Origin of the sequence: Paraburkholderia solitsugae, assembly GCF_013177695.1 — a bacterium.
In the GTDB taxonomy this organism is placed as follows: Bacteria; Pseudomonadota; Gammaproteobacteria; order Burkholderiales; family Burkholderiaceae; genus Paraburkholderia; species Paraburkholderia solitsugae.
Window position 1 is genome coordinate 1 of the sequence record NZ_WOEY01000087.1, and the last position, 54,632, is coordinate 54,632.

Consider the following 54,632-nt stretch of genomic DNA (forward strand, 5'->3'; position numbering starts at 1 on the left):
TCATAAGCAGTCCTTCAACACCGCATGAGTTGAAACCCGTGAAAGACAGACTCCACACCAACCCCTGAGATCAGACATTTCTAATTAGCCCAGACCCCGACATTTCAGAAAAGCCTCGACAAGTGGTGGTATGTTTGGGACTGTTGCGTTTTTCGGGCATCCGACGACGGCAGCTCAAGGCTTCCAGACGGATTCTGCGCAACGGAAACAGCCACGCATGCGACGCAACGGTTCCTGTTGGTTTTTCCCTGCAAAACATCACTCAGGCGTCGATAAACGCTGACCTTGGCCATTCCCTCTGTCGCGCAACGCCGCGCCGTAGGTGCCAAGAATCAACATTTCACATGTAGGCCCAAAGTAGTAATGTCGTATCTGAGCTAAATAGAAATGTCCGGTTCCCGGCTCTGGGCCGGCAGCTGTGGCGCATGCTGCGGCATGAGCACAGCCCGGGAGCCGGACATGAACGGACGTGGATTCATCACGATCAGCATGCACGAGCTCGAGCGTGTGAAGATCATCGACGCGGTCGTCCAGCGGCGGCTGACGGTCGTGCTGGCGGCTGAGCGGCTGCAGCTGTGTGAGCGTCAGGTCAGCCGGCTGGTGCGGCGCTACGAGGCTGCAGGACCGGCTGGACTGGTGTCGGCGCGGCGTGGGCAACCGAGTAACCGCGAACTGCCGGTGGATGTCCGGGCACGGGCCATTGCGCTGGTGCGTGAGCGCTACGCGGATTTCGGGCCGACGCTCGCGTGCGAGAAGCTGCGTGAATGTCACGGACTAGCGCTGTCGAAGGAAACGGTGCGGCACCTGATGACGGATGCCGGCCTGTGGATTCCGCGCCGGCAGCGGCCGCCAAAGCTCTACCAGCCGCGGGCCCGACGGTCATGAGGGTTGCACTGGCGTCCCGGCGCCGCGGACCGTCCGTCGATCTATGAAGCGATTCGCGTACTCGATCCGCGGCCGCACCGCCCCACGATCGAGCGCATGCTCGCCGACCTCAAGCGCGAAGTCCCCGCGTTCGAGACCGTCCAAGTCTCGCAAAGCTGGGCTGGCCTCATCGACACCATGCCTGACGCGATTCCTGTGATCTCGCAAGTCGACTCGCTGTGTGGTGTCGTCATTGCAACGGGCTTTTCGGGTCACGGCTTCGGCATCGCACCGGCAGCAGGCGTACTCGCTGCCGATCTCGTCTGCGGCGATAGGCCGATCGTCGATCCGTTGCCGTTGCCGTTGCCGTTGCCGTTGCCGTTGCCGTTGCCGTTGCCGCCACCCTACCCGATCGGCGCGCCTTCATACATCCAGGTCAACCGGAAGCAGCCACAGCCACGGATATTCGCAGCACTTCCAATTATTCACCGCCACGCTCGTACAGGTCCGGCAAGTTCTCGCTCGACCCGTCGCCGTTACTTTTAGGTCCTCTCGGCAGAACCGCTCCGTTCGCTATTCTTTTCCCGCCGCTCGCAGCGCCGCTCTTCCGCACGCTTCACGACTTCTTCCAGAGATTGCACATGTTCTGGCGTATTACGACCAAAGCGCTTGCTATAACAGTGTGCGATAAATTCGGCGAGGGGTCGCTTCCACGACTCCTGCTGTTCATTGCCCAGCGATCCGAATTTTCGGGGATTCAATCCCAGTTCGCGCGCCATCTGGATGTGAGCATGGCTCAACCTGAAACGCTGCCTCGCTTCAAACCAGGGCTGAAGTTTCGGTGGTGTCCGCATCAGGGCTCACCCCTGCGCCAACTCACTGCAGTCAAGCGCTCCACCGCCGCGTAGTAACGCGCTTGCGAAACTGCAGCATCGTCGTTCTGATTCGCCTTCAACATGCCAAACAGATGCTCTGCGACAGCTGAGCCGATCGCGTGGATAGCATCGTGTCGCGTGAGTCCCTCTTTCCTGAGGCGATCCATCGCCCGGACCACGGGCTCAAGGTCTATGGCAATCTGGTTTTCGACGATCGCGTGTAGTGCGGCATGCGCCGTGACGTTGGGGAGCTTGATCCGGGCGACGCGATGCCAAGTTTCAATGAGAAGAATGCGCTCCTGTTCGTCAAGGTCGAGCCACGATTCAGACTCGGGCACACGCTCGGGGTTGTACGTTTCCATGCTGTAAATCCTGTACTGACTTCGGTTCATCGTAAAAATGCTGCCTGCCGTCGCATTGCGCGTCACCGTCATCTTCAGGCACGCCGTGTCAGCGCGTCTTCATGTAAGCGGCGTACAGGCCGATATGCAGATCGCGCAACGCCTTGCGACGCGCCACCAGCTCGTGCTGGTTACCCTGCCGCTCGAGGCTGAGGATCTGCAGCAACAACCGCATCGCCCGCTCCGGCGCCGTCTGGCGCGACGGCTGCGCTTCACGGAGCAGGGACGCCAGTCCCGGCTTTTCGATCAGCACCCACGCAGGGAACCACGCGAGGTCGGCTGTCTGGCCTGCACCTTCGAAATTCGCGTCGAACTTTCTGCTCAACGTGTCGATTGACGCGTCGGCGAGCCGGTGCAGCAGATCGGCGAGGCGGCCTGGTGACAGCCAGGCCAGTTCGGTGAGCAAAGGCAGCGCGGACTCCAGTCCATCCGCGCGATGCCGCACCTCTGCCATCCACGTCAGCGGCGCCGGGATCCGGCGCCATGACTCGATCCGCTCGATGGCCCGTCTTGCCTCGCCCCAGTCGCCCGCGCGCAGCCAGAGCGGCGCCGCGTGAAGGTCGCTGACGTCAGCGCGAAACGGCAGGGCCGCGGCCTGCTGCGCGGCCGTCCGCCAGCATGACGCCACCCAACCCCGTCCGAGCGCTTCGCCCAGTAACCGCCGCGCCGCCGGTTCAACCTCATCATTGAGGCGACAACAGGCTGCAGCCAGTGCCGGATGATCGGCGAACGGCGTGGCGACATCGCTGCCGAGCACATCGATCAATGTCGCCAGCCCGGCTAGCGTATCGTCATCGGGGAATTCGCCTGCCAGTCTCTGCCAGTCCTGGCGGGCGGAGACTGCATCGCGCCGGTGGAGGGCATCCAGCACATCGTTGCGGAGCATGACGTCGCGGCTGTCGGCGAAGATGTCGAGCTGCATGGTGGTCAGCGTCAGAAGCGTTGATCGTTCAGACCGGCTAGATTAGCCCATTTCACCACGCTGCGGAACGACCGGCCATTGACGTCGATCGATTCGATCACCGCGCGCTGTCCGCTGGCTTCGGCGACCACGCGCACGATGCGGTCGCGATACCGCGTCAGCGCGCCGATCGGCCGGCAGACGGCCTACCTCCTTTTCCGGGATGTTGTGTTCACGCGATCACGCCGGCTTACCCGTTGCCTGAAAAGCTCCGATGACCAAAATCCTCGTCACGGGAGCGACTGGCAGGCTGGGCGGCCAAGTGGTCGAATTCCTGCTTCGTCGTGTTTGGGCCTCACGTCGATCACCTCGCCCTCAAGTTGATCCGTGCGCCAAAGCGGATGTGGTGAGTTCTTTGCGAGGAGAAGGACGTCCATCTTACATATGGCTGTCGATGAAGCGCAGGGTGCGGCCCCAAGCGATTTGAGCTGCTTCGGGGGCAAAGCTATCGCGTTCGTCGCACTGGAAGCCGTGACCAGCGTTATAGGTGTAGACGTCGACCGACGGCTGCTTCGACTTGATCGTCTCGACGTCGCTCATCGGGATGTGCGCGTCCAACTCACCGAAATGCAGCATGGTCGGGATTTTCGGGGACTGATCTGCCATCCTAACGATCTGGCCGCCGTAATAGCCGACTGCCACCGAGAAGCCCGGCAGATTGACCGCCGCGCCATAGGTTAGCGTTCCCCCAAGGCAGAAGCCGGTGACCGCGATCTTGCCGACGTCGGCGATCGCCTTGCGTGCGGCAGCGATGTCCAACATCCAGGCCTGGATTGGTGGATTGGCCACAAAGCGCATTGCGCCCTGCACTTCTTCCGGCGAATAGCCGCACTCGAACCCCGCTTCAATGCGATCGAACAGGGCCGGCGCAATCGCGACGTAACCGAGCGCAGCAAAACGGTCGGCAACTGAGCGAATGTGGCGATTGACGCCGAAGATTTCCTGAATGACAACGATGCCGCCCTTGGGCGCCCCCGCTGGATCGACGCGATAGGCACCGAACTCGTGGCCGTCGCCGGCAGTCAATTTGATGTGCGTTCCCATGGATGGAATCCTTTGCTTTGTGGAAAATAAGAAGTCGAAGGCCCCCAACCCGGCCCAATTTAGCCCCGCTTGCGTAAGCCTCTAACGCGCTGCGTCGCCGCGGCGGTACTCAGCAGAGAGGTCGTCGAGCTTCGTCTTCAGTTCCGGTGGGAGGTTATAGTCCGCGGCAGCGAGCGTGTCGGTCAATTGCTCGGTTCGGCTCGCACCGAGAATGACGGACGTAATTGCCGGGTTCGCCAGGATCCAGGCGACTGCCAGTTTCGGCAGCGCTTCGCCTTCTTCGCCAGCGATCTCACGCAGCTTGCCGACCGTCACGAACTCGCGCTGATGCCAGTAGCGGGCCTTATAACTGGCGCCGAACTGTCCGACTTCCGCCGAAAAACGTCCCTTTTCCGGCTTCTCGTCCAGCTGATATTTCCCGCTAAGGAGGCCACCGGCCAGTGGGTTGAACGGTATCACCGCCAGGTTTTCCTCTTGAGCCAGCGGCAACAGTTCCCGCTCGATCTCCCGGAACAGCAGGTTGTAACGAGGCTGGACCGAGACGAAGCGCACTAGCCTCAGCGTATCCTGGCGGCCGATAGCGCGTGCCAATCGATAGGCCAGAAAATTTGAAACGCCTATATAGCGTGCCTTGCCCGAACGGACGATGGCGTCGAGCGCTTCGGCGGTCTCATCCAGCGACGTCACCGGGTCATCCATGTGGAGTTGATAGAGATCAACATAGTCGGTGTCCAAACGCCGCAGGGATGTGTCGATCGCGTCAAGGAGATGCTTTCGAGACGAGCCCCGATCCCAAGGGGATGACCCCATCGGTCCTCCGGCCTTGGTCCCCAGAATGAATCTGTTGCGCTTGCCTTTCAGCCAGCGGCCGGTGATCTCCTCTGCTCGGCCGACTTCAGGCAGATCTGCGCCGCCCGGGTAGACGTCCGCGGTGTCGATGAAATTCACACCGGCGTCCGCCGCCTTGTCGAAGACCCGAATCGACTCGGCTTCATCGGTCTGTTTGCCGAATGTTCCCGTACCTAAGCAGAGACGGGAGACCGACAGACCCGTTCGGCTGAACGTCGTGAACTGCATGATGATCCCTCGTGATGTGATTTTTGGACAAATCGGGCCATGCCTCGGACGTTGCACGCCTAACAGAAAAGATGCCGAATTCTGCCGCCAAGCTCGCCAGGACGTGGCGCTGTCTAACCGCTAAGCTTCGATCCAGAACGCTTTCGACGATCAGAGCGTTTCTTCTCTCGAATGCGCTGCATCAGCTTCAACGCGCAATTGAGCCGAACTTGGAAGTGCCGGGCCGTAGCGCGCGTTCATCCGCGCTCGGTTTGCGGCGTGATCCTCACGGATCTGTAAAGCAGATACACCACGAAGAATTGGAGGACGGCGATAAACAGTGGCCCAGCGCATTTCCCAAGATCATGCTCAAACAGACCGATTCCGGCATCCAGCAATTGCATGGCGCCGGCGAGCGCACCCAGGATCAGCAACAAAGGCGCCGCCTGCTTGTAGATCGCCCCCAATGCGAACAAAGCCAAAGGAATTGTTCACGCCGCCCCGTACATTGCCAATATCAACGACGCCTCGGTTGGAACGGATTCGGCAGGGACCAGGTATTGCGGACGAATGATCGCCGCGATGGAAAAGCCGCTCGCGACCAGGACATTGATTGCCGTGACCAGCGAAGCCAGCCGCATCGCCCTTGTTGTTGTCATTGATTCCTCTCTCTGATCGCGGCACCCATTGCTGACCTCCACGTCATGTTGGCAATTTCGGGGCTGGGGAATTTGGTCTGCTGCAGCCCGCCGTAGCCCGAGAAACTCTTTGCCTCTATCGCATGCATCGGCGCACCCCGCAAAGTGACAGACCTGTATGTAACATTTATATTACAGACAGGTCGGTAACTTTGTCAACTGCAAAAACGAGAATGAGAGGAGGTTGAGGATATGAAGGGACGGGGTGTCGACACGGTCGCTGAGCAATCCGGCGTGTCAAAGACGAGCCTCTATCGTCTGTTTGACTCCCAAGACACCTTGATCGCCACCTTCGCCGCCGAGAAGGATCGCTTGTTCTGGGCATGGTGGGATCACATTGAAGAGCCGCGCGCTACTGACCCGCGCGCTTTGCTAGAGGCGCTGCTCTCTGAGATCGCGCGGCGGATCGGGTATTCGGGCTTATCGCGGCTGTCCATTCCTGAATCTGGCTACTGAGTCGGACCTGCAAAATCGAATTTTGCAGGTCCGACTTAGTACTCGAATGTGGTTGTCGACGTCGAGGTAGTGCCGTCATCGTGCCGGAGACTGCTCGTCTAGCGAGCAGACTATCCGCCGATGGCCGCTGTGCCTGAGATTGTGTTGAAAAAGTCTTGTTTTGGATCAGGGCGCTGGAGTTGGCACGACGCTATCGAGTTGTGACGATCACTGCGTAGTGCGTGCCCGGTGGGATTGCGATATTCATTGACTTCATTATGTATTAGACGCGCGCGACTCCGAACTGAGAGCAAATTGTGCAGAGGCTCGTGCCTGAGTCGGAAACGCGAACAACTCAACTTTTCCCGCACCTCGCCGATATACCGCTCGAACGCAATATTGGGTTGGACAGACGCGACACTTGTTGGAGCAGCGAGTGGACAAGAACAATTTCCTGCGAAACGCCGCTCGCTGAATGGGCGAGCGGCTCCGGGCACACTTCACGATCATGAAACGAATCTACGCCACGTTCCTCGCCGCACTGCTGATCGCTACGCTTGCGCCGGAGTGCCAGGGACAGTACACCACCGACTGGGTGGCGAATACATCTGGAACCAACGCTACCCGCGTGGGTAACGTCGCACGCTCGATGTGGATAGCACCCGAGGGCGTCATCTACACGGCTTCCATGTGGGACGAAAACGAAGGCGGCGTCGCGATATATCAGAACGACCAAAGCCTGGGGTCCATAGGAGGGCACGGCGAGTTTCAGGGCAGCGCCATTTCGGGTAATGCAACTTCGATCTTCGCCGCTCTGCAATTTAATACCACTTACGGCAGCGGCACGGTGGGGCGGTACAACCGAACCACTCAAACTCGCGACTTTCTCATCCCGGTCAGCGCGACAACGACTGAGCAGCGGGCTGATGTCATCACGGGACTCGCGACGTCGGGCTCGCTCCTTTATGCGAGCGACTCTCCTGGAAATCGCATCCGCGTCTACACCACCGACGGTGTCTGGCGACAGGATATCGCCGTCTCAAGCCCTGGCGCGCTCGCGGTGGACAGCGCAGGAAACATCTGGGTTGCGCAGAAGAGCGCGGGCGCGATCCTCGAATTCAATCCGGCCGGCGTGCTCGTGAACACCATCCAGATGTCCGTCGCCTCTCGACCGTCCTCGCTGTATTTCGATGCGTCGACCGGGTGTCTCATGATCGGCGACGAGGGCCCTGACATGAACATCAAGATCTATAGCATTTTGGGCATTCCATTTCTGGTCAGTACATTTGGCATTCAGGGGGGATATCTCGATACGACGACGGGAATCAAAGGCCAGGTTGGCGATAAGCGTTTTACCCGCGTCACCGGCATCGGCAAAGACGCCGCTGGCAATGTGTACGTGCTCAACAATCCGTGGGGCGGAAGCTGGGACCTCGGCCGCGACGGCGGCACCGACATTCACTCCTACGACAGTTCTGGTCACCTGCAATGGACGCTTCAGTCTCTCAACTTCGAGGCGGTCGCCGCTCCGGACCCGGGTACTGATGGCGCGTACTTCTATGGAGGCACCAACATCTACACCGGCACCGCTGGGGGCACCTTCGTAGCGAACACTGTCGATCCGATCGACTATCCATCCGACCCACGCATCAACATCAACGATCGCTCGCGGGATGAACACTTCGGTCAACTTGCCACCGTTGGCGCCAACCGGATCCTCGTGGCGTCCGGCCAGAATCCCGATACTTTCTATTTCTTCCACTTCAACGCTGTGAATGGCTACATCGCCATACCGGACGCCACGCTTCCCGGTACGGCGTTCAGTACGACCGCACCGGTCAGGGACGGATTCTGCCTCGACAGCAAAGGGGACGTCTGGGCCGGTTTGGACAAGACGAATGCCATCTGGCACTATCCGCTGGCCGGCTTCGATGCCAACGGTCAGCCGAGTTGGGGAGCAGGAATTGCAACACCCATTCCGGGCACGATCACGCCATTGACGCGGATCATCTACCTGCCGGAAAGCGACACGATGATCCTGGCACAGGGAGTTGTCGGCAGTACGGACTGGACGTCGATAGGCACGCGGATCGAGGTGTATCACGGCTGGCTCGCAGGCAACACGACCGTTCCCAATCCGGTGATCAACCTCACCAGCACCAATCCCAAGTCGATCACGGCGGCTGGCAACTATCTCTTCGTCGGATACGTACACACCGTGCCCAACATCGATGCCTTCAATCTGACCACAGGCAGCCTGGACACCACGTTGATCAACAGCAACCCCAACACCGTGTATGTCGGCAATGACGTGGATTCGATGTACGGCCTTAGATCGTACCGTCGGTCGACCGGGGAGTACGTGATCACGAAGGATAACTACAACGGGACCAGCGTCATCATTTATCGTTGGACACCCTGATCGACAGTGCTCGTCGCGGGGACGGGGATCCGGACATCCCGCTTCGAGCCCTCGGCGCTTTGCGCGATAGCGATGCTGCCCACTACCTCCTCCGCCACCCTGTTCAAGCAGCGTCCGCCAGCATCGAGTGACGGCAGTCCGCCGCGCCGCACCGGCATGCGTACTGCGCCCGAACGTCTTCATCCAGAGGATCGTCAGTGGCCAGCAGATAATCAATAAACAGCTCTGCACCGGCTTCGATAGGCCGGAGCGTGTGGATGAAGATGCGTCCAGCGTCTTCGATGGTCTCGCAGTTGGGCGCGCACGCGTGGTTCAGCCATCGTGCGCTGTTGCCACCGCGGCTGCCGTCGATGACGCGCCCATCCGACAGACCAAAAAGAAACGTGTGTCCCACGACGCCTTCACGCCGGTGCCGGCGAATGGCATCGCGCCACGCTGTTATCTCGCCCTTGTACTCAAGCACGCGCTCGCCCGCTGCGAGCGGTCGCATTTTCCGTGAACTGAAGACCGCCGGACAATCACACGCCGCATGCTGTTCCCTTGACTGATATCTGCATCAGTATAGAAGCGGCAAATTTCTGCATCCACTCATTCGTACGTGCGGGTCATAGCCAGGTTCGTTTCTTTTCCGTACCAGTATTTATATATGGATCCAGCCGGTTGCCAGACCGATGTACATCTACGGCAAAAATCGGACAACATCCGGCGTCCCGGCGAGGGCAGGATACGTATTCGCCAGGCACGAGGGCATTACGTCGGGCTTTTCCTCATGAGGATTGTGTAGTGAACGGTGCCGAGAGTTCTTCCGCTCTCGAAAGAAAGAGCTTCAGGACTGGAGAGGTGTTCGACCTGCTGTAGCCAATGACGAGATCAACCGTCGGTGCATCGCCTTCAAGGGGCCGGCTGACGACCGACCATGGCAGCAGATTGATCGCGTACTCCGGCATCAACGCCAGCCCACGCGTGGACGCCACGAGCGACATCGCCATCGCGAGATTGTCGACGCCGTGGTCGGGCGTGATATCGACCCCGCTCTGTTGCAGATACCGCTCGATCACGTCGTGCAGCACCCTCGCCTTGTTCGACGCCATGATGAACGTCTCGCCCACGAGATCCTCCGGGCGGATCGCTGTTCGTGCGGTCAGCCGGTGGTCGCTCGGCATCAGCACAATGAGCTTCTCCCTGCTGACGACGCGATAGTCGAGATCGAATCCCGGTTCGGCCCGCAGAAACGCGAGGTCGAGCCGGCCACGCGCTAGCGCATCGGCCAAGTCCGGCGAATAGCTGCTCGATACGGTGACATCGATATTCGGCAATTCATCGCGCAGAACCTGCATGGCGCGCGGCAGCCAGGTTATTTCCTCGCCGGTCTGAAAGCCGAGCACGAAGGTCTGTTTCGCCGGCTGCGCGGCGCGGCGCGCTGCCTCGGTCGCGGCGTCGACCTGCGCGAGCGCCAGCCGCGCATGGTCGAGGAAAGCCTTGCCCGATGCAGTCAGTTCGACGCCGCGCGCACTGCGGCTGAACAGTTCCGCGCGGACCTCGTCTTCCAGATCGCGAATCTGTCGGCTAAGAGAGGGCTGCGACGTGTGCAGACGCTGTTCGGCCGCCACCGTGAAGCTGCCCGTCTCCGCGACGGCAACGAAATACCGCAGATGTCGAAGTTCCATATGCTCCTCGCCCGCATCCTATGCCTCGTAGGCATGCCTACGAGCCTACAAAGTCTTTCTGCTTTTCGCAATCGACCACTAGATTAGCGAACAAGGGGCGTCGCGGGGCCTACCAGCAAACCATAACGAACTGGCACCCGCCCTCGCCCCGATACCTCTCATCTATATCGCAGGAGAGCCTGAAATGGAAAGCCCAGCCATTGTAATTACCGGTGCGCTTACAGGGATCGGCCGCGCCACGGCACTGGCCTTCGCGGACAGCGCGGCGCATCTCGTCGTTTCCGGCCGCCGCGAAGCCGAAGGCAAAGCGAAGGCTCTACTGTCGTTGACGCCAGGAAGCGCGCGAAGCTGGTTGTCGCCGATCTTCGTGATTGGTGGAGCCGGGAAGGTTCCGGTTCGAAAAATGGTCCGGGCAAAGACGACAGTCAATCATTAACTGGATTGGTGACGCGGTTAATCGCGCACAAAAACCTTAGGAAATAACATGTCTAAGTTAGCTCAAAAAGTGGCACTCGTTACCGGCGGTTCACGCGGCATCGGTGCGGCAATTTCGAAACGTCTGGCGGCGGATGGAGCGAACGTGGCCTTTACATACGCGAAGGACGCCAGCGCGGCTTCGGCCGTGGTCAAAGAGATTGAACTCAATGGCGGAAAGGCTATTGCAATCCAGGCGGACGCTACCGACGTCGAAGCTGTCGAGGCTGCGGTCGAGAAAACTTTTGCGACCTTCGGGCGGCTGGATGTGCTGGTGAACAATGCCGGCACGGCCATTCCGAAACCGTTCGAAGACACGACGCTGGAGGAGATGGATCGAGTGATCGACATCAACATCCGCGGCGTATTCGCTACGACCAAGGCTGCGCTGAAGCACCTGAACGATGGCGGCCGCATCATCATGATCGGTTCGGCGGTGGGCGAGCGTGCCATTGCGCCAGGGCTGGTGCCCTACGCAGCCACGAAAGCGGCCGTCAGGATGTTCACCCAGGCGCTGTCCAGAGAGTTGGGAGGCCGGGGCATCACGGTCAACAACGTCCAGCCGGGGCCGATCGATACTGACCTGAATCCCGCCTCAGGCGATTGGGCGGTGCCGCAGAAGGCCGCTACAGTACTCGGTCGCTACGGGCGCGCCGAGGAGATCGCCGCAATGGTAGCGTTCGTCGCCGGCCCGGAGGCCTCATACATTACCGGGGCGAATCTTACGGTGGATGGCGGGATGAATGCCTGAGCCTGGGCACATATTCGGCCTACGGATTTGAATGGTTATCCGGCGGATGATTGCGGTCTTCATTGCGCCGCGCGCCTCGCCGCCGTGCATGACCGGCCTCGGGTTCATAGCCGGACCGCCCGCCGCCGGCGGACCACCATGCGGCGGCGGATGATTCGCCCACCGGTTCGGAAGACTACTCGAACGTAGAAACAATCCTTTTACTTTGTCAGTGTTTGGTAAGTCCTCCCGGGCGAGTATGGGATTGCTGAACGCGGCCCGCCGGCCGCCTCTTTCGTGCCTCAGCGTGTTCTCTTAGTCAGTCTGACGACTTTAGGCCAATGCTGCTTCGACTTGATGCGGACTGAAGGTTGACCGGGTCCCGCGCCTGCCGAAATCGTCGCTATTTCCTCAAACATTCAACAGGAAATCTCTATGCATTTGAAGGTCACCCCAAACGTCGACCCCCGATACTGGGTGGCAATAATGATTGCGAGCGTCTGCGGAACGAACCTGGGTGACATCATTCCCGACGTCCTCAAGCTGGCACCGGCCGAAGGCCTGATCGTGTTACCGCTTATGTTTGCGATATTGGTGCTTGTTGAGCGTGCAACCGCCAAAGGCAGCGAAGCCTTTTACTGGATCGCCATACTCCTTGTACGAGCGGCAGCAACCAATATTGCGGATTATTCGATAGACCACGCGCATCTCACCTACTTCGACGTTGTTACCGTCCTGGCGATCATCTTCATCGGAATGGTGATGCTACGACGTCGATCAACACTCGAACAAACAAAGGGTGCACTGCAAACAGACGGCTTTTATTGGCTGACTATGTTGATCGCGGGAACCCTTGGAACAGCAACTGCGGACGCAATTGGCCACTCCTTGAATTCTGTCAGGATCGGCGTCCCGATATCTGCGTCAATCGCAACGCTAGCACTGCTTCTGATCTTGATTGCAAGAACACGCTTAATGAAGTTCGGTTCCACAGGCTACTGGATGACTGTCGCCGCCATCAGATGGTGGGGCACCAATGTCGGCGACATTTCGGCGTTTTTTCTTTCGCTGATCCCAAGTGCGGCAATAACCGGGTTTGCGCTCTCGACCCTGTTGTCAGCTTCGGCCATCATTTCTTCAGCCGCGACCAGGTCAGGTAGATGACGTGATGACGGTATTTCTCGTCTCCCGCCGCCAACTTTATATGTGGAACCTTCGCCATATCATTTGCACGTCCAACAATCTTGCCGCGCGCGGCAAACAGATTGCAGATCGTAGAGTCGACCAGCAGTGGGTGCCAGGATTGCACCCGCCAGAATTACACGCGGGCGCTTGCTTTAAAGATGGAAACAGTCTCGTCGAGGCGCATCACCTGTTCGTCGAGCGATTGTGCGGCGGCCACCACCTCTTCGACCAGCGCCGCATTTTGTTGTGTAACCTGATCGATCTGTCCGATGGCCACGTTAACTTCCTGGATACCGTGACCCTGTAAATCCGACGCCGCAGCGATCTCTTCGACAATGCCTCCGACCCGACGTATCGCCTGTTGCACCTCTGCAGTAACGCGCCCCGCCTCTTGCGCCTGTTGCGAGCCCGATCGAATCGTTGCTACTGATTGCTCGTCGTGTAGCTACTAAAAATTCTGCGCCTGCAAAGACAGCTTGTTCGTGACCGATGTGACGCCCGGCACGCTTCTAGCCACCTCCGCGGCTCTGTCGATCTGCGCGTTGTCCGGTACCGAACCTGTCAGCGTGACAGCGCCACCGCGCGCGCGCACGAAAATGTTCGTCACCTCGATGTCCTTCGTCTTGCTCAGTGCGCGCCGCACGTCAGAGCCGAGCTTGCGATCGGCTTTCCTGATGCTCATCTGGGTCGCTTTGGCCGACGCAGCAGAATCCGGCGTCACAGTGGGCGCACTGGATTGGGATTGCGCGTGAACGCTCGACACAAGCGCCAGACTCAGCACGACGCCAAGCGTCTGAAACGTTCTGATCACTTTCATAAGGTTTCCTTTCCGCGTTACAGCGGTTCAAGCGCGTGTTCATTCTTCAAGTTCCCATCCCCTTCGTGTCCGATAGCCCGTCTTCAGCTATTTGGCCTCACTCAGCGACTTCGATCGTGAGCAGTGGCACGTATTGCTGGCCACCGTAACAATCGCCGTCGCCTTTCGCGCTCTGGATAACCGGGCGCGGGATCGAAGCCTTGATGGCAAGCGCCGCGTCGTGATAGACGAGTGTCACGTCCGCTTCATTCACGCCGTAGAACTCGACCATGTGCTGCGCAGTCAGTGCACGCGTGCGTTTGGCCCGCTCATAGAGGGCTTTGCTGGAAAACATCAGATCGAAAGTCAGCACGAATGGTCCGGCGTTTTTCGAACGAATCAGACTGCACATATCGAAGAGCGTAGTCATGTCAAACCTCGAAGAATGTAGTACGGAACATATCCAGCGGCGTATCGGGCACGTTGATATGGTTCAGCGTGAACCGGTAGACTGCGCCACGCGGAATCTCCGGCGGTGAAAAGGGATAGGCAATCGTGCTGATAATGCCTTCATAGCCCGGCACAGGCAGGTGTGAACTGACGTGAGCCACAAAGGTCGCGATCTTGTCGGCTTGCTCCTGGGTGGGCGCCGTAACGGTAATCAGCACGCCGAGTTCATGCGGCGCCGCGCCGTTGCGCAGCGGCTCCAGTCCGCCCATCACACCATCGATGCCATACAGCCGGTATTCGATGTCGTAGTCGTCGGGCGTGAGCGTATCGCCGAACAGATCGGCAACCCGCCCGCGGAAATAGCCCTTCGCGTGCTGCACCAGAGCCGGCAATGCCTTGATGACATGCGGGTCGCGCACACCGCCCACGATGACTGTCTGATACCCAGCAATCGCCGCACCCTCAAGCTTGATCGTGTACTCTGCCGAAGGAAGAAACCGCGAGCCCCGCACACGCACGCGGCGCTCGTCGAGTGCTTCGTAGGTCGCGCCTTCCGTATCGATCACACCACCGGGTTCGGTCAACAGAAACGGGTTGGCATTCTCGTAGAGCGTGTGTGCGGCAATGCCGAGTGGCGTGCAACGCGCCTGGGGATCCAGCGGTTCGATATCGAAGTGATCGTCACGGATAGTGGCGAACATGCTGTCGGCGGCAGGCACCACCGCGCATGCCGCGCCGCATTCCAGGGTCTTGGCCGCATGCCACGCGAGGCCCGGGTCGGCGCCGAGCGCGACGGGCACGGCGGCGTACAACGCCGAGTCGCTCGCGCGCCCGGCCAGGATGACCTGCGCGCCCGCTTCGATCGCGGCCACGATCGGCTCCGTTCCCATCATGCCAACCACCGGCGAGTCGAAAGTACCTGCGCCGATCGGCGGCGCAGGTTCCAGCGGGCGGATACGCCCATTGGTAAGTTGGCGCTTCAGGTACTCGGGCTGCTGGTCCGATTTGATCACCGCGAGCCGGAAGCTGATGTTCTCTTCGGTCGCGATTTCGCGTGCCATCTCCGTGACCCAGTCGACGCCGACATCGCGACCACTCGTGCCGCACGAACCGACGATCAACGGCACCTGTAGACGATCCCGAGCGATCAGCAACAGCCTGAGATCGCGTTTGCAAGCTTCACGCGACAACTTTGGCCGGCCCTCGCCCAGGGCGGACGGGCCTGAATCCGTCGATCCCGCATCGCAGGCGATTACGTGTGGCTTCATCGCCACGCCGCGCTCCAGCGACTCGGGTTTGAACCCTGTCCCAAGACAGCCATTTCCCGCCAGCACTCTGATTTCCATGATCTTCTATTTTGCTTTGTATGACTAATTAATGACCGGTTACCCTGGGTGCTTCAACGCACTATGAATCAGCGTCCAGTTCTCTGCAGTGGGTTTATGTCCGGCGAATGAATTGGCCGGACACGGTGTTCAGCGCAGCGTCATGCGCATAGTTTCAACCAGTCGCTATCCGTTTCCGTAAGACGCTCGAATTCTTTGCGCAGACCGGCAATGTGCCGGCGGCCAGCGAGCTCGGCCATGTCCGCGTCGCGCTCCGCAATCGCTTCGACGATACGGTTGTGTTCGATCAGCGCACGGTGCCCGCGGCCCTCGAGATCCCTGAAACGATACAGTCGCGTCAAGCGGTTGATATCGCTCTGGATCAGCGTTTCCAGCAAGGCAACGCCGGAAAAGTTGGCGATCATGACGTGAAAGTCTTTCTTGCCGTATGCGGGATTCACCTCGTTCGCCAGTTCAACTGCGCGGGTTTTGTCGGCAAGTTCTGAATAAGCGCGCATGCCTGCTTCTTCAAACTCGGCGTGCTGGCGTAACGCTTCGATCTGGACGTCGGTTGCATTGAGAGCGGCTAGGCGGCATGCCATGCCTTCCAACGCCTCGCGCACCACGAACATTTCCACTACCTCCTTGCGCGAAAGCTGGGCGACGCGCACCCCCGCGTGCGGCGTGCGCAACACGAGGCGCCGCTCCTCCAGCCGGGCAATGGTTTCCCGCAGCGTCGCGCGGCTCACCTCGTAGCGCGCCGCCAGGTCGACTTCGACAATCTTGATTCCCGGCGGCAGCACGCCCGAGAAAATGTCCTGCGCCATGCGGTTGAGGAGTTGATCTCCTACCGTAACCGGCGCGTCTACTATTCGTTCGGTCCGCTCTGTCATTGCTCAATCCTATTCGTTGAATCGTTGCTAGCGATATGCTCCGGCAAGCGTCTTGCCGGCTTCACGGCCCTTGAGCGTGCGCGGCCCCATCACTGCGACCACCGCGGCGACGATGATCTGGCTCACAGCCAGAAAGACGAACGCCGCGGTAGTGCCGGCTCGCTGCAACAGAAATCCCATAATCAGGCTGGAGAATACAGCGGCGAGGCGCCCCCAGGAATACACGAAGCCGATCGCTTGCGCGCGCATCGCCGAGGGAAAAAGTTCCGACTGATACGCGTGAGTCGCGTAGGCGCTCAAGACGTTAAACATCGTCACGCCGACGCCGAACAGAATCAGCATCGCGGGTGCGTCCTGGTGAGCGAAGCACAAGCCACATGCGCCCGCTCCCAGCGCCGCAATAACGATCTGCCATTTGCGCTCAAGCCGGTCGGCAAACAGCAGAAACAACAGCGGACAGACTGGATAGCTCAGCCCGATATAAAGCGAGTACTCGAGGCTTTTCATTATCGGGTGTCCCTGTGCGGCAAGCAGCGCGGGGACCCAATTTCCAAAGCCGTAAAAACCGATCGCGTTGAATACATTCATGAGCGACAGCATCGTGACGATGCCCAGCCAGGGCGCTCTGAACATAACGCCCGCGGCCACGTTCGCCGGGGTACCTTCGGTCGCCTCCCCTGCCATCGCAGTCAGGTGCGGCAGCTTCGCAGCGGCCACTGCGCCGAAACATCGCTGTTCGAGCGTAGTGACGATGCGATCTGCCTCGGTCACCGACCCATGTTGCGCAAGCCACCGAGGCGACTCTGGCAAGCGCGTGCGTGTGAACCACACCAGCATCGCCCCCCCGCTCCCGATGATGCAGAGCCAACGCCACCCCTCCACGCCAAGCGGGCTTCGCGGGATCAACGTGAGACTGAGCACGCCCGCGACCGGCACGGCCAGCAATTGCACGAACGTCGAGAAAGCAAACGCGCGCCCGCGATAACGCGCCGGAACGATCTCCGCGATGTAGGCGTCGATCGTAACCAGTTCCACGCCCAGTCCGATGCCGCCGACAAAGCGCCAGACATCCACCTCCATGGCGCTATGCTGCAACGCCATCAGCACGGTCGCGCCGGTGTACAAAAGCAGTGCGACATTGAAGGTACGCTTGCGGCCGATGCGGTCTGCAAATCGGCCGAACAGCAATGCGCCGGCGAACAGCCCGAGGAAAGTCGCCGCGCCGAACGCCGCCTGATCGGGCAGACCGAGCAGACCGCCGCGCGTCGCGAAGACGCCCTCGCGCACAAGACCCGGAGCCGCAAGCGCCGTCAACGCCAGATCGTAGGTTTCAAAGAACGCTCCCGCCGCCAGCAGCGTCACCAGATACCAGAGGTGGCGTGTCATGGGCAGCCGGTCAAGCCGCGCTTCGATCATGCGCGTGGCCGCGGTGTTGCGAGACGCGTTCAACGTGAACCTCCATGCATTTGCCGACCGGTCGACGGCAAGCCCGCGTCTCGCTTCACTGCACGTTTTACATTGTATGACAATAAGTTCATATCGTTGCAATTTCCCTGCTTATTTCTTGATAATTAGAAAGTTTGTCTGACATTCGACATCCCTCAGAACTGGTGACGTATGCCGGCCATCAAGCCTAGCTGGGTGCTCTTCTGCGCAGTGCCCAGGCCATTGACGCCCTGGATTTGCGCCCCGATCAGGTCACCGCGATACAGTCCGTAGTTGCCTTCGATATAAACATCGGTCCGCTTCGACAGGTTGTAGTCCGCGAGGAGTTCGAACTGTGAGGCCGTGCCGTCGAGCCGCTCGGTCTTGCCGGTCTGCAGCGTGCGCCAGTAGTTGAAGGAAAGCCGCATCGCCGAGCTGAACGAATGCACCGCGCCGAGGCTGAACATGCGGCGCGAACTGAAGTCGGTGTACTTCAACGCGGCCAGTACCGGTGCGGTAAACGGCCCGTTGAGATACGACTGGAAGCCCGGGTCAAGCCGGTTTTCGAAGTAGCCGGCGTGGAACTGCATGCTCTGCCAGGTGTAGGACGCACCCGCCGTCCATGCCTTCGAATGCGAACCGTTAGTCGAATCGCGCGAATCCATATAGGCCGCGCCTGCCGCGAGCGGCGCGGCAGGCATATAAGCCACGCCGATACCCATTTGCGAACCGTAGGACGTGTGCCCTGCCGTGTTGCCGAACGCGTATGAAACCTGACCGACCACGTCGGCGAGCTTGATGGTGTATTTCGCCATGTTGCTGGACCACGGGCCGCCGAGCATGGTGAATTCCGGCTGGAAGCTGAAGTTGAACGGCACCCAGGGATTCGATGCATAGGTTCGTTCGACCACGCCCGCGAGCACGTTGGTCTGACGCCCCATGGTCAGCATGCCAAGGTTGGCGGACTTCAGACCTACGAATGCCGTGTTCCAGAACGGTAGACCCGGATCGGACTGACCATTGTTGAGATCGAAACGGTTTTCCAATCGGAAGATCGCCGCGTTGCCCCCGCCCAGGTCCTCGGTTCCACTCACGCCAAAGCGGCTTTCCGACAGACCTCCGACACCCATCTGCACAGTCGAGCCCCCGGCGCGATTGACGTGAGTCTGATACTGCACGCTGACATCGGTGAGTCCGTACAGGGTTACGCTCGACTGCGCCATCGCGCTTCCCGCTCCACATGACGCAAGCACTCCCACAACGTAAATAGCTTTCACATCGTCTCCGTTTTTATATTCGGCACCCGATCGATATCGGCTGATAGCCGGCCTCGGCCGATTGTCCGATCTGACTTGAACGCCTCTCATCAATTTCTGTCTGACAATGGAATGATATTTCGCCGAATACATCGCTATCAATTGGGGTAATCGCCTGGAATGTCTGACAATCACAAAATATTGGGGCGCGAGCGGCCTAGCTCAAATACAACCGGAGCTGGACATGGGAAGGCGACGGATTCGGCCATTCTTCGCAGGTTTTGCGTAGTGGTGCCCATCGGAACTTGCTATGGGCACCGCCTGAACCATGCGGTCGCAGGCGGCGGAGTTTCGGGGTGGCTCGATGCACTTCTGTCCGACTATCCAGTCAGTCAGCGCTGCTGTGCCGGACTACCGGGCGCAGAGGTTGTGGCAACCATGTTTTGCGTCGGGTACCTACAAATGACCGTTTGCGTTTTTTGTTCTTTTTCTCAGAACGACCGGGCATTCCCCCACGCACACTGCCCCCGGCATATTGACCCGCGCGGTTCCAGGATGTAACGCGTGCGGCTGCCGACGGCCACTACAGCCAGACAATGAATCCAGTTCCAGAAAACGAACTGCTGACAGTCAGCCGCCATTCATGAGCAGTCGCGATTTCCTTGCAGATCGCGAGGCCGAGCCCGGCGCCATCATGCCGGGCATCCGGCGCCCGCCAGAACCGCTCGAAGAGAAACGGCAGGTACTCTTGCCGGATGCCTGGCCCCTCGTCCCGAACCTGAATCGAACTGTTATCGAGAATCAGCCATACGACGCTGTTGGGCGGCGAAACATTGATTGCATTTTCGACCATGTTCTTGAGCAGAATGAACAACGCACCTCGGTCGGCCCAGATCGACTGCAGCGCAACCGGAGCCTCGAGTTGAAGCGTGACATGATTCCTGTCGGCCTTGCGCGCGAGATACGACACGACGTCCTGAGCGACATCGACACTGCTTACTGCGCCAAAATTGAAGTTCTGCGACTCGCTAACTTCGGCGAGATGCAACAGTTGCCGAACCTGACGCGCCATCAGATCGATTTCGCGAAACAGCAGGTCCTTGTCGTCGATCCCGGGCTGCAGTTCGATTTGACCGCGGATCAGGGTGAGCGGCGTCTGCAACTCGTGCGCGGCTGACGCGAGAAACTGCTGCTGCACGGCGAAGCCGTTTTCGAGTCTGTCGAGCGCCTCGTTGAAGGCATGGATCAACGGCCTGATTTCACTCGGAATACCCTCGATGGAGAGCCGCGTCGTGAGATTGCGCGGTGTGATACGTGCAGCCGCGCGCGATGCCTCCCTAAGCGGCCTCAGCAGCCGATGCACGGTAAAAGGGAAAGACAGGCCAAAAATGATCGTGGCAACGACAATGATCGTCTTGATGATCGCAGGCATCGGCTTGACCTTGGCGTCGATAAGTGCGTCGACGAATCGTTCGGACGTTGCGGTCTGGATGTAGAAAACCGCCGGACCCTGCGCCACCCGCAGCGTCAGGATGACGAATGGCTTCGCGTCTATCTCCGCCCGCTGGACATTGCCAACGAACCCGGATAGATCTCCTGCAATCCATGCTTGACCTCCCCCGGCGCCGTTCGAAGCCAGCAACACATTGCCGCGTTCGTCGAGTACCCGGTACTTCAGTTCCGTCGGCACCACCTCGAAGAGCCAGGCCCTCTGCGCGGGAAGCGCAACCGAAACCGGACGGCCAGCACTATCGAACTGGAGTCCACCCGCGATCGCCGTGACATTTTCCATCTCCTCGTGCCGCCCGAGCATCTGCTGGGGGAAATGATTGAACGCATAGGTGGCGACCGTCGCCAGCACGGTCAGGCTGATCGCGAGCGCAACAATGCTGGTCACCCAAAGCCGCGCGGACAAACTGCGAATCCAGTGATTGAGCATGGTGAGCAATGGGCCGTTGATTTAGTGCTGCCCGGTGAGCCCTGCAGCAACCTGGAGCGCGAAGCCCGCGCCGCGAATATTGGCGAGCCGCGTCGTTGCGCCCACCGCGGTCAACTTCTTACGCAAACGATGCAGCGTGACTTCGAGCGCGTTGGGCGTAACGGCTTCGCCGAGTCCCCACGCGGCATGTTCGAGCGCCGCATGCCGCACGGTGGCGCCTGCCGCCTTCACGAGGCACAGCACGATCTGCAACTCGGCCGGTGCCAGCAGAACAGACTGCGCGCCGCAGCGCATGGCGCGTTGCTGCGGATCAACCGTGATGTCGCCGAACGAGATCACCAGTTCCGTCAGCGCCACCGGACGGCGCATCAGCGTACGCACCCGCGCGACCAGTTCACTCATGGCAAAGGGTTTGGTCACGTAGTCGTCCGCGCCGCTCTCCAGTCCGTCGACGCGGTCATGCAGCGCGTCGCGCGCCGTCAGCATGAGCGAGGGCGTCATCTGCCCGGCCGCGCGCAATGTCCGCAGAAAAGTGAGGCCGTCGCCGTCCGGCAAACCGCGATCTATGATGAGCACCGCGTAGTCGGCCCGGCTCACGCCATAATGCGCCTCCGAAAGGGTACCGAACACATCGGTCTCGATGCCCGCAGCGGAAAGCGCCTGGCGGATCATGCCGGCCAGGCGCTCGTGGTCTTCGATCAGTGCAACTCGCGACATGCGGTGCGGCTCAATTGAATTGGTAAAGGTAACCGATCCTGGCTTGCGGAATATAACGCTTGCCCACCAGCGGACTATCGGTGATGCCGCTGCCAAGGTGCGCGACGCCGACGTCGAGAATCAGGATCTGATGACGCGTGAACTTGTAGTTGATACGCGTTCCCACTGAGATGTCGTAGGTCGCCTTACCGGTATATTCCGGGCGCCCGGCGCGCACTTCGGATGAACGCACGCCGTAATAGTAATCGACATATTTGCTGCTCAGCCAATCCACGCCGGCGTGCGGTTCGAACTCGAATTTGCCGTAGTCGAAGGACTTGCTGAAGTCGATCGTGGCTTTCTGCCCCTTATTGCCGCCTTCCAGAACATCGCCCGACAGCGTGCCGTATGCGGTGTGCCATGCGAGTGCCGGGCCGTACCAGAACGCGCCGTTGCGGTTCTGCATGCCGCTCAGAATCGGCGCGTCGGACGCTTTGTAGCCGTCGCCAATCGCGTACTGTCCGCGCAACGCGAGGCTCACGTTGCTCCACTTGCCGATCTTCAGATCGACGGCCGTGCCGAATGCATGGACCCATTTGTCGTCGAACGAAATCAGCGGAATCGGCGTGTATTTCGTGCCATAGCCTTTGTAAGGCGCCTGTTCGATACCCGCTCCCACGCCCAGGCCCCAATGCGTCACATTGGTCGAATTGTTCAGCACGGCGAAGCCCGTGTCGTCCGCCGTGGGCGGCTCCGGGCTCTGGCCGTCGGCCCAGGCCGCACCCGAAAACATGAAGAGCGATGCGATCGCCAATAGAAGCCTGCGCTCACGGCAGAGAGGTTTTTTCACGTCGAGTCCTGAGTTGATGGATGAGGCGCCATCGACTCTAAGGCTGCTGGACTTACTCGTTACTTACTCAAAGCGGTGAGTACTAGCCTGCCCGGCGGCGGCAGGGGTACGGGCGAATGTCACGGCTGTGGGACTGCGGCGGCAAACGACGTGCACGCGGGTAAGTATCAGGCAAGGCATCCGGGTTAAACATCGAGGCCGCTAGACGACTGCCCGTCATGAACGCATCCCCTGGTGATCGACGCGCTACTCATTCGGTTTGTACAATAGGATTGTGCATCCGGGCGTCGCGTCCTTGAAGCGGATTGACATGCCGTGCATTCCCGCCACCGCCTGTGCGAGGCTTAGTCCAAGCCCGCTGCCGGGCGTATGACGGCTCGCCTCACCGCGATAAAAGCGCCGCAGCACGGCTTGCTGTTCGGCGGGCGCGATACCGGGCCCATCGTCTGAAACGGCGATGCCCGCGCCGGTCTTGTCGCGGAACACCGTGATCCGCACATGGCCGCCATGCGGTGCGAACTTGATGGCGTTTTCCACCAGATTCGCCAGTGCCTCGAATAGCAGATTCGGATCGCCCCGGATCTCAAGCGGCCCCGATACCGTTCGCTGCAATTCGAAGGCGATTTGCTTTTCTTCGGCAGTCGGATCGTAGAATTCGAACACGTCATCGGCGACGGCGGCCAGATCGACCGTTGTGAATCCCGCGTGGCGCACGCCGCTTTCGATTTCCGAAATGCGCAGCAGCGCGTTGAAGGTGCGCAGCAGCCCACTGGTCTCGACAATGGTTTCATCGATTGCCGCGCGACACTCCGCTTCGGTTTTAGCGCGCCGTTGCGCACGTTCGAGTCCAGCGAGCATTCGGGTGAGCGGCGTGTGCAGATCGTGTGCAATCGCATCGCACACGCCCTTGACCTCATTCATGAGCCGCTCGATTTCGTCGAGCATGCCATTCACGACGGCGACGAGGCGATCCACGTCGTCGCGTTTTGAATGCATCGGCAAACGCCTGCTGAGATTGCCGGCGACGATTTCCTCGATCGAGGCGGTTACCGCGTCGAGCCGCCGCATTGCCGATATGCCGATCAGGCTCGCTCCGACCAGGCCGATCACGAGTGTGATCATGGCGGTGGAAAGCAGCGCGTGCACCAGTTCTTCGTCGAAATGGTCGAGTTCGCGGGTGTTCTGGCATTGCAACGCGATGCGGCTATCCGGCACGCGCGCGGCAATGCATCGGCCGGGCGGGTGGCCGGGCAGCTTCGCGAGTCGCATGGAAAACGGTTGGTCGAACACGGGGATAGCCGGGTGATCGCCCGCGTAGCCGCCGGCGAGATGTTTTCCGGCAGCGTCGAACAGACCGAACGGGCGTTGGTGGCGCGGATCGAACTGGTTTTGATGTTCGAATCGCGCGACCAGTTCGTCCGGTTCTTCGCGTTGCAACTGGGCGTGCTCGCGGATCAGCCAGTCGTCGATGCGCTCCTGTTCGAAGCCGGTGATCTCGCGGTACAGGTAGCCGAACAACAGTATCGCGATCACGCCGAACAGCATCAGGAACAGCGTGGCGAGGCGAAAGCCGGTGGTGCGGTGCAGGTCAGTCAGGCGCATGGAGCATGTATCCCGAACCGCGCACGGTATCGATCATCGGAGCCGTCCCGTCCGGGTCGAGCTTCTTTCTCAGGCGGCTGATATGCACATCGATCACATTGGTCCGCTCGTCCAGCCGGTAGTCCCATACCGCTTCGAACAGCATGGTGCGGCTTACCACCTGGCCCTCATGCTGCATCAGGTATTCGAGCAGCCGGTATTCGCGTGGCAGGAGCGGCACCGGACGGCCGGCGAAGCTTACTTCGCGCTTGAGCGGGTCCAGACGCAGCGGGCCGACCTGATACTCCTGCACGCCGGGCGCCGCTTCGCGCCGGCGCATCAGCGCGTCGAGCCGGGCGGTCAGTTCGATGAACTCGAACGGCTTGGTCAGATAATCGTCTCCGCCGGCGCGCAGACCGCGCACACGTTCGTCGACCGCGGAGAGCGCGCTCAGAATCAATACGGGCGTGAACACGCCGGCGCTGCGCAACGCCGCCAGCATGCCGAGCCCTTCGAGTCCGCCCGGCAACATGCGATCGAGCACGATGGCGTCATAACTGTTGGCGACCGCAAGCATCAAACCGTCGCGGCCCGTGCGCGCGGTCTGTACCTTGCAGCCGTGATCGGTCAGCGCTTCAACGATCTCCGCGAGGGTTTGCTCGTCGTCTTCGACGACCAGTACGTTCGACATGCATTTTTCCAGAAGTGAGCGCGCGGCGAACCTGGGCGAGGTGGCCGTTTACACTACGCTCGTATCTACAATGTCCCGAAGTATGCCGTGCGAAGCTGCACAGGCGTTTCGCGCCAACATTAAAAAATTTTAATGTGGGCCTCATCAACCTGTTTAGCGCATGCGAATCCTGCTGGTCGAAGACGATACGCGCGCCAGCCATTTTCTGGCGCGTGGCTTGAGCGAAAGCGGTCTGATTGTCGACACCGTCGCCGACGGCGCGACCGGGCTCGCCTACGCGCGCGAGGGCATTTACGACGTGATTGTGACCGACCGGCTTCTGCCGGGGCTCGACGGCGTCGCCCTCGTGCAGCAATTGCGCGCCGGTGGCGATACCACGCCGGTGCTGATGCTGTCCGCGGTTGGCGGGCTGAACGAACGCGTGGAAGGCATCCGCGCCGGGTGCGACGATTACCTCATGAAGCCATATGCCTTCGTCGAAGTGCTGGCGAGAATCGAGGCGCTCGCGCGGCGCGCGGATCGCAGCAGGATGAGCGAGCGGCTCGAATGCGCGGATCTGGTACTCGACACCCGGGCGCGAACCGCGATGCGCGGCGGGCGCGATCTGCGACTGCAGCATCGCGAGTTTCTATTGCTCGAATGCCTGGCGCGTCGGGAAGGCCAGGTCGTGACGCGCAGCATGCTGCTCGAGGCGGCGTGGAATTACGATTTCGAACCGCGCGGCAATATCATCGATATGCACATGCATCGGCTGCGGGCAAAGGTGGACCGCGATTTTCCGGTGGCGCTGATTCATACCGTGGTCGGAGCGGGCTATGTGCTGAACCCGGCGCCTTAGCAGGCGCTTTGCGGCGACATAGGCGGCCTCGTGGATGCACGCTCCGACGGCGTGTTGCGGCGCATTAAATTTTTTTCATTATTGGGCGAAAGCGCCGACAGGCCCCGCTGACTACTCTGGCGACATTCCCATGTTGCCGGAGCGTTCTCCAATGTCAGGGCTGTCCCGTTCGGCGCCGTTTTCGCACGTCGTCAGTCCTCGTGCGCCTCATCGGGCCCTGCGTGCTGCCGCATGTGCCGCATGCGCACTCGGTGTCGCGGTTCTGGCCGGGTGCTCGCTCGTGCCGGCCTATCAGCGGCCGGGTGCGCCGCTCGCGCAGCGCTTCGACGGCGCGGCGAGCGCGTCGCTCGCCGATACCGTTCCCGTCAGGAGCGGCTGGTGGCGCGAATATCACGACCCTGCGCTCGATGCGCTGGTCGATCGGAGTCTGCGCAACAACTTCACGCTGGCGTCCGCGATTGCGAGTGTCGAACAGGCGCGCGGCAACGCCGAGAAAGCCGGCGCGCCGCAGTATCCGTCGCTGTCGCTCGGCGCAACCTTCGACCGCAGCCACCAGGGGCGTGGTTCGACCACCAAGACCCAGAGCCTGTTCGCCGAAGCAAGTTACGAGGTCGACTTCTGGGGCTTTAACGCCGCTAACGCCAGCGCGGCGGACCTGCTCGCGCGCGCATCCGAGTTCGATCGCGATACGGTGGCGTTGACGCTGACCGCATCGGTGGCGGACACGTATTTCCAGGTGCAGAGCCTGCGCCGCCGTCTGGCGATCGCACGGTCCATTTCCGACGATGCCGCGCACATTCTGCAATTGTTGCTCGCGCAACAGGAGGCGGGCGTCGCGACCGAGCTGCAGGTCCAGCAGCAGCGCAATGCGCTCGCCACCTTCCAGGCGGCGGTGCCGGCGCTGCAACAGCAACTGGACACCAACATCCATGCGCTCGCCGTGCTGGTGGGCACCGCGCCTGAGCAGTTCACGGTCAACGACACCGCGCTCGCCGGTATCGCCATTCCCCAGCCGCGTCCGAATCTGCCGGCCAGCCTGCTGGAAACGCGCCCCGATATCCGCTCGAAAGAAGCGCAGTTGCAGTCAGCCAATGAGGGCGTCGGCGCGGCGCGCGCCGCTTTCCTGCCGAACATCGTGCTGACCGCCGACGGCGGCCTCAGCAGCCAGTCGCTTTCGCATTTCCTGTCGAGTCCGTTTGCGAGCCTCGCCACATCGCTGGCCGCACCGCTGTTCGACGGCGGCGCGCTGCGTGGTCAATTGCACGCAAGTCAGGCGGCCGAAGCAAAGGGCGTCGCCGATTACCGGCAGGCCGTGGTGACTGCGCTGCAGGACGTCGAGGATTCGCTCTCGGCGGCGCAACAGCAGCAGCTCGCGGAGGCCGCCGACCAGACTGCTGCCGACGCTGCCCGCAAAGCCGCCACGCTTGCGCAAGGCCAATACAAGCTCGGCACCGTCGACTTTCTGACCGTACTCGACGCCCAACGCACGCTCTATCAAGCCGAAGACACGCTGGTGCAGGCGCGACTCGCGCGCCTGCAAGCGTCGGTGAGCCTGTTTCGCGCGTTCGGCGGTGGCTTCGGTGTCACCGATAGCAGCGCAGCTTCCACTTCTACGCCTTCCCGCTCATGAAACCTGCAGACCTTCCGAACCACGAGACGCCCAGCGCGCGACGTCGCGCGCCGCTAGTGATGGCGTTCGTTGTCCTTGCCGTGATTCTTGTCGCGTGGTTATGGCCGGGGCATCCGGCCGTGAAGCCCGTGGCTGCGGTGCCGGTCAACGCGGGCCATCCGGTGATCATCGACTTTCCGATTCGCGTGGCCGCAGTAGGTACGGTCCTCGCGCTCAATACCGTGGACGTCAAAGTGCGTGTGGACGGCCAGTTGCAGCGCGTGGCCTTCACTGAAGGGCAGGATGTGAAGGCAGGCCAGTTGCTCGCGCAACTCGACCAGGGACCGCTCACTGCGCAATTGCATCAAGCCGAAGCGGCGCAGCGCAAGGACCAGGCCTCGCTCGATAACGCGAGGCTCGATCTCGCGCGTTACTCGAAGCTGGTCGGCATTGGCGCGGCGACCACCCAGGCCGTGGACACTGCGAAGGCGCAAGTCGAAGCGCTCGCCGCCACGGTCGCAGCAGATGCAGCGCTGGTGCAGAGCGACCGCCTGCAACTGAGCTTCACTACCCTCTTCGCGCCGTTCACCGGCCGTGTGGGCGCACGTGAGGCCGACATCGGCGCGATCGTGCATCCCACGGACACCACCGGCATTGTCACCGTCACGCAGATGGAGCCGATCACCGTGCTGTTCTCCGTGCCGCAAGACGTGCTGCCCGACTTGCTAGCGAATCAGGCGGCCGCGCCGTTGGCGGTGAACGTGACCACGCGTTCCGGCAGCACGACGCTCGCCGACGGCACGCTCGTGTTCATCGACAGTACGGTCGATCCCACCACCGGTCAGATCAAACTCAAGGCCTCCTTCATCAACAAGGATCGCAAGCTGTGGCCGGGCGAACTGGTGAATGCGCGCGTGTTACTGCGTACCGATACGCAGCGGCTCGCCGTGCCGAGCCGTGCGGTCGTGAACACGCAGAACGGCACGCAGTTATACGTGATCAACGCGAATGGCACGGCGCAGATGCGTCCGGTGCAAACCGGTGTGACGGTCGACGGAATGACGGAGATACGCAGTGGCATCGCCCTGAAGGATCTGGTCGTGTTTGATGGGCAAAGCCGCTTGGACCCAGGCGTGCGCGTGGCGGCGACCACGGTGCCGACAGTGGCCCAGGCGCCGGCCAACGCGAACTCGGCGGGCAGCCAGGCTGACCAGGACAATCCGTCATGAGCCTGATGGAACTGTTCATCAAGCGGCGCATTGCGACCAGTTTTCTTGCTATCGCGGTGCTGCTGGCGGGTGCGGTGGCGTACTTTATGCTGCCGGTCGCGCCCTTGCCGCAAGTCGATTTCCCGACCATCCAGGTCGTGGCGAAGTTGCCGGGTGCGAGTGCCGAGACCATGGCGACTTCGGTAGCGACGCCACTCGAGCGACAACTCTCGTTGATTTCGGGCATCACGCAGATGACGTCGTCAAGCTCGCTGGGTACCACCAACATCGCCGTGCAGTTCGATCTGTCGCGCGATATCAACGGCGCGGCGCAGGACGTGCAAACGGCAATCAACGCGGCCGGCGGTACGCTGCCTAAGAACCTGCCGAACCCGCCGACCTATGAAAAGGTCAACCCGGCCGACTTCACCTTGTTGTCACTGGCACTGACGTCGCCATCGCTCACGCTAACGCAACTCGACAGCGACGCTGAGGACTATCTGGCGCAGCAGATCTCGCAGTTGCCCGGCGTGGGTCTCGTCGATTTCCACGGCGAGCAGCGGCCTGCCGTGCGTATTCAGCTCGATCCCGACAAGCTCACCGCACGCGGCCTCACGCTGGAAGACGTGCGCTCGATTGTCGGCTTGCAGACCGTGAATGCACCGAAGGGCAGCCTGAACGGCCCGGATCGCTCGGTGATTTTCAACGCCACCGACCAGATCACAACCGCCTCGGCATATCGCAATCTGGTGGTCGCATACAAGAACGGCGCACCGGTTCGCATATCCGATCTCGGCACCGTTCTGAACGCCGCCGAAGACAACCAGCAGGCCGCGTGGCTTCAGCACGAACGCGCGATCATCCTCGATATTCACAAGCAGCCTGGCTACAACGTCGTGCAGACGATCGCCAACATCAAGGCGAAGCTGCCTGCGCTGGAAGCGACGCTGCCCGCCGCCGCGCATCTGCATGTCGTGGGCGATCGCACGCAAACCATCAATGCGTCGGTGCACGACGTGCAGTTCACGCTGATGCTGACGGTCGCGCTCGTCGTGATGGTCATCTTCTCGTTTCTGCGCAACGTGTGGGCGACGATCATTCCGAGCCTGACGATTCCTTTGTCGCTGGTCGCTACGTTCGGCGTGATGTATCTGCTCGGCTATAGCCTCGACAATCTGTCGCTGATGGGGCTGACCATCGCGGTGGGCTTCGTGGTGGACGATGCGATCGTCGTGATCGAAAACGTGATGCGGCATGTCGAAGAAGGCGTGCCGCGCATGAAAGCCGCGCTGCTCGGCGTGATGGAAGTACGCTTCACTATTATCTCGATGACGATCTCGCTGATCGCGGTGTTCATTCCGATCCTGCTGATGGGCGGCATAGTCGGACGCCTGTTCCGCGAATTCGCGGTGACGGTGAGCGCGGCGATCCTGATGTCGGCGCTGGTCTCGTTGACCGTCACGCCGATGCTATGCGGCTGGCTGATCCGCTTGCCTGAGCCGGATGACACAGGGCGGATGCGCAGGCTTGAAGCCTGGCTCGAAAGAGGCTTTGTCGCGGTGGAGCGGCGTTACGAGCGAGGTCTCGATTGGGTGTTGAATTGGCCGAAACTGATGCTTTGCGTGACGATCGCGACGATCGTCGCGACTATCGCGCTGTTCGTCGTAATCCCGAAGGGCTTCTTCCCGCAGGAAGACTCCGGGTTGATCATGGGTGTCGCGCAGGCCGCGCCGGACATCTCCCCGCGCGCGATGTCCCTGAAAATGCAGCAACTGGGCAATATCATCGAAGCCGATCCAGCCGTCGATAACGTCTACTACTGGATGGGTGCGAATCCGACCGTGAGCCAGGGCCGCGTGATGATCAACCTGAAGGCGTTCGGTCAGCGCAAGGACAGCGCCGGGCAGGTTCTCAATCGCCTGAAACCACAGTTGGCGAAGGTGATGGGCATTTCATTGTCGATGCAGGTCCGCCAGGATCTTCAGGTAGGTGGCCGTATCAGCGCCGCGCAGTACCAGTACACGCTGCAGGACCCTGATATCAACGAGCTGAATCATTGGGCAGGCGTGCTGACCGACAAGCTCTCGAAGTTGCCGCAACTCGCTGACGTCACCTCCGACCAGCAGGCTGCCGCTACCAGCGCGACGCTCGTGATCGACCGCAGTACGGCCTCGCGCTTCGGCATTACCGCGCAAGCGATTGACGACACGCTCTACGATGCGTTCGGCCAACGCCAGATCGCCACGCTGTTCACGCAGCTGAATCAGTACCACGTCGTTGAGGAAGTCGATCCGGGCTTCCAGTTGACCACCGACGCGCTCGCGCACCTCTACGTGCGTTCGCCGCTGACGAATGAACTGGTGCCGCTCAGCACGCTCGCAAAGATCGAAAACAACGTGTCGCCGATTTCGGTGAATCACCAGGGGTTGTTCCCGGCCGTGACGATCTCGTTCAATCTGGCGCCGGGGCAATCGCTCGGCAGTGCCGTGACGGCGATTCATCAGGCCGAGATCGCGGCCGGCAAACCCGACAGCTTGACGGGGTCGTTCCAGGGCACGGCGCAGGCGTTCCAGGCCTCGCTTGCCAGCGAACCGTATCTGATCGCGGCGGCGCTCATCGTGGTGTATCTGATTCTCGGCATCCTGTACGAAAGCGCGATTCATCCGCTTACCATCATTTCGACTCTACCCTCGGCGGGGGTGGGAGCATTGCTTGCGTTGATGCTGTGCGGCCAGGATCTCTCGATCATGGGGATGATCGGCATCATCCTGCTGATCGGTATCGTGAAGAAAAACGCGATCATGATGATCGATTTCGCGTTGGTGGCCGAGCGTGAGCAAGGCTTATCACCGCGCGAGGCGATCCGTCAGGCGTGCGTACTGCGCTTCCGGCCGATCATGATGACGACGCTGGCCGCGCTGTTTGGCGCGCTGCCGCTCGCGCTTGGTCACGGAGCGGGCGCGGAACTGCGTGTCCCGCTCGGCATCGCGATTGTCGGCGGCCTGATCGTTTCGCAGATGCTGACGCTTTTCACGACGCCGGTGGTGCATCTGTGGTTCGATCGCCTGTCCCACTGGCTGGCGAAACGGCGCGCAAAAGGCGGCATGCTCGAGCGTGAATCGGTAGGTTGAGCGCATCAGCGAAGAGGCTTTAGTGCGGTAAGGTAAGCGGTGCGCTCGGCCATGACCAATCGGCGACCTTCAACTTGCGGGCGGAGGATCTGTTCGAAGAATAGTCGTTCGTCCGCTGTGAACTGCGTCGCGAGAATGTCGCCGAGCCGCGGAGCCCAAGGGTGCGGCGAGCTGCCAAGCAACACGTCCCACGAAGTGACCGCGGCCGGGCGTACATCAATGTGGAACTCCATATGGATATCCGCGAACCCTGCATCTAAAGCGAAGCGGACCAGATCGCGTTCGCCGTAATTGGCAATCGGACTTGCAGAAATTTTTTCCTCAGTATCGGGAAACTGAGCGGATTTCCAGCGATGCAGCAGGTGGAAGAAGTTGTCCCCGGCTTTCTCGGGTAGACCTTCAACGATTTTCCGCAGCGAGCTTGCCTCAATTGCATCGTCGCGCATAATTGGTTCGGCGATCGATAGCCGGCCACCTGGTCTGAGAATCCGATGAAATTCCCGCAGGGCGGCCATCTTGTCAGGGACATAGGCGAGAACGGCGCGAGTCGCGACCACATCGACAGCGCCATCCTCCATGCCATCGAGTGATTCGGCGGAGCATTGGATGAAGACGCACTGATCCTGGATGTTCCGCTGAACTGCGAGTGCTTCAGTGTGCCGAAGCAGAGGCGCCGAGATATCCGTGAAAAGCACGTGCAGCGATGGGCCTACGCGGTCGATCGCGCTTAAACCGATCAGCCCATCGCCGGTACCGATGTCGGCGAGCGTCATGCCAGGGGTAAGCCTCGCGCCGTCCAGAACGCGGTCCACGTGGTGTTTGAGTTCGACATGGAGGGCTCGTTCGTGCCCTGGATCATCTCCGTGCCGAATATGTAACAGCCAATCGGACCATACATCGGATTGGGGCTGGGAGTCGGAACTATTCATGTCGAAGGACGAATGTCGATTGGATAACGAGGTGTGTCGAATGACCAAAGACTCGAACCTCATCCCGGATCAGCCGACCAGCAGTTGGGCGGCATCGCCGTCGGCGCATGAATGTAAGGGACGTTACCTTATGAGAACCTGAAGGACTTGCTATCAGAGCGGGAAACCGCGTGGAACAGAGTGCGGTGAACACTAGCGCGGTGCGGCTGAAAATGCGGCCTACTGCGTAAGCAGTCGGACAGGGAACGATTATCGACCGGTTCGACCGTGGCTGGGATAGTCGGGGAACCCCGCCCTTCAACCAGGCCACCCCGCCCGCCTGTAATCGCTCGGCGAGATCCCGGCCACCCGCTTGAACGCGCTGCTGAATGCACTTTCGGATGCGTAACCCAATTTCGCTGCGAGAACGGCAATCGGTGTTTTCTCGTCGATCAGCGCCTGCCTGGCCATACGCATGCGCCATTGTGTGAGCCACGTGAGCGGAGCCATGCCCGCGATAGACCTGAAATGCACGCAAAACGCCGTGCGCGACATGGCCGATGCGGCCGCAAGTTCGTCCAGCCGCCACGCCCGACCAGGATCGCCGTGCATCAACCGTAGAGCGGGCGCAAGCCGTCTGTCGCCGATGGCGCGTAGCCAGCCGCTGGGAATTTGCGCGCCGGTGTCGAGATGGACGCGCAGCATTTCGACGAACATCAGTTGTGCCAGGTATGTCGAGGCAAGGCTGCTGCCTGGCAGACCCGACGCGAACTCTTTGACGAGCCGGGCGAGCAGCCATCGAAGAACGGCCGCCTGCTCGCAGTCCGCCCGGATGTGTATCAGCGATGGCAGGACGTCGACCAGCAGCGCGTCATTGAAGGGCGCGAGCCTGACGTGTCCTCCGATCTGTGTGCAACCGTTGCCGTCGCCGATCGTCGCGGTCCGGGTCCTGTCGCCGGAGAAAAGGGTGGCCGCGTCGATCGGTTCCGCGTCGGGGGCGCTTGCGAGGACAAACGAGCGTTCGCCGGTTAGCAGAAAGACGTCACCTTCGCCGACAGCGACCGGCTCTGCCTGCGCGTCGAGGCAAAGCCAGCAACTGCCCTTGACCAGCGCGAAGAATTTGATCTTTTTCGGTTGTGGAAAGCGGATCGCCCATGTGCCGCCGGCGGAGAAGCCGCCTGCCACGACGGGCTGGGCGCCAAGCAGCCGAAGGATATCCGAAAGCGGGTCATCATCGATTTCTGAACTCATGCGACAGTATTCCGAACTTTTGATTATTCATCGTACCGGAATTTGAGCCCACACTGCGTACATCATTGTTCGCCCGGGGAAACGCCATGATGACGCCACAAAAGCCGCTCGGTTCGGGTTTCGGAGCCGCCACCACCGCCGACGAGGTCATCGCCGGCATCGATCTTTCCGGCAAGACAGCGATCGTGACCGGCGGCTACTCCGGCCTCGGGCGCGAAACCGCGCGGGTTCTGCGTGCCGCCGGTGCACGCGTGATCGTCCCCGCGCGCGAGGTGCACCGCGCTCGCGAGGCACTGGCCGCCATCGACGCGGAAATCGCGCCGATGGATCTGCTCGATCCGGCTTCAATCGACGCCTTTGCGGCGTCGTTTCTGGAATCGACACCGGCGCTGCACATGCTGGTCGACAGCGCCGCGATCATGGCCGTGCCGGAATTGACGCACGACGCGCGAGGCTATGAGTATCAGTTCGCGACCAACCATCTCGGTCACTTTCAGCTCGCCATGCGGCTCTTGCCTGCGCTGCGCAATGCGGGATGCGCTCGCGTGGTGTCGGTATCGTCGATCGGTCACCGCTATTCGCCGGTGGTTTTCGACGACCCGAATTTCGAGCGTCGCCCGTACACGCCGTGGGCAGGGTATGGGCAGTCGAAGACGGCCAACATTCTCTTTGCTGTCGCACTCGACCAGCGCGAGAAGACAAACGGGATCCGCGCGTTTTCGCTGCATCCGGGCGCCATTGTCGATACCGGGTTGGGGAAATACATGACGCGCGAGCAGCTGATCACCGCAGGTGTCCTCGATGAACAAGGCGAGCCAGTGCGTGATCCGGCAAGGCAACTCAAGACCATCGGGCAGGGAGCAGCCACCCAGGTCTGGTGTGCAACGAGTCCACAATTGAATGGTATGGGCGGCGTGTATTGCGAAAATGTCGACATAGCCCCGGTGATGACGCAGGAACCGGAGAAGATGGATATGGCGGATGCCATGAGGCTTACGGGCGTAGTGCCCTATGCCATCGACTCTGCATTCGCCGATGAGCTTTGGGGACTCAGCGAGCGGCTTCTCAAGTTCTAGTCTCCGACGGTGCGTGGAGCGACTTCCAGCGTGCGGCGATCGACGGCTACCTGAAGCGTTCCGGCATCGAACAGCGCAAGCCAATACGCACCTCATTCTCGTGGACGGATCGAAAACCTGCTTTCAGGGGGGAGCGTCGCACCCGCATCGCCCGAGATTCGGCTGGGGACCGTGTCCTCCAGCCGCCAGCCAATCGATCTTCGCTCGTACAAAGCGGATCATCGTGTCCAGTTCGGCCGCCTTCGCTTCTAACCCGGCAAGTTGTCCCTTCAGGATGTCGTCGCGATGCATCGAGATGCGATATGCCGCCTGGATCCGGACATGCTCTCAGACTAGAACGCCGCCGCCATCGATCACGATCGTCTGCCCGGTGACAAACGCGTTGTTCATCAGATAGACGTAAGTCTGGGCAATATCATCGGCCTCACCAGTACGCCCGACCGGTAACATCGAGCCGGCGTGCAGGTACATCGCTTCACGATCGCCCTCCGGGACGCTTGACCAAAGCGGCGTGCGCACCAAACCTGGGCTGACAATATTTACGCGGAGCGGCGCAAGCTCGACTGCAAGCGCACGCGTGAAGGCCTCCATCGCACCGCAAATGCTTGCAACAACCGTCCATCCTTTCAGCGGCCGCTCACCGGCGATGCCGCTGGTGAGCACGATCGATCCGCCCCGCCGAATATTGGGCGCTGCCGTTTTCACTGCGGCAATCGCGCCAAACATACGCAGATCGAACGCCTTGCGCACTACGTTCATGTCCGTATTCGCGAGTTCCCCGAGTTGCAGGCTTTCGCCAGCCGTATAGACCAGATGATCGAAGCTGCCGATCCCCGCAAACAAACGCCTCACCGATCCGGCGTCGTTCAGGTCCGCGACCTGGCCATCCGCATCCGGGCCAAGTGCGGTGACAGCCGCCGCAACCTTTTCCTCACGCGAGGACGATACAACGACCTTCGCCCCCTGCGCCAACGCCGCGCGCGCAGTGGCAAACCCGATGCCGGACGTGCCGCCTAGTACCACGACTTTCTTGTCTTGCAGATCACTGCTCATGTCGACCCCTTATCAATTGCGCCACACGGCGTGATTCGAATTCTGATTGCACCGATGCGCTTGATAAACGATGATCTATTTCCCACACTCGTAACTGGATCTTGTGAATGGATCGCTTCGTCAGCATGTCAGTCTTCGTGCGGGTCGTCGAGCGCGGCAGCTTTGCTGCCGCTGCAGAAGGCAGTGGCATGACAGCGACAATGGTCGGCAACCACATCCGCGCGCTCGAGGATCGGCTCGGCGCGCGCCTGCTCAACCGCACCACGCGGCGACAAAGCTTGACTGACACAGGCCGCGGCTACTATGAACAGTGCGTAAGCATTCTGGCGCAGGTTCAGGCGGCGGAAGGCGATGCCCGCGACATACGCGCACGGCCGCGTGGTCGCCTGCGCGTGAGCGTGCCGGTGATGTATGCCACTTTTAAGCTCGCGCCGGTCATTAGCGACTATCTCCAGTCCAACCCGGACGTTCACGTGGAGTTGGCGTTGACCGACCGGTTCGTCGATCTTGCTGATGAGGGCTTCGAAGTGGCGATCCGCGTCGGCGCCCTGCGAGATTCGAATCTGATTGCGCGACCGCTGGCGCCCTCAGCGCTCATTGTCTGCGCGTCGCCCGCGTATCTTTCACGGCACGGAACGCCCGCAACGCCTAAGGATCTGGAGAAGCATCACTGCCTCGCGATCGGATTTGCCGGCGGCCCGGAACGCAATTGGCGCTTCACCCTCGCCGACGGTTCGGAACAGGCTGTGCGTGTACCAGGCCGCCTCGATATCAGCGGCGGCGGCATGGCCCTGCGTGAAGCGGCGCTCGCCGGTCTCGGCATCATTCTCCAGCCGGAGTTGCTTGTAGAGCAGGATATTGCCGCAGGAAGACTGATCCGACTGCTTGCCGACACGCCTGCGCCAATATATCCCGTGCATCTTGTCTATCTGCCGGAACGCAAGCTGACGGCGAAGCTTGCAAGTTTCGTCGCTTTCGTGATTGCCCGGTTCGGTCCGCAAACTGAGTAACCGCGAGTTTGTCGGAAGCAATGCGTCAGTAAGACGGTGCCGACAGCCAGTGTTAGCAGTAAGGGACCGCAATGTAATCGCCAAGCGCCCAGTAAGTGGCCGGTAAGTGTTCCGGTCGCACCATCGCATCGACTGTCCTTCGCCACGGCCGCAGCGCTGCATGGCTAGTACCTCTTTTGTCATTCTCGTACCGGGAGTCCCGCGATGAAAAGGCGCGATCTGAACACTCTGGCGCTCGCCACCACGGTGCTTCTTTCATCGGGATGCGCGACGGGGCCCGGGCGTCCCGCCGGCGACCCGCTTGAACCGATGAACCGGACCATCTACTCGTTCAACGACAAGGTCGACAGATACGCGGTCAAACCAGTAGCAACCGCCTACCAGAAGGTGACGCCGACACCAGTACAGACGGCAGTCCGGAATTTCTTTTCCAATCTCGGCGATATCGGCAACTTTGCCAATGACCTGCTGCAACTGAAAGCGACAGACGCGAGCGAGGATGTAGTGCGCTTTGCGTTCAACTCCACCTTGGGGATTGGCGGTCTGATCGACTGGGCGACGCCTGCGGGCTTGCCCAAGCATCATCAGGATTTCGGGCTGACGCTTGCGCACTATGGCGTACCGATTGGGCCGTATCTCGTGGTGCCGTTGTTCGGGCCAAGCAGCGTGCGGGATGTGAGTAACGTCGCTGTCGACAGCTTCCTAAATCCGTTCGCGGCAGCACCGGTTGCTGTCCAGGCATCGGTGGCTGGCACCCGCTTTGTCAGCGCCCGTGCCGATCTGCTGAGCGCGTCGAATCTGCTTTCACAGGCCGCGATCGATCCCTATTCGTTCACTCGCGACCTCTACCTGGAGAGGCGCCGCATGCTCTCGACGAAATCCAGTGACGCCGACAAGTTGCCGGACTACCCAGATCCCTCGCCTCAATAGCTGCATGTCCAACGCATGACAGTCTGCGCAGCTCACCGTTAAGTGTCAGGTAAGCCATGCGCGTCCAGCATGAAGACCTAGTTCATCTGACTGTGGGAGCGTGTCCATGAAAGCCAGTACTGCGACCGCACTGCGCGCCAACCTCGTGCTCTTTTCGGTTTCGACAGCAATCGCAATTGTCCCCTGCATCAGTCTCGCGTCACTGCTCGGCCTGCTCGACGACGGCGCGCCTACATTGCCTTACCTGGGCAGCATTTTTCTGCTCGCCGCCCTGATCATGCTGGTGCTGCGCTGGCGTGCGCGGCGAGCGTTCGATGCTGCGAGGCAAGCGCATAAGGTTCAACTGATCGAAAAGCACGGTCTCGAAGCATGGATTGACGATGACTGCCCCTTGGCGTGGCTAGTCCAGATGCACGTTGAACTGCATGGCCATCAATGTATTAACTGACAATGGACCTAAGCATGAAAAGTCTCGGTTATTGGCTGCTGCTCGGTTTGCTGCGGCTACTGTCGGTTCTGCCGTACGCGCTGGTTGCGAGAGCCGGCAATGCGCTTGGCGCCGCGCTGTACAAGCTGCCGAGCCACCGCCGGCACGTGGTGCTCGTCAATCTACGCCTGTGCTTTCCGCTGATGATCGAGCGCGAGCGCGAAGAGCTCGCGCTCGCCCATTTCCAGCACGTTGTACGCAGCTATCTGGAGCGGGGCTTTCAGTGGTTCGGCAGTTTGCGCACGATCGAGCGACTGGTCGAGATGGACAGTCGAATCGATCTGCACGATCCGCACGCACCGCCTACAGTATTCATGGGCTTTCACTTCGTCGGAATCGAGGTAGGTTGCATGCTGTATTCGTCGCGCCTGCCGGTCGCCGCGCTGTACACTCGCATGTCGAACACGCGTGTGTGCGAACTCGCACGGCGTCAACGAGGACGGTTCGGAGCAGATATGATTGAGCGCAGCGCAAGTGCGAAACATGTTGTCCGGCTGCTGCGCTCAGGTGTTCCCGTGATGCTGGCGGCGGACATGGACCACGGAACTACGGGTTCGGTGTTCGCGCCGCTCTTCGGTGTGCCAGCCTGCACGCTCACTTCCGTGTCACGTCTCGCGAAGTTGGGCGGTGCGCGCGTCGTGCCCTTTGTGACCGAGGTATTGCCGGCATTTCGCGGCTATAAGCTGACCATCTTCGATCCGCTCGAAAACTTTCCCACGGACAGCGAAGCGCTTGACGCACGCACGATGAACGCGTTTCTTGAAAGGCAAATCCTGCGCCTTCCCGACCAGTATTACTGGGTCCACAGGCGCTTTAAACACCGCCCGGCAGGCATGCCCGCAGTCTACTGAATTTTTGCTTGCGACAGCTGTCGGGTCGGTACTGTTGTGTAGATCCATCCACTGAGCGCTACATGGCCGCACTTTTCCCCGATACCGCCCCGCCCCGCTCGATCCTCATGATCTGTACCGGCCGTATCGGCGACGTGTTGCTCAGCACCCCTGCGGTGCGCTCGCTGAAAGCGCGTTGGCCCGATGCGCAGATCGATATGCTGGTGTTCGAAGGCACCGGCGAGGTGCTGGAAAACAATCCTGACATCAGACGTGTCGTCTGTATTAAGCCTCATGCGAAGCTGACTGAGCGTGTTGCCGATGTCCGCAAAATCTGGGGCAAATACGATCTTGGATGCTCGCTGCGAACGTCCAGTCTCGCCAGTTTTCTCTGCTGGATGGCAGGACGCAAACGCATCGGCGTCGTCGCGCCTGCTCGCAATAACTGGATCAAGAAGTTGATGCTGAACCGCTTTGTGATCGAGCACGGTCACAGCGTGCATACCGTCCAAAGCGCTGTGTCGCTCATGGCCCTGCTTGGCATCACGCCCCGTTTCGAAGTCGTCCCGCCCGCGGTGCTGAATCAGCCTGCGCAGCTCGAACAACTGGATTCACTGCTCGCGTCCACAAACGGCAAGCCCTACGCGGTAGTGCACATGTATCCGCGGTATACCTACAAGATGTGGCATATCGAAGGTTGGATCGCCGTGCTGGCGTTTCTGCACGCACGCGGCTATGCAGTTGTGCTGACAGGCGGCCCGGCGGCAGCCGAAGTAACGTATGCGCGCGATATTTGCGAGCGGACAGGGATCAAAGCCATCAATCTGGTCGGAAAGCTGAGCCTCGCGGCAACCGCCGAAGTGATTCGCCGCGCGCGGCTCTTCGTTGGCCCCGACACCTCGGCCTCGCATATCGCGGCTGCGACCGGCACCCCGACCCTCGCCCTGTTTGGCCCGTCGAATCCGGTTCGCTGGGGACCGTGGCCGAAGGGCTGGACCGGCAGCAGCCCCTGGCTCACCTCCGGCTCCGGGCAGCGCGGCAACGTCTATCTGCTTCAGGGCACCGGCGCGTGTGTGCCCTGCAAGCAGGAGGGCTGCGATGCCCGCGTCGACAGCTGGAGCGATTGCCTGTTGACGCTTGACGCAAACCGGGTAATAGATGTTGCGACAGAACTGCTGGGCATTGCACCCGATATTGCGCCTGACTGGCGGCGCCGCATTCCAATCGTCGCGCAGCCCTTTGCCGGCGCGCGCCTTGAAATGGCCGATGTCGGCAATCACCCAGGGCAAGCAAATCCCGACTCTTCTCTGGAGATCACCTTATGACCGCCCTTCGTTTTGCCGTGCCTCTGATCCTGTTCACTGCCGCGTGTTCGCCAGCGTGGTCGGATGCGAGCGTTCATCTCGAGCAAACGGCGCAACCCGTTACGCTCGTGCCCGCGCCAGTCATTAGCGTCGGGGTGAGCGATCCCAACACGCAGTTGATCCTGCCGTGGTTCCTCACCGATATCATCAATGCGATCAATACGCGGACCTCAGCCAGCGATTATCTGCGCACTGTCGGGCACGGTATCTAGTCTCTTATCTGAATCGCCATGAAGTAAAAATAGAAGCGCCACTACGACAGGCCAGCAATAGCTGGCATCTGATCTTGTTACTGCGCGGCCTCTTCCGACGGCGTGAGCAGCTCGACGCCGCTGAAGACGCCGCCAAGCTCCATCTGCCGGCCCGCAGACGCCAGCGGGCCAAGGACGATGGGATGCAATCCAAGCTCAGTGATGAGTCCGGCTACCGTTGCCGCAGCCGACTGGTCATCCGTCGCGACGAAAAGCACCCGCTTTTGCGTCTGCAGATGAGGCGCAAACATCACTGCGAATGGAACCGTGTTGAATGCCTTTACCACGCGAGCGGAAGGCGCCAGCCGGGCAACGATCTCGCTCCCCGAATCGCCGCGTAGGTCATCCACCCGGAATTCCGGCGCATAGCTGGTGAATATGTTTGTCGCGTCGACCAGGATCCGCCCATTCCAGTCGATGTCTGATGTAATCACTTCGCGGACTTTGACCCAAGGAACGGCGAGAAAGACGATCTCCGAAGACGCAAGCAGATCCGCCTTCGACGCCGCAACCAAGGGCCCCTCGATCCCAGCAAGGGACTCGGCGAGGCTTTCAGGCCCCCGGCTGTTCGCAATGGCGACCCTGTGGCCGCTACGTGCGAGCTTCGAACCAAGCGTCATCCCCACCGTGGATGCACCCAATATTCCAATTTCCATCTTCAATCTCCTCAGTCCACCGCGCCGGTAAATTCAGTTCGCAATCCAGATCAACATAGCCACCCGATCGGCCGTTCACCATCACCGTGGTTCCCTAAACAAGTCATTTCGGTGCCAGAAAAACAAAGCCGCTCCGATCAGGCCTTTCCACCGCCGCGATTGCCTCCTGGAATGCCTCCAGGTTGAAGGTGTTGGACGCGGTGAAAAGGGATGGGAGTTCTCGGGCGAGCTTCATGGCCGCGGCGATGTCTGCGGCCTGCTCATCAGGCGGCACCTCCGTGAACCACCGGACGAAAGTCACGCCCCGAACGACATATTGATGGTCAGTGACGTCGAATCCGTCGAGGCCAATCGGCCCACCACCGAGGTTGCCGTACGTCACGATGGCGCAGTCATCGGCCAGCAGCGGGACGAGATCGCCGACGAGCGCACCAGACACGCAGTCCGCTACGCCGACAATCGGCCGCCCATCAGCATACGATGCAACCCTGGATCTCCAGTCCGCATCGGCCGTTGCCGCGACAGAGACGCCTGATATCTCCGATTGAACCCGCTCGGCGCTCGCTTCGGATCGCGCGAGGCCAATGGGATGGATTCCGTCGCGCAACATGAAGTAGAGCAGAAGGCGCCCTACAACCGTGCTCGCACCAGTGACCAATACCGCCCCTTTGCTCAACGCATCTTGCGTAACCGACTTCCTCAGCCCCCGCATGATCATCCGGGCAGTCACATAGTTGATGAAGAGCTGCGCCGCGACCTCGTCGCTCAAATCGTCCGGAATTGGGATCACACAATAAGCAGGGACGACTACTCTTTCCGCCCAGGCACCGACCGCGGGGAACCCAACCACTCTGGATCCGGCCTTGAGCTCGCCCTTCTTTGCGATCTCCGCTCCAAGGGCGCGGACGGTTCCGACCGCCTCTGAGCCACGTCGAACATGGCCCGGCTGCGCCGGTATACCGGACAGCGCCCGGATCAGATGGAGGTCGCCATGATGCACCGGGGCAAGTGCCACATCGATCAGGACGTCGTTCGGAGACAGCTCGCCGTGCTCGGCGATGTCCGTTAGCGCAAGTGCCCTGCCCGGCTCACCCAGTGCGGTTTGTATAACTGCCTTCATGTGTGGTTCCTTCATGGTTAAGCTGGACGGTGCAGATTCCCCACTTGCGAAACCTCACCGGGCTGCGATAATGATGACGGTTGACATCAAAATATTGATGTCGCCCATCATCGTTGTCAAGAACTTTTCTTGAAATGCGGGAGAACACGAGTGCGTCTGACAAAAAAACAAGCGGCCCAAAACCGGGATGAAATCCTGGAGGCTGCCACGCGGCTGTTCAAAACTCAGGGGATCGATAACGTTTCGGTCGCAGACCTGATGAACGCTGCCGGATTTAGCCACGGCGGGTTCTACAACCACTTCGAATCGAAAGCAGAACTTGCCGTCGAAGCGATCCGTTACGCGTTCGACCAATCGTTCAACGAGTTAGAGGCTAGCGTCGTTGGAAATGACGAACCCTCGGGTGCGCTAACAAACGCGCTGTTGAACTATTTGGCGCCTGAACACCGTGACGAGACGTCCGGAGGATGTCCTACCGGGAGCCTTCCGGTCGACGTAAGCCGCCAGCCCTGTGAGGCACAGGTGGCATTCGCTGACGGACTCGAGCGGTATATTGATCTGATTTCGCGCTTCCAGTCCGCAACTGGCTCAAGTAGCCGGCAAAATGCAATTGCAACGTTGTCTACCCTTGTCGGCGCGATTATTCTGTCGCGCGCAGTTAAGCGCGGCCGCCCCGAACTTTCGGATGAAATCCTCGAGGCGACATCCCCCAGAATTGGTCGTTCGCCGCCGGTCGTAGCGAAGGAACGGCGCAGACGGTCGGCATAGATTCCGGCGCTTTGCCGCTGAACAGCGCATAGTCCACGCCAATGCCAACTCCTAACGCAATGACCGGCAGGGTGGACACCTTGACTCCGATGTTCAACCACACCATTCATGCTTCGCAAAGTATCGAGGTCAACATCAGGGGAAGAACGGCGCACACTACTGCACGCCACGACCTGAAGGTCAGAAGACACAGCGCGATGACAGCGCCGTAGACCCAATAGAGCATCTCGTGACTTGCACGCTTCACGACGGCGTTCGTGGCGGCCTGTATGCCCGCATTTCCCGCTGCGAGTAAAAATTGTGCATTCGGATTGTCGTTGTCCTCCGCAAACTGCTGCGCAGCGCCAGCAACGGCGAGCAGCGTGTCAGCCTTGTGATCCTTCTGGTACGCAAACACGGACAGCAGGTTGCAACTCTGATTCACCGCTATGCACCAGCGACAGCAACCCACGGCGCGAACTCACGCCGAGCTTCGTGAATGCGCGCTTCGCATAGGTTTCGATCGTGGACGCCTTGAGGCCCATCGCTTCGGCGATGGACAGCGTCGTCATGCCTTTGATAAATGCCGAACAGACGCTCGCCTCGCGCGTCGACAGCTTAATCGAGCCGCGCGTCAGATACGCCTTCATCAAATCGGTGGGTGCCGTCTGGTTGACCTGATCGTCAGGCGGTACGCCGATGACCCGCCTATGCAATTCTGCAAGCGGTAAGAGGATCTGGCCGAGATGCTGAAGGATGCTCAACTCGTATAGCGAGAACGGCGGTAAACGTCGGGCGCGGCAAGCGGATAGCGAATAGGCCGTCCCATGCGACGATCGAACCACAACACATTCGTCATGGATATTGCCGACGTCATAGATCGAGCAGCGCAACGCCGTATCTTCAATCGCCTGCACGGAACGATGGATAAGTTTGATCGATCGCGTATCGACGATGCTGTCGGTGAGCGGATCACGCTCGGCAAAACTGCCGAAGTACGTCTGCATCGTGCGATGCAGACCGTCGAGGTCGGTGCCATAGCTGCCGATCCACTCGATGCGTCTAGGCCGTGCCTGTTGCGAGACCCGCACGCCTTGCAAATGCAGCGAATCGCAGTCGACGAAGCGCGTCACACAGCCGAACAGTTCGCGCAAGAAGCGCGAAGAACCCGCGCAATCGACGACCGAACCGATCGCGCTCGTGATCGCGGCCAGTTGTCCGAGGGAGATCGGTGATAAAGAATCAGAAACGGTCATGGCAGCACATTCCAGGCAGACAGACGCCGCATCAATTTGTCTTGATAACACGAATAAATCACCGTGCCCACTGCGACATACCCAGATGCGGCCGCGTGTTATTTAAACCGTGTCCCCCCGTAGTTGGGACAGACGCGCCAACCACACCTCGCTAGACTCTGTCCATCGCGAGATCATCGTGAACAGGGGACGGGGACAAGGATGAAAACAAGTGGATCGCGCAGGACACAAGCTGCTGTACGAGCTCGACGAAGCGGCCGGATTGCCGGCGCTGCCCAACCCCGTTTGTTTTGAATTGAGGTATCCGGACTCGACGTGAAATTGCATGCGCCTCTTTTTCTTGCCCAATAGAGCGATGTTGATGAAGTCAATCTTGATGAATTCTATTAAAGAAAAATATAACCATGAAAACATACCCCTATATAATCGGACTTATTGCCGCCCTCGGTTCCATGGCGATAACTCCCAGTTATGGTAAAGATGAAGAATTAAACCTTTACAACTGGTCGGACAATATTGCTGACGATACCGTCTCGGGGTTTGAAAAGGAAAGCGGAATTCACGTTCGTTACGATGTCTACGACGGTGACGACACGTTGCAGGCAAAATTGCTAAGCGGTTCATCTGGCTACGATGTCGTGGTGCCCTCATCCACCTATGCGGGCAAGCAAATCCAGGCTGGCGTGTACCAGAAGATCGACAAAAGCAAAATTCCAAACCTCGTCAATCTGGACCCAGGGATCATGAAAGTGCTGGCATCGGTCGACCCGGGCAACCGGTACACGGTGCCGTGGTCCTGGGGGACTGACGGTATCGGTTATAACGTCACCGCGGTTACAAAAATCCTTGGCAAAGACGCCCCTTACGACAGTTGGGATTTGCTGTTCGATCCGCAGTACGTTTCGAAGCTGAAAACGTGCGGCGTCTCCGTCCTCGACTCCCCGGAAGACGCGTTTGCCGTAGGGTTGGTCTATTTGCACAAAGATCCTAATAGCACCAACCCCGCCGATTATCAGGAAGTGTACAAGCTGTTAAAAACTATTCGGCCCTATATCACCCAGTTCAATTCAACCGGCTATATGAACGATCTGGCCAATAACGACGTCTGCATCACCCTGGCGTGGTCGGGTGACGTAGGCGTGGCGAAGCGGCGCGCAGCAGAGGCGCATCGCTCCTATGAGATTCGCTACGTCATTCCCAAGGGCGATGGCGTCTTGTGGTTTGATTTGATGGCTGTTCCGAAAGATGCCCCGCACCCAGAAGCTGCAATGCAATGGATCAATTACATCCTTCAGCCCAAGGTTAGTGCTGGCATCACCAACCAGATTTTCTATCCGAATGCGAACGCAGCTGCCCGCGTCTACGTAAAAGCAGACATTCTTGACAATGAAGCGGTTTATCCTCACGCAGAACGGATGAAGTCGATCATTCCGTTGTTGACTCTGCCAGCCGATATTCTGCGCTTGCAAAACCGCTTGTGGATGCAACTTAAATCGGGACGCTAGCACGGCATCCCGGGTTCCTGATGAACGACGGTAGCCATGCGCGTCAACGACGGTCTGGCGCCGCAGTCCATCTACCCCTTCTGACATGTTCGAAATGACAAATTTTTCACACGACGCTGCGCAAGCAGAATTGCGTTACCGCGACTGCATCTTCGTCAACGGCGTGGTTTATACCGGCGGCCTGAATCCGTCTTTCGAGGAATGCCTGGCTCTCCGCGATGGACGCATCGCCTATGTGGGCAGCCTTAATGGCATGCCTGACGAACTGGGCACTCAAGAAGTCATTGACTTACGCGGCCGGATGATCGTACCTGGCTTCACCGATTCGCATGCGCATCCTGTCGAGGGATTTCAATTGACATGCGACGCCGATCTGGGCAGCGCCGATTCGCTGGAGACGATCGTCCATGAGGTTCGCCAATGCGCAGCGTCGCATCCTCAGCGTAGTTGGGTCATGGCTGGCAATGTCGTGCTCGCCACGCTGGGGCCGCATCTGAACCGCGTGACGCTCGATACGATGGTCGCGGATCGCCCTCTGCTCCTCCTCGGACACGACGTGCATTCCGGCTGCCTGAATTCGGCCGCGCTGCGCGCAATCGGTGTGGCGGCCGACACGCCGGATCCCGACGGCGGTATTTACGAGCGCGATGAACACGGACATCCGACCGGCGTTGTGCACGAAGCGGCGTTGTACCGACTGTTCAGACACCTGCCTCAGTTAGGCCCCGACGAGTGCGCACTCGCGATGAAAAAGGCGCTGCACCAGGCACACCGGAACGGCATCACAGGCTGGTTCGAAGCGTTTGTTGGCCAGCAACTCGTCGATGGTTACGTGCGCGCCCGCGACAGCGGCGAACTGAAAGCGAACGTCAGCCTCGGATTGCTTGTGTCGCCCGGCATAGAGCTCGCCGGCCAGATTCGCAAGCTGGTCGAATGGCGTCACAACCATGATGGCGGGCGTGTCCGGCTGCATACCGCGAAGATTTTTATCGATGGCGTGGTGGAAAGCCGCACAGCCGCGCTGCTGAACAACTACGCCGATGCTGACCACCATGGCGGCGCCCACTGGGACGTCGCGGAGTTGCGCGAAGCCGTCTTTGCTGCCGACGCTGCAGGCTTCGATCTGCATTTCCATACGGTCGGCGACCGGGCCGTGCGCATGGCGCTCGATGTACTCGATGCGCTGCAACGCGAACGCGGCCCGCGCGATCGTCGGGCACAGCTGGCACACGTGCAGATGATCGACCCCGCCGATGCGCCGCGTTTCGCGCAGACAGGTGCGATCGCATCGATCCAGACGGTCTGGGCAGATGTCCCGCGGGAACAACACGCGCTGTTCACCCAACTGGTCGGCGCAGAACGAATGAACCGGATGTATGCGTTCGGCGATCTGCATCGCAGCGGTGCGATGCTGTCCGGAGGTTCGGATTGGCCGGTGTCGACGCAGAATCCGTTCGTCGCAATCGAAACGGCAATCCGGCGGGCCGCGCCCGGCGATACGCGGGGCGCGGCGTTTCTGCCCGAGCAAAGCGTCGACCTCGCGACGATGATGCAGGCCCATACGCACAATTCGGCGTTCAGTTTGCGCTTCGACGATCAGGCTGGGTACCTTGCGGCGGGACGGCCGGCGTCGCTTGCGATTTTGAGCGACGACCCGCGCGACGTCGAGCCGGCTCGAATCTCGAAGATCGACACTTTGATGACGCTGTTCGAAGGAGAGGCGGTGTACGGCAGCCTCGATTGAAACGCGCGATGCTGTCTGGCGCGAGGCAAGAAAGCGCAGCGGCGCTTACCCAGCTTGCCGCACGTGGCCCTATCGAGACTTGTGGCTGAAAGCACCGTCGACATTGGCGTAGGGATTCGCCTCCTTGCGCCGGGCTGCCGCGTCAGGATCGGACATACCCATCTGCTCGCGCAACGGCGCCGGAGTGGTCTTTCCTGGTTTGGCGTCGGGCTTGATATCTTCGAGCCCGCACCCCCACGCGTTCAACATGCCCTTTGCAACCTCGCGGAAGCTCGGATGACTGCTCGCGTATTCTTTGACCATCGGCGCGACCTTGTGCACTGCGCTCGTGATCCGCTCACGCGCCTCGTCCATGTCTGCCTTGCTCAACCCCAGCCGCGCGCCCCCATATGCCGCCAGCATGCTGCCAGAAGCCCACACGCGTTTGCCGTGCAGCGTCAGCGCCGGCAACTGCGTAGCGTACTTCGGGTAGACGGTTCCACTGAGAACGTCATAGACCGGCGCAAGCCGAACATCATCGATGCCGGTGTAGACAAGCGCGAAGTTCTTCAGATGAGCATCGGCATTGTGAATTGCGTAGTTCAGCAGTATCAGCGTGTAGAGACGCCGGGCAGTATCCTTGAGCGCCGCGCGCAGCACGTAGCTGTTGGTGAGCCTGGCGAGGTCCTCCAGCGACCCCTTGTACTTGTTGACGGCATCGTTGGGTTTGAGCGCGCAGTAGTCCTCGACCGCCAGTATCTGGCCATCCGCCGAGTGGTCAAAGCGACGCACGGCGAGAACCTGCCCGTCGTCGGACAATCTTGCCTCGGGCACCTCAAGGCCGGCTTCGCGAGCCACTTCGAGGCACAGATATTCGTTGATCGCGAGCCCCGGCAGGTCTTCGAAACCGGTCTTCAGGATGAACCCGTCGGTCCACACCGTTGCTTTGTCGCCTGGCCGAACGAGCGCCTTTGGCATGACGCCCGATATCCCTTCCGCGACTCCGCCTTCAAGCAGGCGCAGAAGGTTGTCGCGCGAGTCGGCCGACGCGAGTAGTCCCGCCATGTCGGCGTTGCTGGCGGCGACCGCAGGCGTGACGCCTCGCGGGACCACCTGAACGCGCCCGATCGTGTTCGCGCCAGTGAGCGCAAGCAGACCAAAATCGCTCACGTCAGCGTGCGGGCCAAGACGACGGATCATCAGGTCCTTCTTGAATCCTTCCGGCAGATTCATCTGGAAGAAGGGATGCAGCGTCTTCCAGTCGTACGACGCCGCACGCACGGGCATGAGCAGGGAGACGAGGCTTGTCGGCGGAACGTCAGGCAGGTAGGTGAAGACGTACTGGCCCGCCTCCTCGGTCAGCGTGCCCACCTGCCGGCCGCTCGCATGGACGTCGAGGCTTGCGCGGCTCATGACTTGCCCTCAGTCGCCTTCAGACGTTGCAAGGCGTTCGCGCGCACGCGCTGGCGCGGCGGCGTGTCGTCTGAGTCGGCGGACTCAATCAGGACGTCGTCGAGCGTGCGCTGATGGCCAGGCCGACGGGCTATGAGTTCCAGCCCGACCGCGTCGAAAAGACTGAGCATCTTTACGGCACCTATTTCAGGCAACGTCCCAGTCTCAAACATGCTGATGCGACCGCGCGTCACGCCGCTCATATCGGCAACCTGTTGTTGCGTCAGGTTGGCAGCCATACGGGCACTGCGGAAGGCCTCTCCCAGTTCGGCAAGGTTCATGTTCCATATCCAGTACATTATCGCGTGATGTTCGGATAATGTATCGTATATTGAACATTGCGGCGATGCAAGTAATGTCACGTATTTGAGACATTAAGGTCTCGTTTTCTTATAACGTTCACTATACGAGACATTAAAGCGGTTGCCGAGGGCAGTCCGGCGCGGCCGGTCTGGCCTCCGGACTGCTCCTTGTCAATGCGGTCTTCACGGGGGCGGCACACCACTTGCAAGATATTGATGTACGGCCTGAATGGCGGCTGCCCCCTCGCCCACGGCAGCCGCCACTCGCTTGACGGAACCACTCCGCACATCACCGGCTGAAAAGATGCCGGGCCGGCTTGTCTCGAGATCATGCGGCGGCCGATCCGCGGTCCAGGTGTCGCCGGTATCGGCACCTGTCAGCACAAAGCCATCCTTGTCCAGGGCGACACACTCGCCAAGCCACCGGGTATTGGGCTCGGCGCCAAGAAAAAGGAAAACGTGCCGGATGGGCCTGGATTCGATCTGCCCCTGCCGATCCCACTTTATCGCCTCGAGTTTCGATTCACCGCATAACTCGACGATCTGTGTCTTCGTGTGAAGCGTGATGTTGGCCGTCGCGTTGATCCGCCTGATCAGGTACGCCGACATGCTTGCACTGAGTTTGTCGCCTCGAATAACGACGTGGACATGACGCGCGAACCTCGCAAGAAATACCGCAGCCTGTCCGGCCGAATTCCCGCCGCCCACCACGATCAACTCTTCGTTGTTGCAGAACGCGCCCTCCATGAAGGTCGCACTGTAGTAGACGCCGCGCCCCTCGAAATGCTCAAGACGGAAAAGGTCGGGCTTTCGATAGCGCGCGCCGGTGGCAATGACGACAGCGCGCGCGTAAACGCGCTCGTCATGGTTCAGGCCGATCTGAAACGATTGACTGTCCGTGCAGTCGATCGTCAGTGCCTCGATGGGCACGCCGACCTCGGCGCCGAACTTGCGGCATTGAGACAGGCCGCGGCCGGCCAGCGCCTGCCCGGATATGCCGGTCGGAAAACCAAAGTAATTCTCGATCTTCGAACTGGTGCCGGCCTGCCCTCCCGGCGCTTTGGCATCCAGAACCGCCACCTTCAATCCCTCTGATGCGGCATACACCGCGGCCGCGAGCCCTGCGGGTCCCGCGCCCACTACAACGAGGTCGAAGTGCTCGCCATTGAGCCTGTCCGGACTCAGGCCGATTGCATCGGCGACGGCCCGGTGGCTGGGTTGTGTCAGCACGACGCCTTGCAACGTGATCACAACCGGAAGGTCAGTTTCCGTTACGCCATAGCGCGTCAGCAATTCTTTGGCCTCGGGGTGCTCGACGATATCGAAGTAGGCCGAAGGTTGACCGTTGCGGCTCAGGAAGTGGCGCAGGCGTAGCGTGGGAGCCGAGGATGTACTGCCAATCACCATCACGCCGACGTGTTCCCCCTGAATGAAAGCGACCCGGCGCAGGATATAGGCGCGCATGATCGTTTCGCTTAACTCCGCTTCAGCGATCACGAGCGCGTGGAGTGATTCCTCATCGATGACGATGACTTCGCAATCGGAAAGGGCGCGTGTTGTTGCCACCGCGGCCCGGCCGGCGAGCGTGCCAACCTCGCCGGTGAAACTGCCGGGGCCATGAGTGCCCAGTGATCGGGGACCCTCAACGGAGTCTCGGATCGCATCGATCGTTCCGGAAAGAATGACGTACATCCCGGTGTGCCGGTCGCCTTCGGAATAGAGGATGTCGTTGGTTTTCAGCTTGCGCCGCTCGCCATATCGCTCCAGTATCGCCAGCTGCGTTTCGTCCAGCGTGGGATAGACCTGATGGTGGCGGCTGCCGCCTGACGACAGCTCGTTGGGCTTGCCGGAAGAGGCTTTGGTCATGGCGAACTCCGTCGAGTCAACACGGTCTTTGTCGTGGAACGGCTGCATCCACTATGCCTATGATATCTCCGGTTGCGACACGCGATCGGGCGATCACCCAATAAGCGACCGCCCAATACGCATCAGTTCAATACGCGCCCGTTCAAGCCGCGACTTTTTGTTGCCCGCCGAGAGGCAATTCAGGAATGTCACGGTCAGACTGCGGCACGGAGCCAAGCCGGCGATGGACGTCATGCGTCACGAAACCCTGTTCGCGGCTCGGCACATCGAACCACTCCCGATGAGCAAACGAATCGCGGATATCTTCGAGACCGCTTTCCCAATGCTCGCGCATCGTGTCGACGCTGAACTCGTAGTCTTTGTAATGCCCCTCATAAGGCTTGTTCTTGTAGATAAGGTGCACCACATTGATCGCACTGCCGTCGGCCGCCTCTTCAGCGAGACGGAATAGCGGATCGGCCCTGCGCAGATCGGATGGGACGTGCGCGAGCAGTTCCTTGATGAAACGTGCATGCTTCTGGCGATCCGCCAGCATGTTGGTAATCGCCCGCGTACGGCTCGAGTACTGAATGTCTTTGGCACGCTCGGACACGTCGAGGAAGTCCCCCGGTGCATTGCCTCGCGCGCTCCACAGATCGACCTGAAAAATCAGCGCATCCTTGTGCTCGGCATCGCGAAGCACCTCGGTCAGCGGCGTGTTAGAAACCAGGCCACCGTCCCAGTAGTATTCGCCGTCGATCTCCACCGCCGGAAAACCTGGCGGCAACGCCCCCGACGCCATGAAATGCTCCGGTTGCAAGCGCATTTTCGTGTTGTCGAAGTACACCAGGTTGCCGGTCTGCACGTTCACCGCGCCCACCGAAACCCGGATGTCGCCATCATTGATGCGATCGAAATCGGCGAACTTCAACAAGGTTTCCTTCAGCGCGGCCGTGTTGTAGTAGCTGACCGCGTTGGGGATCTGCTTGCCGAAACCGGCCATCGGCAACGGCACACGCGGAGAGAAAAAGCCCGGCTGGCCCTCCGTCAACGCGCGCCCGGCTGCCCACATGCTGGCCCACTTGCGCGCCAGGTCTGGCAGCCCGAGTCCGGGCAGCGTCCACGCGCCCAGGCCACCGAGCCAGTCGGATGGATGGCAGATCGAATTCCAGAAACCGCGTAACGCTTCCACACGGTTCTCCGGCGCATTGCCGGCGATGATCGCGGTGTTCAGTGCGCCAATCGAGACGCCGGCGATCCAGTTCGGTTGCACTCCGGCCTCGGCCAAACCTTCAAAGACGCCTGCCTGGTAAGACCCGAGCGCGCCGCCGCCCTGAAGCACCAGGGCAATTTCGTCGTAGCGCGGCAGCACGAATGCATCCGGCTGCCGGTTATTTTCTTTTGTGCTGCTGCGCATACGCGACCCCTTATTGCATTGACCAGCCGTGGCTGACGATCACCGACTGGCCGGTCAGCGCAGACGATTCGAAGCCCGCAAGGAAGGCAACCGTATTGGCCACATCCTCGACCGTGGTGAATTCACCGTCGACCGTTTCCTTGAGCATGACGTTCTTGACGACTTCCTCTTCGGAGATACCCAGCGCCTTCGCCTGCTCGGGAATCTGCTTATCGACGAGCGGAGTGCGCACAAAGCCCGGACACACCACATTCGCCCGCACGCCGCGCGGGCCGCCTTCCTTCGCGACCACCCGGGCCAGTCCCAGCAAACCATGCTTGGCCGTCACATAGGCGGACTTCAGCTTCGACGCTTCGTGCGAATGCACCGAGCCCATATAGACGATCGAGCCGCCCTTGCCGCCCGCGTACATATGCTTGATCGCCGCCTTCGTCGTGAGGAAGGCGCCGTCCAGGTGGATCGCCAGCATCTTCTTCCAGTCGGAAAACGCATACTCCTCAATGGGCGCGACGATCTGAATACCCGCGTTCGACACGAGCACATCGATGCTGCCGAGTTCCTGCACCGCGCGTTCGATGCCGCTATTGACCGCCTCTTCGTTGGTCACATCCATGGCGACTGCCAGCGCCTTGCCGCCCGCTTCCACGATGCTGTTCGCCACCTTCTGCGCGTTCTCGAGATTCAGGTCGGCGATCACCACCGCGGCGCCGAGGCTGGCCAGTTTGCGTGCGCACTGCTCACCAATACCGCTCGCGGCGCCGGTCACCAGCGCGACTTTGTTGTTCAATGACATGTTGCTTTCCCTATCGATTGACTGATCGTTATAGATTGACCGCGAGCTTCATGCCCTCGCTCTCGCTCTCGCTCTCGCTCTCGCTCTCGCTCGTGGCCAGATAATCGAGCGCAACCTCGCCGATGTCCAGCGTGAGATTGGCGATCACATGCCGCGCGCTGACAACGCGCTTCACCGGCAGATCGGCGACGGGCGCCAACGCGTGCGGATGCAGTTCGAGCGCGGCTGGGCCCGACCACGCGCCGAGCACGCTCACGTCGCGCAGGAAGAAGCGTACGAGCTCACACACGCGTGGCGAACCGTCAACGTGCGGAATCACTTTCAACAGGTAATTCGGCGTCTCCGCGAGCTTCTTGCGTTCAACCTCGATGTCGAGCGGCACATGCTTGAAGCCCATCGTGCCGGTTGCGATACGTTGTGTGCCGTAGTCGAGCGTGCCGAGCAGCGTGTCGTTGCCATCGACGCTCAAGGTCGGCCGCGCCAGCTTCTTCGGAAAGCCCCAGATCTCCCGGCCGCCGGCGATCGGGCCTTCGTCATCGAGGTACATCGAATGCGTGTAGTTGGCGAGGCGCCCTTGCTCGTCGCGCACCGAGATGACCTGGCCGCTTTCGGTGTAGTCACCAAAGCCCGACGAGTCCGGCATGCGAATGAATTCGTAATGTACGAGATTGTTTTCCGGATGCAGCGGCTCCGGCACGATGGCGCGCAGCGCATCGAAATCGGTCTCGTATGAAATGATGAAGTATTCCCGGTTGATAAAGCGGTACGGCGGCCGGGGATAGGCGGGATTGTGAACAGGCATCGCAAAGGCGTCTTTGCGGATCGAAGCGAGGTTCATGAGACTCCTTATGACTGACGGCGCATGCAGCGCCGGTGCAATGGTAGAGGCAATGCTCACATGAGACGTACAACTGTTTCCCAAAACACTGTTAACCAGAATGCAACACTGGCGCTGGAACTTTGGCCGTGTCAGCACAGTCGGCGCGCGTTCGAACGCGGGTTCCGCCTTGTCGCGGTACCTCACATGCTATTTCCTGGGAGCCGTGGACTTCGTGAATTCGATGCGGATGTTGAACAAGCTGTTGCTGACGGAAGCGGGTCGAATCGGTCGGGATCGGTGCCCCTGATTAAGGAGGAGTCCGATGGGCATTCTCGC

Annotated in this window: 52 protein-coding genes and 4 pseudogenes; 21 read left to right on the forward strand and 35 right to left on the reverse strand. The window is 60.4% G+C overall.

The window, feature by feature from the left end; genetic code table 11:
* Positions 1-459 precede the first annotated feature (459 nt).
* Both GNZ12_RS21830 and GNZ12_RS21835 read left to right on the forward strand, forming a co-directional pair.
* A pseudogene (locus GNZ12_RS21830) lies at positions 460-882 on the forward strand (helix-turn-helix domain-containing protein); the annotation flags it as partial.
* A 6-nt stretch (positions 883-888) separates the two neighbouring features.
* The gene (locus GNZ12_RS21835; RefSeq protein WP_172313545.1) at positions 889-1,410 is read left to right on the forward strand and encodes an NAD(P)/FAD-dependent oxidoreductase; all 522 of its coding nucleotides are present in this window, start codon (positions 889-891) and stop codon (positions 1,408-1,410) included.
* On the opposite strand, the gene GNZ12_RS21840 is transcribed toward GNZ12_RS21835, so the two are convergent.
* The 8 genes from GNZ12_RS21840 to GNZ12_RS21870 form a co-directional block, all read right to left on the reverse strand.
* Positions 1,407-1,718 (reverse strand): hypothetical protein, encoded by a 312-nt coding sequence (locus GNZ12_RS21840; RefSeq protein WP_216673315.1) that lies wholly within the window; start codon positions 1,716-1,718, stop codon positions 1,407-1,409. The genes GNZ12_RS21835 and GNZ12_RS21840 overlap by 4 nt on opposite strands.
* The gene (locus GNZ12_RS21845) at positions 1,718-2,101 is read right to left on the reverse strand and encodes a hypothetical protein (protein WP_172313547.1); all 384 of its coding nucleotides are present in this window, start codon (positions 2,099-2,101) and stop codon (positions 1,718-1,720) included. The genes GNZ12_RS21840 and GNZ12_RS21845 overlap by 1 nt, the downstream gene beginning before the upstream one ends.
* Before the next feature lie 88 nt (positions 2,102-2,189).
* On the reverse strand, positions 2,190-3,062 hold the full coding sequence (locus GNZ12_RS21850) for a hypothetical protein (protein WP_172313549.1): 873 nt from the start codon (positions 3,060-3,062) through the stop codon (positions 2,190-2,192).
* Between the two features lie 11 nt (positions 3,063-3,073).
* The gene (locus tag GNZ12_RS45060) at positions 3,074-3,199 is read right to left on the reverse strand and encodes a hypothetical protein (protein ID WP_268959045.1); all 126 of its coding nucleotides are present in this window, start codon (positions 3,197-3,199) and stop codon (positions 3,074-3,076) included.
* 280 nt (positions 3,200-3,479) lie between these two features.
* Entirely contained in the window at positions 3,480-4,193 is a 714-nt protein-coding gene (locus GNZ12_RS21855; RefSeq protein WP_216673316.1) for a dienelactone hydrolase family protein, read from the reverse strand.
* A gap of 33 nt (positions 4,194-4,226) precedes the next feature.
* Positions 4,227-5,222, reverse strand: a complete 996-nt coding sequence (locus GNZ12_RS21860; RefSeq protein WP_172313551.1) for an aldo/keto reductase — start codon at positions 5,220-5,222, stop codon at positions 4,227-4,229.
* A gap of 236 nt (positions 5,223-5,458) precedes the next feature.
* Complete coding sequence (locus GNZ12_RS21865; protein WP_172313553.1) at positions 5,459-5,668, reverse strand: hypothetical protein; 210 nt, start codon at positions 5,666-5,668, stop codon at positions 5,459-5,461.
* A gap of 24 nt (positions 5,669-5,692) precedes the next feature.
* On the reverse strand, positions 5,693-5,860 hold the full coding sequence (locus GNZ12_RS21870; protein WP_172313555.1) for a hypothetical protein: 168 nt from the start codon (positions 5,858-5,860) through the stop codon (positions 5,693-5,695).
* Between the two features lie 231 nt (positions 5,861-6,091).
* Here GNZ12_RS21870 and GNZ12_RS21875 point away from each other — a divergent pair, with 231 nt between their 5' ends.
* Positions 6,092-6,355, forward strand: coding sequence for a TetR/AcrR family transcriptional regulator (locus tag GNZ12_RS21875; RefSeq protein ID WP_172313557.1), 264 nt, complete (start codon positions 6,092-6,094; stop codon positions 6,353-6,355).
* 487 nt (positions 6,356-6,842) lie between these two features.
* Positions 6,843-8,756 (forward strand): SMP-30/gluconolactonase/LRE family protein, encoded by a 1,914-nt coding sequence (locus GNZ12_RS21880; protein ID WP_216673317.1) that lies wholly within the window; start codon positions 6,843-6,845, stop codon positions 8,754-8,756.
* A 103-nt stretch (positions 8,757-8,859) separates the two neighbouring features.
* Here GNZ12_RS21880 and GNZ12_RS21885 read toward each other — a convergent pair.
* Positions 8,860-9,287 (reverse strand): annotated as a pseudogene (locus GNZ12_RS21885) (SET domain-containing protein).
* A gap of 236 nt (positions 9,288-9,523) precedes the next feature.
* On the reverse strand, positions 9,524-10,423 hold the full coding sequence (locus tag GNZ12_RS21890) for a LysR family transcriptional regulator (RefSeq protein WP_172313559.1): 900 nt from the start codon (positions 10,421-10,423) through the stop codon (positions 9,524-9,526).
* A 184-nt stretch (positions 10,424-10,607) separates the two neighbouring features.
* Between GNZ12_RS21890 and GNZ12_RS21895 the strand changes: the two are divergent.
* From GNZ12_RS21895 to GNZ12_RS21905, 3 genes and pseudogenes are all read left to right on the forward strand, one after another.
* Positions 10,608-10,733 (forward strand): annotated as a pseudogene (locus GNZ12_RS21895) (SDR family oxidoreductase); the annotation flags it as partial.
* Positions 10,734-10,907: 174 nt separating this feature from the next.
* The gene (locus tag GNZ12_RS21900) at positions 10,908-11,648 is read left to right on the forward strand and encodes a 3-oxoacyl-ACP reductase family protein (protein ID WP_172313561.1); all 741 of its coding nucleotides are present in this window, start codon (positions 10,908-10,910) and stop codon (positions 11,646-11,648) included.
* Between the two features lie 414 nt (positions 11,649-12,062).
* Positions 12,063-12,791 (forward strand): COG4705 family protein, encoded by a 729-nt coding sequence (locus GNZ12_RS21905; protein WP_172313563.1) that lies wholly within the window; start codon positions 12,063-12,065, stop codon positions 12,789-12,791.
* A 154-nt stretch (positions 12,792-12,945) separates the two neighbouring features.
* Here the strand turns inward: GNZ12_RS21905 and GNZ12_RS21910 are convergent, their stop codons facing one another.
* The 12 genes from GNZ12_RS21910 to GNZ12_RS21965 all read right to left on the reverse strand — a co-directional run bounded on the left by GNZ12_RS21910 (position 12,946) and on the right by GNZ12_RS21965 (position 24,714).
* Complete coding sequence (locus GNZ12_RS21910; protein WP_172313565.1) at positions 12,946-13,089, reverse strand: hypothetical protein; 144 nt, start codon at positions 13,087-13,089, stop codon at positions 12,946-12,948.
* A 171-nt stretch (positions 13,090-13,260) separates the two neighbouring features.
* Positions 13,261-13,629 (reverse strand): BON domain-containing protein, encoded by a 369-nt coding sequence (locus tag GNZ12_RS21915; RefSeq protein ID WP_172313567.1) that lies wholly within the window; start codon positions 13,627-13,629, stop codon positions 13,261-13,263.
* Positions 13,630-13,726: 97 nt separating this feature from the next.
* Complete coding sequence (locus GNZ12_RS21920) at positions 13,727-14,038, reverse strand: DUF4387 domain-containing protein (RefSeq protein WP_172313569.1); 312 nt, start codon at positions 14,036-14,038, stop codon at positions 13,727-13,729.
* Position 14,039: 1 nt separating this feature from the next.
* The gene (locus tag GNZ12_RS21925) at positions 14,040-15,404 is read right to left on the reverse strand and encodes an acyclic terpene utilization AtuA family protein (protein ID WP_172313571.1); all 1,365 of its coding nucleotides are present in this window, start codon (positions 15,402-15,404) and stop codon (positions 14,040-14,042) included.
* 140 nt (positions 15,405-15,544) lie between these two features.
* The gene (locus GNZ12_RS21930) at positions 15,545-16,276 is read right to left on the reverse strand and encodes a GntR family transcriptional regulator (RefSeq protein ID WP_172313573.1); all 732 of its coding nucleotides are present in this window, start codon (positions 16,274-16,276) and stop codon (positions 15,545-15,547) included.
* Between the two features lie 27 nt (positions 16,277-16,303).
* A complete protein-coding gene (locus GNZ12_RS21935; protein WP_216673318.1) occupies positions 16,304-17,725 on the reverse strand; it encodes an MFS transporter in 1,422 nt (473 codons plus the stop codon).
* 152 nt (positions 17,726-17,877) lie between these two features.
* Positions 17,878-18,978, reverse strand: a complete 1,101-nt coding sequence (locus tag GNZ12_RS21940; RefSeq protein WP_328806045.1) for a porin — start codon at positions 18,976-18,978, stop codon at positions 17,878-17,880.
* A gap of 562 nt (positions 18,979-19,540) precedes the next feature.
* Positions 19,541-20,896, reverse strand: coding sequence for a sensor histidine kinase (locus GNZ12_RS21945; protein ID WP_172313577.1), 1,356 nt, complete (start codon positions 20,894-20,896; stop codon positions 19,541-19,543).
* A 21-nt stretch (positions 20,897-20,917) separates the two neighbouring features.
* Positions 20,918-21,613 carry a response regulator transcription factor gene (locus GNZ12_RS21950; RefSeq protein WP_172313579.1) on the reverse strand — a complete coding sequence of 232 codons (696 nt, stop codon included), beginning with the start codon at positions 21,611-21,613 and terminating at the stop codon, positions 20,918-20,920.
* A 10-nt stretch (positions 21,614-21,623) separates the two neighbouring features.
* Entirely contained in the window at positions 21,624-22,442 is an 819-nt protein-coding gene (locus GNZ12_RS21955) for a MipA/OmpV family protein (protein ID WP_328806046.1), read from the reverse strand.
* Between the two features lie 246 nt (positions 22,443-22,688).
* Entirely contained in the window at positions 22,689-24,044 is a 1,356-nt protein-coding gene (locus GNZ12_RS21960) for a sensor histidine kinase (RefSeq protein WP_172313581.1), read from the reverse strand.
* On the reverse strand, positions 24,031-24,714 hold the full coding sequence (locus GNZ12_RS21965; protein WP_172313583.1) for a response regulator transcription factor: 684 nt from the start codon (positions 24,712-24,714) through the stop codon (positions 24,031-24,033). Before GNZ12_RS21965 ends, GNZ12_RS21960 begins: the two co-directional genes overlap by 14 nt.
* 160 nt (positions 24,715-24,874) lie before the next feature.
* Here GNZ12_RS21965 and GNZ12_RS21970 point away from each other — a divergent pair, with 160 nt between their 5' ends.
* The 4 genes from GNZ12_RS21970 (at position 24,875) to GNZ12_RS21985 (ending at position 31,500) form a co-directional block, all read left to right on the forward strand.
* A complete protein-coding gene (locus tag GNZ12_RS21970; protein ID WP_172313585.1) occupies positions 24,875-25,552 on the forward strand; it encodes a response regulator transcription factor in 678 nt (225 codons plus the stop codon).
* 151 nt (positions 25,553-25,703) lie between these two features.
* Positions 25,704-27,182 carry an efflux transporter outer membrane subunit gene (locus GNZ12_RS21975; protein ID WP_172313587.1) on the forward strand — a complete coding sequence of 493 codons (1,479 nt, stop codon included), beginning with the start codon at positions 25,704-25,706 and terminating at the stop codon, positions 27,180-27,182.
* A 59-nt stretch (positions 27,183-27,241) separates the two neighbouring features.
* Entirely contained in the window at positions 27,242-28,390 is a 1,149-nt protein-coding gene (locus GNZ12_RS21980; protein WP_172313589.1) for an efflux RND transporter periplasmic adaptor subunit, read from the forward strand.
* Positions 28,387-31,500, forward strand: coding sequence for an efflux RND transporter permease subunit (locus GNZ12_RS21985; protein ID WP_172313591.1), 3,114 nt, complete (start codon positions 28,387-28,389; stop codon positions 31,498-31,500). The genes GNZ12_RS21980 and GNZ12_RS21985 overlap by 4 nt, the downstream gene beginning before the upstream one ends.
* Positions 31,501-31,505: 5 nt before the next feature.
* Here GNZ12_RS21985 and GNZ12_RS21990 read toward each other — a convergent pair whose 3' ends face one another.
* On the reverse strand, positions 31,506-32,492 hold the full coding sequence (locus tag GNZ12_RS21990) for a class I SAM-dependent methyltransferase (RefSeq protein WP_328806047.1): 987 nt from the start codon (positions 32,490-32,492) through the stop codon (positions 31,506-31,508).
* A 234-nt stretch (positions 32,493-32,726) separates the two neighbouring features.
* On the reverse strand, positions 32,727-33,659 hold the full coding sequence (locus GNZ12_RS21995) for an AraC family transcriptional regulator (RefSeq protein WP_172313595.1): 933 nt from the start codon (positions 33,657-33,659) through the stop codon (positions 32,727-32,729).
* A gap of 86 nt (positions 33,660-33,745) precedes the next feature.
* Between GNZ12_RS21995 and GNZ12_RS22000 the strand changes: the two genes are divergently transcribed.
* Entirely contained in the window at positions 33,746-34,735 is a 990-nt protein-coding gene (locus GNZ12_RS22000; RefSeq protein ID WP_172313597.1) for an SDR family NAD(P)-dependent oxidoreductase, read from the forward strand.
* A 327-nt stretch (positions 34,736-35,062) separates the two neighbouring features.
* Here GNZ12_RS22000 and GNZ12_RS22005 read toward each other — a convergent pair whose 3' ends face one another.
* The gene (locus GNZ12_RS22005; RefSeq protein WP_172313599.1) at positions 35,063-35,788 is read right to left on the reverse strand and encodes an SDR family oxidoreductase; all 726 of its coding nucleotides are present in this window, start codon (positions 35,786-35,788) and stop codon (positions 35,063-35,065) included.
* 107 nt (positions 35,789-35,895) lie between these two features.
* Between GNZ12_RS22005 and GNZ12_RS22010 the strand changes: the two genes are divergently transcribed.
* From GNZ12_RS22010 to GNZ12_RS22035, 6 genes are all read left to right on the forward strand, one after another.
* On the forward strand, positions 35,896-36,798 hold the full coding sequence (locus GNZ12_RS22010) for a LysR family transcriptional regulator (protein ID WP_172313601.1): 903 nt from the start codon (positions 35,896-35,898) through the stop codon (positions 36,796-36,798).
* Positions 36,799-37,002: 204 nt separating this feature from the next.
* On the forward strand, positions 37,003-37,728 hold the full coding sequence (locus tag GNZ12_RS22015) for an MlaA family lipoprotein (protein WP_172313603.1): 726 nt from the start codon (positions 37,003-37,005) through the stop codon (positions 37,726-37,728).
* Between the two features lie 106 nt (positions 37,729-37,834).
* Positions 37,835-38,176: a hypothetical protein gene (locus GNZ12_RS22020; RefSeq protein WP_172313605.1), complete on the forward strand. Its 342-nt coding sequence runs from the start codon at positions 37,835-37,837 to the stop codon at positions 38,174-38,176.
* A gap of 14 nt (positions 38,177-38,190) precedes the next feature.
* On the forward strand, positions 38,191-39,066 hold the full coding sequence (locus GNZ12_RS22025; protein WP_172313607.1) for a lipid A biosynthesis lauroyl acyltransferase: 876 nt from the start codon (positions 38,191-38,193) through the stop codon (positions 39,064-39,066).
* Between the two features lie 62 nt (positions 39,067-39,128).
* The gene (locus GNZ12_RS22030; RefSeq protein ID WP_172313609.1) at positions 39,129-40,370 is read left to right on the forward strand and encodes a glycosyltransferase family 9 protein; all 1,242 of its coding nucleotides are present in this window, start codon (positions 39,129-39,131) and stop codon (positions 40,368-40,370) included.
* Positions 40,367-40,621 (forward strand): hypothetical protein, encoded by a 255-nt coding sequence (locus GNZ12_RS22035; RefSeq protein ID WP_172313611.1) that lies wholly within the window; start codon positions 40,367-40,369, stop codon positions 40,619-40,621. Before GNZ12_RS22030 ends, GNZ12_RS22035 begins: the two co-directional genes overlap by 4 nt.
* Before the next feature lie 77 nt (positions 40,622-40,698).
* Here GNZ12_RS22035 and GNZ12_RS22040 read toward each other — a convergent pair whose 3' ends face one another.
* Both GNZ12_RS22040 and GNZ12_RS22045 read right to left on the reverse strand, forming a co-directional pair.
* Entirely contained in the window at positions 40,699-41,349 is a 651-nt protein-coding gene (locus tag GNZ12_RS22040) for an NADPH-dependent F420 reductase (RefSeq protein ID WP_407947721.1), read from the reverse strand.
* A 70-nt stretch (positions 41,350-41,419) separates the two neighbouring features.
* The gene (locus tag GNZ12_RS22045) at positions 41,420-42,436 is read right to left on the reverse strand and encodes an alcohol dehydrogenase catalytic domain-containing protein (protein WP_172313615.1); all 1,017 of its coding nucleotides are present in this window, start codon (positions 42,434-42,436) and stop codon (positions 41,420-41,422) included.
* A 150-nt stretch (positions 42,437-42,586) separates the two neighbouring features.
* Between GNZ12_RS22045 and GNZ12_RS22050 the strand changes: the two genes are divergently transcribed.
* The gene (locus tag GNZ12_RS22050; protein ID WP_172313617.1) at positions 42,587-43,204 is read left to right on the forward strand and encodes a TetR/AcrR family transcriptional regulator; all 618 of its coding nucleotides are present in this window, start codon (positions 42,587-42,589) and stop codon (positions 43,202-43,204) included.
* 19 nt (positions 43,205-43,223) lie between these two features.
* On the opposite strand, the pseudogene GNZ12_RS44505 reads toward GNZ12_RS22050, so the two are convergent.
* Positions 43,224-43,625: pseudogene (locus GNZ12_RS44505) on the reverse strand (RND family transporter); the annotation flags it as partial.
* Positions 43,570-44,439 carry a helix-turn-helix transcriptional regulator gene (locus GNZ12_RS45330; protein WP_172313619.1) on the reverse strand — a complete coding sequence of 290 codons (870 nt, stop codon included), beginning with the start codon at positions 44,437-44,439 and terminating at the stop codon, positions 43,570-43,572. The gene GNZ12_RS45330 and the pseudogene GNZ12_RS44505, both read right to left, overlap by 56 nt.
* A gap of 404 nt (positions 44,440-44,843) precedes the next feature.
* Here GNZ12_RS45330 and GNZ12_RS22060 point away from each other — a divergent pair, with 404 nt between their 5' ends.
* The gene (locus tag GNZ12_RS22060; RefSeq protein ID WP_172313621.1) at positions 44,844-45,944 is read left to right on the forward strand and encodes a polyamine ABC transporter substrate-binding protein; all 1,101 of its coding nucleotides are present in this window, start codon (positions 44,844-44,846) and stop codon (positions 45,942-45,944) included.
* Positions 45,945-46,038: 94 nt separating this feature from the next.
* Positions 46,039-47,688 carry an amidohydrolase gene (locus GNZ12_RS22065; RefSeq protein WP_172313623.1) on the forward strand — a complete coding sequence of 550 codons (1,650 nt, stop codon included), beginning with the start codon at positions 46,039-46,041 and terminating at the stop codon, positions 47,686-47,688.
* A 69-nt stretch (positions 47,689-47,757) separates the two neighbouring features.
* On the opposite strand, the gene GNZ12_RS22070 is transcribed toward GNZ12_RS22065, so the two are convergent.
* The 6 genes from GNZ12_RS22070 to GNZ12_RS22095 form a co-directional block, all read right to left on the reverse strand.
* Positions 47,758-49,080 carry a type II toxin-antitoxin system HipA family toxin gene (locus GNZ12_RS22070; protein ID WP_172313625.1) on the reverse strand — a complete coding sequence of 441 codons (1,323 nt, stop codon included), beginning with the start codon at positions 49,078-49,080 and terminating at the stop codon, positions 47,758-47,760.
* Complete coding sequence (locus tag GNZ12_RS22075; protein WP_172313627.1) at positions 49,077-49,400, reverse strand: helix-turn-helix domain-containing protein; 324 nt, start codon at positions 49,398-49,400, stop codon at positions 49,077-49,079. The genes GNZ12_RS22070 and GNZ12_RS22075 overlap by 4 nt, the downstream gene beginning before the upstream one ends.
* 204 nt (positions 49,401-49,604) lie before the next feature.
* Positions 49,605-51,287 (reverse strand): FAD-dependent oxidoreductase, encoded by a 1,683-nt coding sequence (locus GNZ12_RS22080; RefSeq protein WP_172313629.1) that lies wholly within the window; start codon positions 51,285-51,287, stop codon positions 49,605-49,607.
* A gap of 142 nt (positions 51,288-51,429) precedes the next feature.
* Positions 51,430-52,683 (reverse strand): DUF3734 domain-containing protein, encoded by a 1,254-nt coding sequence (locus GNZ12_RS22085; protein WP_172313631.1) that lies wholly within the window; start codon positions 52,681-52,683, stop codon positions 51,430-51,432.
* A gap of 10 nt (positions 52,684-52,693) precedes the next feature.
* Positions 52,694-53,476 carry a 3-hydroxybutyrate dehydrogenase gene (locus tag GNZ12_RS22090; protein WP_172313633.1) on the reverse strand — a complete coding sequence of 261 codons (783 nt, stop codon included), beginning with the start codon at positions 53,474-53,476 and terminating at the stop codon, positions 52,694-52,696.
* A gap of 28 nt (positions 53,477-53,504) precedes the next feature.
* Entirely contained in the window at positions 53,505-54,314 is an 810-nt protein-coding gene (locus GNZ12_RS22095) for an acetoacetate decarboxylase (RefSeq protein WP_172313635.1), read from the reverse strand.
* Positions 54,315-54,632 lie beyond the last annotated feature (318 nt).

Bases quoted from the DNA above. Each gene is read 5' to 3' on its own strand.
- GNZ12_RS21840 (WP_216673315.1), bottom strand. From the start codon at position 1,718: ATGCGGACACCACCGAAACTTCAGCCCTGGTTTGAAGCGAGGCAGCGT.
- GNZ12_RS21845 (WP_172313547.1), bottom strand. From the start codon at position 2,101: ATGGAAACGTACAACCCCGAGCGTGTGCCCGAGTCTGAATCGTGGCTC.
- GNZ12_RS21850 (WP_172313549.1), bottom strand. From the start codon at position 3,062: ATGCAGCTCGACATCTTCGCCGACAGCCGCGACGTCATGCTCCGCAAC.
- GNZ12_RS21860 (WP_172313551.1), bottom strand. From the start codon at position 5,222: ATGCAGTTCACGACGTTCAGCCGAACGGGTCTGTCGGTCTCCCGTCTC.
- GNZ12_RS21870 (WP_172313555.1), bottom strand. From the start codon at position 5,860: ATGACAACAACAAGGGCGATGCGGCTGGCTTCGCTGGTCACGGCAATC.
- GNZ12_RS21875 (WP_172313557.1), top strand. From the start codon at position 6,092: ATGAAGGGACGGGGTGTCGACACGGTCGCTGAGCAATCCGGCGTGTCA.
- GNZ12_RS21880 (WP_216673317.1), top strand. From the start codon at position 6,843: ATGAAACGAATCTACGCCACGTTCCTCGCCGCACTGCTGATCGCTACG.
- GNZ12_RS21890 (WP_172313559.1), bottom strand. From the start codon at position 10,423: ATGGAACTTCGACATCTGCGGTATTTCGTTGCCGTCGCGGAGACGGGC.
- GNZ12_RS21900 (WP_172313561.1), top strand. From the start codon at position 10,908: ATGTCTAAGTTAGCTCAAAAAGTGGCACTCGTTACCGGCGGTTCACGC.
- GNZ12_RS21905 (WP_172313563.1), top strand. From the start codon at position 12,063: ATGCATTTGAAGGTCACCCCAAACGTCGACCCCCGATACTGGGTGGCA.
- GNZ12_RS21915 (WP_172313567.1), bottom strand. From the start codon at position 13,629: ATGAAAGTGATCAGAACGTTTCAGACGCTTGGCGTCGTGCTGAGTCTG.
- GNZ12_RS21920 (WP_172313569.1), bottom strand. From the start codon at position 14,038: ATGACTACGCTCTTCGATATGTGCAGTCTGATTCGTTCGAAAAACGCC.
- GNZ12_RS21925 (WP_172313571.1), bottom strand. From the start codon at position 15,404: ATGGAAATCAGAGTGCTGGCGGGAAATGGCTGTCTTGGGACAGGGTTC.
- GNZ12_RS21930 (WP_172313573.1), bottom strand. From the start codon at position 16,276: ATGACAGAGCGGACCGAACGAATAGTAGACGCGCCGGTTACGGTAGGA.
- GNZ12_RS21945 (WP_172313577.1), bottom strand. From the start codon at position 20,896: ATGCTCAATCACTGGATTCGCAGTTTGTCCGCGCGGCTTTGGGTGACC.
- GNZ12_RS21950 (WP_172313579.1), bottom strand. From the start codon at position 21,613: ATGTCGCGAGTTGCACTGATCGAAGACCACGAGCGCCTGGCCGGCATG.
- GNZ12_RS21960 (WP_172313581.1), bottom strand. From the start codon at position 24,044: ATGCGCCTGACTGACCTGCACCGCACCACCGGCTTTCGCCTCGCCACG.
- GNZ12_RS21965 (WP_172313583.1), bottom strand. From the start codon at position 24,714: ATGTCGAACGTACTGGTCGTCGAAGACGACGAGCAAACCCTCGCGGAG.
- GNZ12_RS21970 (WP_172313585.1), top strand. From the start codon at position 24,875: ATGCGAATCCTGCTGGTCGAAGACGATACGCGCGCCAGCCATTTTCTG.
- GNZ12_RS21975 (WP_172313587.1), top strand. From the start codon at position 25,704: ATGTCAGGGCTGTCCCGTTCGGCGCCGTTTTCGCACGTCGTCAGTCCT.
- GNZ12_RS21980 (WP_172313589.1), top strand. From the start codon at position 27,242: ATGGCGTTCGTTGTCCTTGCCGTGATTCTTGTCGCGTGGTTATGGCCG.
- GNZ12_RS21985 (WP_172313591.1), top strand. From the start codon at position 28,387: ATGAGCCTGATGGAACTGTTCATCAAGCGGCGCATTGCGACCAGTTTT.
- GNZ12_RS21990 (WP_328806047.1), bottom strand. From the start codon at position 32,492: ATGAGGTTCGAGTCTTTGGTCATTCGACACACCTCGTTATCCAATCGA.
- GNZ12_RS21995 (WP_172313595.1), bottom strand. From the start codon at position 33,659: ATGAGTTCAGAAATCGATGATGACCCGCTTTCGGATATCCTTCGGCTG.
- GNZ12_RS22000 (WP_172313597.1), top strand. From the start codon at position 33,746: ATGATGACGCCACAAAAGCCGCTCGGTTCGGGTTTCGGAGCCGCCACC.
- GNZ12_RS22005 (WP_172313599.1), bottom strand. From the start codon at position 35,788: ATGAGCAGTGATCTGCAAGACAAGAAAGTCGTGGTACTAGGCGGCACG.
- GNZ12_RS22010 (WP_172313601.1), top strand. From the start codon at position 35,896: ATGGATCGCTTCGTCAGCATGTCAGTCTTCGTGCGGGTCGTCGAGCGC.
- GNZ12_RS22015 (WP_172313603.1), top strand. From the start codon at position 37,003: ATGAAAAGGCGCGATCTGAACACTCTGGCGCTCGCCACCACGGTGCTT.
- GNZ12_RS22020 (WP_172313605.1), top strand. From the start codon at position 37,835: ATGAAAGCCAGTACTGCGACCGCACTGCGCGCCAACCTCGTGCTCTTT.
- GNZ12_RS22025 (WP_172313607.1), top strand. From the start codon at position 38,191: ATGAAAAGTCTCGGTTATTGGCTGCTGCTCGGTTTGCTGCGGCTACTG.
- GNZ12_RS22030 (WP_172313609.1), top strand. From the start codon at position 39,129: ATGGCCGCACTTTTCCCCGATACCGCCCCGCCCCGCTCGATCCTCATG.
- GNZ12_RS22035 (WP_172313611.1), top strand. From the start codon at position 40,367: ATGACCGCCCTTCGTTTTGCCGTGCCTCTGATCCTGTTCACTGCCGCG.
- GNZ12_RS22045 (WP_172313615.1), bottom strand. From the start codon at position 42,436: ATGAAGGCAGTTATACAAACCGCACTGGGTGAGCCGGGCAGGGCACTT.
- GNZ12_RS45330 (WP_172313619.1), bottom strand. From the start codon at position 44,439: ATGACCGTTTCTGATTCTTTATCACCGATCTCCCTCGGACAACTGGCC.
- GNZ12_RS22060 (WP_172313621.1), top strand. From the start codon at position 44,844: ATGAAAACATACCCCTATATAATCGGACTTATTGCCGCCCTCGGTTCC.
- GNZ12_RS22065 (WP_172313623.1), top strand. From the start codon at position 46,039: ATGACAAATTTTTCACACGACGCTGCGCAAGCAGAATTGCGTTACCGC.
- GNZ12_RS22070 (WP_172313625.1), bottom strand. From the start codon at position 49,080: ATGAGCCGCGCAAGCCTCGACGTCCATGCGAGCGGCCGGCAGGTGGGC.
- GNZ12_RS22075 (WP_172313627.1), bottom strand. From the start codon at position 49,400: ATGAACCTTGCCGAACTGGGAGAGGCCTTCCGCAGTGCCCGTATGGCT.
- GNZ12_RS22080 (WP_172313629.1), bottom strand. From the start codon at position 51,287: ATGACCAAAGCCTCTTCCGGCAAGCCCAACGAGCTGTCGTCAGGCGGC.
- GNZ12_RS22085 (WP_172313631.1), bottom strand. From the start codon at position 52,683: ATGCGCAGCAGCACAAAAGAAAATAACCGGCAGCCGGATGCATTCGTG.
- GNZ12_RS22090 (WP_172313633.1), bottom strand. From the start codon at position 53,476: ATGTCATTGAACAACAAAGTCGCGCTGGTGACCGGCGCCGCGAGCGGT.
- GNZ12_RS22095 (WP_172313635.1), bottom strand. From the start codon at position 54,314: ATGAACCTCGCTTCGATCCGCAAAGACGCCTTTGCGATGCCTGTTCAC.